The 57,671-nt window shown below is 52.7% G+C and carries 54 protein-coding genes (1 of these 54 running past the window's edge); 33 read left to right on the forward strand and 21 right to left on the reverse strand.

Translation table 11 applies throughout. From position 1 onward, the window contains the following. Positions 1 to 164 precede the first annotated feature (164 nt). Entirely contained in the window at positions 165 to 854 is a 690-nt protein-coding gene (locus SGBXF1_RS00005; RefSeq protein WP_037421292.1) for a FadR/GntR family transcriptional regulator, read from the forward strand. 67 nt (positions 855 to 921) lie between these two features. Continuing rightward, on the forward strand, positions 922 to 2,337 hold the full coding sequence (mdtD, locus tag SGBXF1_RS00010) for a multidrug transporter subunit MdtD (protein WP_037421289.1): 1,416 nt from the start codon (positions 922 to 924) through the stop codon (positions 2,335 to 2,337). Here the strand turns inward: mdtD and rbsR are convergent. The 7 genes from rbsR to kup all read right to left on the reverse strand — a co-directional run bounded on the left by rbsR (position 2,334) and on the right by kup (position 10,177). Next, positions 2,334 to 3,335: a ribose operon transcriptional repressor RbsR gene (gene rbsR, locus SGBXF1_RS00015; RefSeq protein WP_037421286.1), complete on the reverse strand. Its 1,002-nt coding sequence runs from the start codon at positions 3,333 to 3,335 to the stop codon at positions 2,334 to 2,336. The two genes, mdtD and rbsR, sit on opposite strands and share 4 nt — an antisense overlap. Positions 3,336 to 3,340: 5 nt before the next feature. Next, positions 3,341 to 4,267, reverse strand: coding sequence for a ribokinase (gene rbsK / locus SGBXF1_RS00020; RefSeq protein ID WP_061808251.1), 927 nt, complete (start codon positions 4,265 to 4,267; stop codon positions 3,341 to 3,343). 49 nt (positions 4,268 to 4,316) lie between these two features. Then, positions 4,317 to 5,204: a ribose ABC transporter substrate-binding protein RbsB gene (gene rbsB / locus SGBXF1_RS00025; protein ID WP_037421308.1), complete on the reverse strand. Its 888-nt coding sequence runs from the start codon at positions 5,202 to 5,204 to the stop codon at positions 4,317 to 4,319. A gap of 24 nt (positions 5,205 to 5,228) precedes the next feature. Continuing rightward, complete coding sequence (gene rbsC / locus SGBXF1_RS00030; protein WP_037421280.1) at positions 5,229 to 6,194, reverse strand: ribose ABC transporter permease; 966 nt, start codon at positions 6,192 to 6,194, stop codon at positions 5,229 to 5,231. Positions 6,195 to 6,200: 6 nt separating this feature from the next. Beyond that, positions 6,201 to 7,706 carry a ribose ABC transporter ATP-binding protein RbsA gene (gene rbsA / locus SGBXF1_RS00035; RefSeq protein ID WP_186427633.1) on the reverse strand — a complete coding sequence of 502 codons (1,506 nt, stop codon included), beginning with the start codon at positions 7,704 to 7,706 and terminating at the stop codon, positions 6,201 to 6,203. Between the two features lie 7 nt (positions 7,707 to 7,713). Then, complete coding sequence (gene rbsD / locus SGBXF1_RS00040; protein ID WP_186427634.1) at positions 7,714 to 8,133, reverse strand: D-ribose pyranase; 420 nt, start codon at positions 8,131 to 8,133, stop codon at positions 7,714 to 7,716. A gap of 175 nt (positions 8,134 to 8,308) precedes the next feature. Then, a complete protein-coding gene (gene kup, locus SGBXF1_RS00045) occupies positions 8,309 to 10,177 on the reverse strand; it encodes a low affinity potassium transporter Kup (protein ID WP_037421271.1) in 1,869 nt (622 codons plus the stop codon). A gap of 283 nt (positions 10,178 to 10,460) precedes the next feature. On the opposite strand from kup, the gene ravA reads away from it, so the two are divergent. Next, positions 10,461 to 11,969, forward strand: coding sequence for an ATPase RavA (ravA, locus tag SGBXF1_RS00050; RefSeq protein ID WP_130382858.1), 1,509 nt, complete (start codon positions 10,461 to 10,463; stop codon positions 11,967 to 11,969). A 2-nt stretch (positions 11,970 to 11,971) separates the two neighbouring features. Then, positions 11,972 to 13,435: an ATPase RavA stimulator ViaA gene (viaA, locus tag SGBXF1_RS00055; protein ID WP_037421264.1), complete on the forward strand. Its 1,464-nt coding sequence runs from the start codon at positions 11,972 to 11,974 to the stop codon at positions 13,433 to 13,435. Between the two features lie 3 nt (positions 13,436 to 13,438). Here the strand turns inward: viaA and asnA are convergent, their stop codons facing one another. Next, entirely contained in the window at positions 13,439 to 14,431 is a 993-nt protein-coding gene (asnA, locus tag SGBXF1_RS00060; RefSeq protein ID WP_130382856.1) for an aspartate--ammonia ligase, read from the reverse strand. 155 nt (positions 14,432 to 14,586) lie between these two features. Here asnA and asnC point away from each other — a divergent pair, with 155 nt between their 5' ends. The 23 genes from asnC to SGBXF1_RS00175 all read left to right on the forward strand — a co-directional run bounded on the left by asnC (position 14,587) and on the right by SGBXF1_RS00175 (position 37,393). Beyond that, entirely contained in the window at positions 14,587 to 15,048 is a 462-nt protein-coding gene (gene asnC, locus SGBXF1_RS00065) for a transcriptional regulator AsnC (protein ID WP_004950461.1), read from the forward strand. Positions 15,049 to 15,145: 97 nt separating this feature from the next. Continuing rightward, entirely contained in the window at positions 15,146 to 15,586 is a 441-nt protein-coding gene (mioC, locus tag SGBXF1_RS00070; RefSeq protein WP_012147574.1) for an FMN-binding protein MioC, read from the forward strand. A 381-nt stretch (positions 15,587 to 15,967) separates the two neighbouring features. Continuing rightward, positions 15,968 to 17,857, forward strand: a complete 1,890-nt coding sequence (gene mnmG, locus SGBXF1_RS00075) for a tRNA uridine-5-carboxymethylaminomethyl(34) synthesis enzyme MnmG (protein WP_186427635.1) — start codon at positions 15,968 to 15,970, stop codon at positions 17,855 to 17,857. Between the two features lie 136 nt (positions 17,858 to 17,993). Beyond that, entirely contained in the window at positions 17,994 to 18,614 is a 621-nt protein-coding gene (gene rsmG, locus SGBXF1_RS00080; protein ID WP_037421256.1) for a 16S rRNA (guanine(527)-N(7))-methyltransferase RsmG, read from the forward strand. A 640-nt stretch (positions 18,615 to 19,254) separates the two neighbouring features. Beyond that, positions 19,255 to 19,638, forward strand: coding sequence for a F0F1 ATP synthase subunit I (gene atpI, locus SGBXF1_RS00085; RefSeq protein WP_037421253.1), 384 nt, complete (start codon positions 19,255 to 19,257; stop codon positions 19,636 to 19,638). Between the two features lie 20 nt (positions 19,639 to 19,658). Beyond that, positions 19,659 to 20,480, forward strand: a complete 822-nt coding sequence (atpB, locus tag SGBXF1_RS00090) for a F0F1 ATP synthase subunit A (protein WP_037421251.1) — start codon at positions 19,659 to 19,661, stop codon at positions 20,478 to 20,480. 49 nt (positions 20,481 to 20,529) lie between these two features. Next, positions 20,530 to 20,769: a F0F1 ATP synthase subunit C gene (gene atpE / locus SGBXF1_RS00095; RefSeq protein WP_004093904.1), complete on the forward strand. Its 240-nt coding sequence runs from the start codon at positions 20,530 to 20,532 to the stop codon at positions 20,767 to 20,769. A gap of 57 nt (positions 20,770 to 20,826) precedes the next feature. Further along, the gene (atpF, locus tag SGBXF1_RS00100) at positions 20,827 to 21,297 is read left to right on the forward strand and encodes a F0F1 ATP synthase subunit B (RefSeq protein WP_004950476.1); all 471 of its coding nucleotides are present in this window, start codon (positions 20,827 to 20,829) and stop codon (positions 21,295 to 21,297) included. Positions 21,298 to 21,311: 14 nt separating this feature from the next. Then, positions 21,312 to 21,845, forward strand: coding sequence for a F0F1 ATP synthase subunit delta (gene atpH / locus SGBXF1_RS00105; protein WP_037421248.1), 534 nt, complete (start codon positions 21,312 to 21,314; stop codon positions 21,843 to 21,845). A gap of 12 nt (positions 21,846 to 21,857) precedes the next feature. Continuing rightward, positions 21,858 to 23,399, forward strand: a complete 1,542-nt coding sequence (atpA, locus tag SGBXF1_RS00110) for a F0F1 ATP synthase subunit alpha (protein ID WP_012004483.1) — start codon at positions 21,858 to 21,860, stop codon at positions 23,397 to 23,399. A 58-nt stretch (positions 23,400 to 23,457) separates the two neighbouring features. Then, positions 23,458 to 24,321 (forward strand): F0F1 ATP synthase subunit gamma, encoded by an 864-nt coding sequence (gene atpG / locus SGBXF1_RS00115; RefSeq protein ID WP_012004484.1) that lies wholly within the window; start codon positions 23,458 to 23,460, stop codon positions 24,319 to 24,321. Positions 24,322 to 24,353: 32 nt separating this feature from the next. Further along, complete coding sequence (gene atpD / locus SGBXF1_RS00120; RefSeq protein ID WP_012004485.1) at positions 24,354 to 25,736, forward strand: F0F1 ATP synthase subunit beta; 1,383 nt, start codon at positions 24,354 to 24,356, stop codon at positions 25,734 to 25,736. 20 nt (positions 25,737 to 25,756) lie between these two features. Beyond that, positions 25,757 to 26,176: a F0F1 ATP synthase subunit epsilon gene (locus SGBXF1_RS00125; protein WP_004950490.1), complete on the forward strand. Its 420-nt coding sequence runs from the start codon at positions 25,757 to 25,759 to the stop codon at positions 26,174 to 26,176. A 296-nt stretch (positions 26,177 to 26,472) separates the two neighbouring features. Further along, entirely contained in the window at positions 26,473 to 27,843 is a 1,371-nt protein-coding gene (gene glmU / locus SGBXF1_RS00130; RefSeq protein WP_186427636.1) for a bifunctional UDP-N-acetylglucosamine diphosphorylase/glucosamine-1-phosphate N-acetyltransferase GlmU, read from the forward strand. A gap of 290 nt (positions 27,844 to 28,133) precedes the next feature. Next, positions 28,134 to 29,963, forward strand: a complete 1,830-nt coding sequence (gene glmS, locus SGBXF1_RS00135; RefSeq protein WP_037421242.1) for a glutamine--fructose-6-phosphate transaminase (isomerizing) — start codon at positions 28,134 to 28,136, stop codon at positions 29,961 to 29,963. Positions 29,964 to 30,299: 336 nt separating this feature from the next. After that, on the forward strand, positions 30,300 to 31,340 hold the full coding sequence (gene pstS, locus SGBXF1_RS00140) for a phosphate ABC transporter substrate-binding protein PstS (protein WP_037421239.1): 1,041 nt from the start codon (positions 30,300 to 30,302) through the stop codon (positions 31,338 to 31,340). 91 nt (positions 31,341 to 31,431) lie between these two features. Then, positions 31,432 to 32,388 carry a phosphate ABC transporter permease PstC gene (pstC, locus tag SGBXF1_RS00145; protein ID WP_037421236.1) on the forward strand — a complete coding sequence of 319 codons (957 nt, stop codon included), beginning with the start codon at positions 31,432 to 31,434 and terminating at the stop codon, positions 32,386 to 32,388. 10 nt (positions 32,389 to 32,398) lie between these two features. Further along, positions 32,399 to 33,280, forward strand: a complete 882-nt coding sequence (gene pstA / locus SGBXF1_RS00150) for a phosphate ABC transporter permease PstA (RefSeq protein ID WP_370452820.1) — start codon at positions 32,399 to 32,401, stop codon at positions 33,278 to 33,280. Between the two features lie 54 nt (positions 33,281 to 33,334). Next, the gene (gene pstB / locus SGBXF1_RS00155) at positions 33,335 to 34,105 is read left to right on the forward strand and encodes a phosphate ABC transporter ATP-binding protein PstB (protein ID WP_369804765.1); all 771 of its coding nucleotides are present in this window, start codon (positions 33,335 to 33,337) and stop codon (positions 34,103 to 34,105) included. An 11-nt stretch (positions 34,106 to 34,116) separates the two neighbouring features. Further along, entirely contained in the window at positions 34,117 to 34,851 is a 735-nt protein-coding gene (phoU, locus tag SGBXF1_RS00160; RefSeq protein WP_037421229.1) for a phosphate signaling complex protein PhoU, read from the forward strand. Between the two features lie 168 nt (positions 34,852 to 35,019). Then, the gene (locus SGBXF1_RS00165) at positions 35,020 to 35,859 is read left to right on the forward strand and encodes an ABC transporter substrate-binding protein (RefSeq protein ID WP_061808245.1); all 840 of its coding nucleotides are present in this window, start codon (positions 35,020 to 35,022) and stop codon (positions 35,857 to 35,859) included. 78 nt (positions 35,860 to 35,937) lie between these two features. After that, positions 35,938 to 36,651, forward strand: coding sequence for an amino acid ABC transporter permease (locus SGBXF1_RS00170; RefSeq protein ID WP_037421224.1), 714 nt, complete (start codon positions 35,938 to 35,940; stop codon positions 36,649 to 36,651). Position 36,652: 1 nt separating this feature from the next. Then, positions 36,653 to 37,393: an amino acid ABC transporter permease gene (locus SGBXF1_RS00175; protein WP_037421221.1), complete on the forward strand. Its 741-nt coding sequence runs from the start codon at positions 36,653 to 36,655 to the stop codon at positions 37,391 to 37,393. Here SGBXF1_RS00175 and yieH read toward each other — a convergent pair. Further along, positions 37,390 to 38,058 carry a 6-phosphogluconate phosphatase gene (gene yieH, locus SGBXF1_RS00180; RefSeq protein WP_037421219.1) on the reverse strand — a complete coding sequence of 223 codons (669 nt, stop codon included), beginning with the start codon at positions 38,056 to 38,058 and terminating at the stop codon, positions 37,390 to 37,392. The genes SGBXF1_RS00175 and yieH overlap by 4 nt on opposite strands. A 224-nt stretch (positions 38,059 to 38,282) precedes the next feature. Here yieH and SGBXF1_RS00185 point away from each other — a divergent pair, with 224 nt between their 5' ends. Next, positions 38,283 to 39,620, forward strand: coding sequence for an NCS2 family permease (locus tag SGBXF1_RS00185; RefSeq protein WP_037421216.1), 1,338 nt, complete (start codon positions 38,283 to 38,285; stop codon positions 39,618 to 39,620). Between the two features lie 191 nt (positions 39,621 to 39,811). On the opposite strand, the gene SGBXF1_RS00190 is transcribed toward SGBXF1_RS00185, so the two are convergent. The 10 genes from SGBXF1_RS00190 to rpmH form a co-directional block, all read right to left on the reverse strand. Beyond that, positions 39,812 to 40,864 carry an alpha/beta hydrolase gene (locus SGBXF1_RS00190; protein ID WP_037421213.1) on the reverse strand — a complete coding sequence of 351 codons (1,053 nt, stop codon included), beginning with the start codon at positions 40,862 to 40,864 and terminating at the stop codon, positions 39,812 to 39,814. 93 nt (positions 40,865 to 40,957) lie between these two features. Next, entirely contained in the window at positions 40,958 to 41,524 is a 567-nt protein-coding gene (locus SGBXF1_RS00195; RefSeq protein ID WP_037421212.1) for an NADPH-dependent FMN reductase, read from the reverse strand. Between the two features lie 174 nt (positions 41,525 to 41,698). Further along, complete coding sequence (locus tag SGBXF1_RS00200; RefSeq protein ID WP_186427637.1) at positions 41,699 to 42,424, reverse strand: 4'-phosphopantetheinyl transferase family protein; 726 nt, start codon at positions 42,422 to 42,424, stop codon at positions 41,699 to 41,701. Positions 42,425 to 42,520: 96 nt separating this feature from the next. Next, positions 42,521 to 43,834: a lysine N(6)-hydroxylase/L-ornithine N(5)-oxygenase family protein gene (locus tag SGBXF1_RS00205; protein ID WP_186427638.1), complete on the reverse strand. Its 1,314-nt coding sequence runs from the start codon at positions 43,832 to 43,834 to the stop codon at positions 42,521 to 42,523. 121 nt (positions 43,835 to 43,955) lie between these two features. Next, a complete protein-coding gene (locus SGBXF1_RS00210) occupies positions 43,956 to 44,756 on the reverse strand; it encodes an MBL fold metallo-hydrolase (protein ID WP_037421204.1) in 801 nt (266 codons plus the stop codon). Positions 44,757 to 44,914: 158 nt separating this feature from the next. After that, positions 44,915 to 46,279 carry a tRNA uridine-5-carboxymethylaminomethyl(34) synthesis GTPase MnmE gene (mnmE, locus tag SGBXF1_RS00215; RefSeq protein WP_061808238.1) on the reverse strand — a complete coding sequence of 455 codons (1,365 nt, stop codon included), beginning with the start codon at positions 46,277 to 46,279 and terminating at the stop codon, positions 44,915 to 44,917. A gap of 101 nt (positions 46,280 to 46,380) precedes the next feature. After that, on the reverse strand, positions 46,381 to 48,018 hold the full coding sequence (yidC, locus tag SGBXF1_RS00220) for a membrane protein insertase YidC (protein WP_037421197.1): 1,638 nt from the start codon (positions 48,016 to 48,018) through the stop codon (positions 46,381 to 46,383). A 2-nt stretch (positions 48,019 to 48,020) separates the two neighbouring features. After that, a complete protein-coding gene (gene yidD / locus SGBXF1_RS00225) occupies positions 48,021 to 48,278 on the reverse strand; it encodes a membrane protein insertion efficiency factor YidD (protein WP_012004505.1) in 258 nt (85 codons plus the stop codon). Further along, positions 48,242 to 48,601, reverse strand: coding sequence for a ribonuclease P protein component (rnpA, locus tag SGBXF1_RS00230; protein ID WP_025123954.1), 360 nt, complete (start codon positions 48,599 to 48,601; stop codon positions 48,242 to 48,244). The genes yidD and rnpA overlap by 37 nt, the downstream gene beginning before the upstream one ends. An 18-nt stretch (positions 48,602 to 48,619) precedes the next feature. Then, complete coding sequence (rpmH, locus tag SGBXF1_RS00235; RefSeq protein WP_003849659.1) at positions 48,620 to 48,760, reverse strand: 50S ribosomal protein L34; 141 nt, start codon at positions 48,758 to 48,760, stop codon at positions 48,620 to 48,622. Between the two features lie 682 nt (positions 48,761 to 49,442). Here rpmH and dnaA point away from each other — a divergent pair. The 5 genes from dnaA to yidA all read left to right on the forward strand — a co-directional run bounded on the left by dnaA (position 49,443) and on the right by yidA (position 56,557). After that, on the forward strand, positions 49,443 to 50,834 hold the full coding sequence (gene dnaA, locus SGBXF1_RS00240; protein ID WP_037421193.1) for a chromosomal replication initiator protein DnaA: 1,392 nt from the start codon (positions 49,443 to 49,445) through the stop codon (positions 50,832 to 50,834). A 4-nt stretch (positions 50,835 to 50,838) separates the two neighbouring features. Further along, positions 50,839 to 51,939 (forward strand): DNA polymerase III subunit beta, encoded by a 1,101-nt coding sequence (gene dnaN / locus SGBXF1_RS00245; RefSeq protein ID WP_037421192.1) that lies wholly within the window; start codon positions 50,839 to 50,841, stop codon positions 51,937 to 51,939. Between the two features lie 161 nt (positions 51,940 to 52,100). Beyond that, complete coding sequence (recF, locus tag SGBXF1_RS00250; RefSeq protein WP_037421190.1) at positions 52,101 to 53,186, forward strand: DNA replication/repair protein RecF; 1,086 nt, start codon at positions 52,101 to 52,103, stop codon at positions 53,184 to 53,186. A gap of 18 nt (positions 53,187 to 53,204) precedes the next feature. Next, positions 53,205 to 55,619 carry a DNA topoisomerase (ATP-hydrolyzing) subunit B gene (gene gyrB, locus SGBXF1_RS00255; protein WP_037421188.1) on the forward strand — a complete coding sequence of 805 codons (2,415 nt, stop codon included), beginning with the start codon at positions 53,205 to 53,207 and terminating at the stop codon, positions 55,617 to 55,619. A gap of 122 nt (positions 55,620 to 55,741) precedes the next feature. Further along, positions 55,742 to 56,557, forward strand: a complete 816-nt coding sequence (yidA, locus tag SGBXF1_RS00260) for a sugar-phosphatase (RefSeq protein ID WP_186427639.1) — start codon at positions 55,742 to 55,744, stop codon at positions 56,555 to 56,557. Positions 56,558 to 56,602: 45 nt separating this feature from the next. On the opposite strand, the gene SGBXF1_RS00265 is transcribed toward yidA, so the two are convergent. Beyond that, positions 56,603 to 57,544: an ornithine cyclodeaminase family protein gene (locus SGBXF1_RS00265; protein ID WP_186427640.1), complete on the reverse strand. Its 942-nt coding sequence runs from the start codon at positions 57,542 to 57,544 to the stop codon at positions 56,603 to 56,605. Further along, positions 57,531 to 57,671, reverse strand: the 3' end of a protein-coding gene (locus tag SGBXF1_RS00270) for a threonine/serine dehydratase (RefSeq protein WP_186427641.1). 828 nt of this gene lie beyond the right edge of the window; the window shows 141 of its 969 coding nt (coding positions 829-969); the start codon falls outside the window, past its right edge; its stop codon occupies positions 57,531 to 57,533. Before SGBXF1_RS00270 ends, SGBXF1_RS00265 begins: the two co-directional genes overlap by 14 nt.

Here is a 57,671-nt window from a genome sequence, read left to right on the forward strand (position 1 = left end):
GGAAGGCCGCAACCCCTAAATGCAAAAAACTTTTCAAGCGCGTTTTTTTTCAACAAAACGCTGCACAAGCCAGCGTTTTCGTCATTTTTTACAGTAAACAGCCATAAAAGCTGGCGATCCGTAGAGTAAAATAAGAGTAACAATGTCAGTAAGGACTCGCAGCCATGCAATTTAATGCTCAACAACAGGCCGCCCAACGCAATCTTTCTTATCTACTTGCAGAAAAACTCGGCCAACAAATTCTGGCAGGCGATTATCAGGCCGGTAGTATCCTGCCCGGGGAGATGGAGCTGGGTGAACAATTCGGCGTTAGCCGCACAGCGGTACGCGAAGCAGTGAAGATGTTGGCAGCCAAAGGGATGCTATTACCTCGCCCACGCATCGGCACCCGTGTGATGCCACAAAGCCAATGGAACTTCCTCGATCAGGATTTACTGACCTGGTGGATGACCAAAGAGAACTTCGATCAGGTGATGCAGCACTTCCTTATCTTACGCACCTCTTTGGAACCTCAGGCCTGCTCACTGGCGGCGGCCTATGCCAGCACACAGCAAACCGCACGGCTGGCTGAACTGATGGCAGAGATGCGGGCACTGCATATCCAGTTCGATCGTGAACACTGGATTCAGGTTGATACTCAGTTCCACCAGCTTATCTATGAGGCCAGCGGCAATCCGTTCCTAACTTCATTCGCAAATCTGTTCAGTTCGGTGTATCAAAGTTACTTCCGTGCCATTACCGGTAACGAAGTGATTAAGCTTCAGCACCATCAGGCCATCGTCGATGCAATACTTGCCGGTGACAGCGCAGAGGCATTAGCCGCCTGCCAAATTTTGCTCAGAGAAAAAGACTAACTCACTCCCTACTTATATATAGAAGAAAGATGAAAGGGACGAATACGGCAGTTAACCAGGACTCATAATGACTAAATCCGCGCGCAGTATGGCAGGGCTACCTTGGATCGCCGCAATGGCGTTCTTTATGCAGGCGCTGGACGCCACCATCCTCAATACCGCGTTGCCGGCAATAGCTCAAAGTCTGGAGCGCTCTCCGTTGGCAATGCAGTCAGCCGTGATCAGCTATACCTTGACGGTCGCCATGCTGATCCCGGTCAGCGGCTGGCTGGCGGATCGCTTCGGCACCCGCCGAGTGTTTATCATCGCGGTTTCGCTGTTTACTCTCGGTTCTCTGCTGTGCGCTCTTTCCCCGACGCTAAGTGTTCTGGTGACGTCACGTGTCATTCAGGGTGTCGGCGGTGCAATGATGATGCCTGTGGCGCGCTTGGCACTGTTACGTGCCTATCCGCGAAGCGAACTGTTACCAGTGTTGAACTTCGTGACCATGCCAGGGTTGGTTGGGCCGATCATGGGCCCAATGCTAGGCGGTTGGCTGGTAACCTATGCCACCTGGCACTGGATTTTCCTTATCAATATCCCGATTGGCCTGCTCGGCATCTTCTATGCACGTAAATACATGCCGGATTTTACTACCCCAAAACGTCGCTTCGACTTCATTGGCTTTATGTTGTTTGGTTTGAGCTTGGTGCTGGTTTCCACCGGGCTTGAACTGTTTGGTGAACAGGTGCTGGCCAGCTATATCTCTCTGGGGATTCTGCTCAGCGGCGTGGTGATGCTGTTCGGTTATATCGCCCATGCTCGCAGACACCCCCAACCGCTCATTGGTCTGGATTTATTCCAGACCCGGACCTTTTCAGTAGGCATTGCCGGAAATGTTGCCTCACGCCTTGGAACCGGCTGCGTGCCGTTTCTGATGCCATTGATGCTGCAAGTCGGTTTCGGTTACTCAGCAATTATTGCTGGTTGCATGATGGCACCGACCGCCGTCGGATCGTTGATGGCGAAATCCACCGTCACTCAAGTGCTGCGCTGGTTTGGCTATCGCAAAACATTGGTTGGCATCACCATCATTATTGGCGTACTGATAGCTCAGTTCGCACTGCAAAGCCCAGGCATGCCACTGTGGTTGATGATCCTGCCGCTGTTTGTGCTGGGAATGGCAATGTCTACGCAATTCACCGCCATGAATACCATCAGCCTGGCTGATTTGAATGACAGCAATGCCAGCTCCGGCAACAGTGTGCTGGCCGTCACTCAACAGTTATCCATCAGCTTCGGCGTGGCGATCAGCGCGGCGGTGCTGCGTTTCTACCAGACGATGTCACTCGGCACTATGGTTGATCACTTCCACTACACCTTTATTACCATGGGTATTGTCACCGTAGCGTCGGCGTTTGTGTTTCTATTATTAAGAAGAAAGGACGGCCGTAATCTGATCAGTGGCCAAGACCCCAAAAAACCGGCAAAGGCCGCAGGTTAACGCCAACCCACCGAGGCGCGCTCCACCAGCTCTGGTGTCAATACCAGAACCTGAGCGTCACGTTCCGGGTTTTGCAGGCGGTTGATCAGGGCATCGATCGCCAGCTCCCCCAGCGAATCTTTCGGCTGGTGAATAGTACTTAGTGGCGGAGCCAGGTATTTGGCTAGTTCAATATCATCGTAACCCATCACTGCCATGTCCTGCGGTACCGATAACCCGGCCTGGTACAACGCCTGATAGGCACCCACCGCGACGGCATCATTACCGGCGAAAACCGCATGCGGGGGTTCAGCCAACGCCAGCAGTTGTTTCATGGCATCAACGCCGCCTTCAAATTCAAAATCACAGTGCACTTCATATCCCGGCAGGATAGCCAACCCGGCGCGCTGCATCGCCCGGCGATAGCCTTCTAACCGATGGCGTGCCGTGGTTTTATCCTGTGGCCCAGCGATACAGGCAATCTTGCGATACCCACGGGCGATCAGGTGATCGGTCGCCATCTCTCCGCCCAGCAGCGAGTTATCCTGGATGATATCGTTAGCCCCTTCGAACGGGGCCCAATCCATCATTACTATAGGGAGTGAGGGATAACGGCTCAGTGCATCTTGTGATGGACGGTGGTTCTCGGTGCACATTAATAGCAAACCATCGACGCGTTTTTGCAACAGAGTCTCCATGTTGCGATTCATACGTGCGGCATCTTCTTCGGTATTGCACAAGATCAAGCTATAACCGCGCTCATAGCAGCTACGCTCAACGCCGCGAACGACCTCTGCATAGAAGGGGTTATTACTGGAGGTGACCAACATGCCGATGGTGCGCGTCTGATTCAGTTTGAGACTACGCGCCAGTGCAGAAGGCGCATAGTTCAATTGTTCAACGGCCGCCATGACTTTAGCTCGCACGCTATCGCTGACAAAGCGATTGTTATTAATAACGTGCGAAACCGTCGAGGTTGAAACACCCGCCAGGCGGGCGACATCTTTCATGGTGGCCAAAGGGATTACTCCTGCTGCTGCAAAAAGGCATCAATCTCTTCACGCCAAGGGACGGAAGGCTGCGCACCCGGCCGGGTCACAGCAATAGCCGCCGCTGCATGAGCAAAGCGCACCGCATCAGCCATCATTTTTCCTTCCAATAACGCCGTAACCAATGCGCCATTGAACGTGTCACCGGCAGCGATGGTGTCTACCGCTTTCACCTTGAAACCGGGTACCAATTTGCCGCGGCCATTCTCACTCAGCCAGACACCACGGCTACCGAGGGTGATGATCACCGTGGCAATGCCTTTATCATGCAAAGCCTGAGCTGCTCGCGCAGCATCATCGTCGTTGTTGACCGCAATACCGGTCAGGCGGTGGGCTTCTGTTTCGTTTGGTGTAATCATATCGATCATTGCCAGCAGCTCGTCCGGCAATTCACGTGCGGGTGCAGGATTGAGGATCACTTGAGTTTGATGCTGTTTCGCCAGATGCGCGGCAGCGATGACCGTTTCTAACGGTGACTCCAGCTGCATCAGCAGCGCATCGGCGTCCACAACCTTTTGCTGATAGCGCGCCAGATAGTCTGGCGTCACTGCGGCATTAGCGCCAGCATCAATGCCGATCACGTTCTCGCCTTCGCCGTTGACGAAAATCAGCGCCACACCGGTGGTGCTGTCGGTGATAGCCTCAATCGGTTGGGTATCAATGCGATCGGTCGCCAGCTGTTTGCGGATGCGTTCGCCAATATCGTCAGCCCCCACACAAGCGATGAAGGCGATATCCGCCCCGCTGCGTCCGGCTGCCACCGCCTGGTTAGCGCCCTTGCCACCGAACGCCACCTTATACTGTTTCCCGATCACCGTTTCACCCGGCTGAGGGAAGTGCTCAATATTAAGGATATGATCGGCATTAATGCTGCCCAGAACCACCAGCTTACCTGTTTCCATCGCATTGATTCCTGAATTGCGCGCCATCATAAGATGGCGCGGGTGTGACTTATTTGGTGACCAGTTTCAAATCTACCGGGATGGTGGCCGGTACTTTCTCGCCCTTCAGCACTTTATCGGCAGTTTCCACACCGATCACACCGATCTGATCTGGGCGCTGCGCCACAGTTGCCGCCAGTTTGCCACCTTCAACCGCTTTTACGCCATCGGCAGTGCCGTCGAAGCCTACCACGACCACATCGGTTTTACCGGCGGTTTGCAACGCACGCAATGCACCCAGTGCCATTTCATCATTCTGTGCAAACACGGCCTGCACGTCTGGGTGAGCCGTCAGCAAGTTCTGCATCACGTTCAAACCTTTGGTACGGTCGAAATCTGCAGGCTGGCTAGCCAACAGTTTGAATTTGTTCTGATCCAGAGACTGTTTAAACCCTTCGCCGCGTTCACGAGCAGCGGAAGTACCGGCAATCCCTTCCAGTTGGATCACTTTAGCGTCTGCACCGACTTTTTTGGCAATAAAATCGCCGGCCATTTTACCGCCGACACGGTTATCAGACGCGATATGGCTGACAACATCACCCTTGCTCGCCACACGGTCCAGTGTGATGACCGGGATCTTGGCCTGGTTGGCCATCTTGATAGCATTACCAACGGCATCCGAATCCGTTGGGTTGATCAACAGCAACTTAGGTGCCTGCACCATCAGATCCTGCACGTTCGCCAGTTCTTTCGCCGGGTTGTTTTGCGAATCCAGCACCACCAGGTTGTAACCCAGCTTATTGGCTTCCTGTTGTGCGCCCTCTTTCATTGAGACAAAGAACGGGTTATTCAGGGTAGAAACCACCAGCGCGATGGTGTCTTTAGCCAATGCGTTAGCACTCAGGGTGGCGCTCAGCGCGAAGGCTGAAGCCAGAATTGCCAGTTTTTTCATTTTCATCATCGTGATTCCTGTAGGGGGAGGTTATTTGTTGCTTTTGTTCTCTACCAGAACCGCCAGCAGTATCACCACTGCCTTCACGATCATTTGGTAGTAGGAAGAAACACCCAATAAATTCAGACCATTATTCAGGAAGCCAAGGATCAGCGCCCCAATCAGCGTGCCGACAATACGACCTTTGCCACCTGCCAGGCTGGTACCACCCAGCACTACTGCTGCAATGGCGTCCAACTCATAGCCAGTACCGGCGGTTGGTTGTGCGGAAGACAAGCGCGCCACTTCGATCACGCCCGCCAGCGCTGCCAGCAAACCACAAAGCGAATAGACGATAATTTTGACTTTATCGACGCTGATACCCGACAGGCGGGTCGCCGCTTCGTTACCGCCCAGGGCATAAATATAGCGGCCCAAGCGGGTATGGTGCAGCATGTACCAAGCGGCGATAAACACGATCGCCATGATCCAGATCGGGGTTGGAACCCCCAATGGACGGCCGATGCCGAACCAGCCGAAAGTATCTGCTACGTCGGTAAAGCCGGTATTCACCGGACTGCCGTTGGTGTACACCATGGTGACCCCGCGCAACAGCAGCATCATTACCAGGGTAGCAATAAATGCCTGAACCTTGCCTTTGGCAACGATCACCCCGGTACAGGCGCCCACTGCCGCCCCCAATGCCAATGCCGCCGCTACGGCGACCACCGCGTTAATTTCAAAACCGACGATCGACGCCGCCACTGCACCAGTCAATGCCAGCAACGATCCCACTGACAAATCAATGCCGGAAGTGAGGATCACTAATGTCATCCCTACCGCCATAATGGCGTTAACCGACGTTTGCTGCAGAATATTGAACAGGTTGTTTACAGTGAAGAAATTCGGGCTCATTGAAGAAACCACGGCGATCAACACCAGCAGAGCAATCAGTGATTTTTGCTCTAACAGCCACTCTTTACTGAACCAGCGTTTTGCCACACTCTGGGAACTCATATCTGATTACTCCTGCTTTACGCCGTATTGCTTGCCAACAGCCGCAGCCATCAACGCTTCCTGGGTGGCCTGTTCAATCGGGAACTCGCCGCTGAGATGTCCTTCGTGCATCACCAGAATGCGGTCGCTCATGCCCAGCACCTCCGGCATTTCCGACGACACCAGAATGATGCTCAACCCTTCCTGCTTAAACTGGTTGATTAACTGATAGATTTCTTTTTTTGCGCCGACATCGACACCGCGCGTCGGCTCATCGAGGATCAGCACCTTTGGCCGCGTCATCAGGCCACGGGCGATCGCCACTTTCTGCTGATTGCCGCCGGAGAGCAGGCCAATAGGCTGCTCCATCGATGGCGTTTTGATATTGAACAAACGGATGAAGTCGCCCACTGCCAGTTGCTCTTCAGCCTGTTTCAGGCTACCGCCGACGCGGCTGAAATAACGCAGCGCCGTCAGCGACATGTTTTCCTTCACTGACATTCCCAACACCAGGCCATCGCGCTTGCGGTCTTCGGAGATATACACAATGCCGTTTGCCAAACCATCCTGCGGAGAATGGGTGACCACCTCATGCCCGTCGAGTCTGACGGTACCGGCTTTACGCGGCGCTGCACCGTAGAGAATTTTCATCAACTCAGTACGCCCGGCCCCCATCAACCCGGCAACACCGAGGATCTCACCGCGGTATAAGGTAAAGCTGACATCATGCACACCAGGGCCAGAAACCTGGCTGACTTCCAGCCGTTTTTCACCGCGCGGCTGATTCAGTCGTGGATACTGCTCTTCCAGCTTGCGGCCCACCATCATTTCTATCAGCGAATCTTCCTGCAACTCGCTGACCGGTCGTTCGGCGATGAACTGCCCGTCACGAAAGACGGTAACGTCATCGCAAATTTCAAAGATCTCTTTCAAGCGGTGTGAAATATAAACAATGCCGCGCCCTTCCGCTTTCAGCTCGTTGATCACCTTAAATAAAGAGGCGGTTTCCGTGTCAGTCAGTGCATCCGTAGGCTCATCCATAATGATGACTTTAGATTCGAAGCTCAGCACTTTGGCGATTTCCACCATCTGCTGATCACCGATCGACAGCTCGCCCACCAAGCGGTGGCTGCTGTAACTCAGGTTCAATCGCGCCAACAGTTTATCGGCTTCGGCATACATGCGTTTCCAGTCGATGCGGCCGATGCGGTTAACAAACTCACGCCCGAGGAAAATGTTCTCCGCAATCGTCAACTGCAGGATTAAGTTCAACTCCTGATGGATAATCCCTATGCCCGCTTCCTGCGAATCCTTTGGCCCGTTGAAGACCACCTCTTTACCGAGAAAATACTGACTGCCGGCGTCTTTGTTATAAATGCCGGTCAGCACTTTCATCATGGTAGATTTCCCCGCGCCGTTTTCACCCACCAGCGCCATCACCTTGCCGGGATAAACGCTGAGCGCAGCGCCGGAAAGCGCCTTCACGCCGGGAAAGGCTTTATCGATCCCTTTCAGTTGCAGTAAAGGTTGCATAGAAGCCTCAGAAAGTTACGCCGGCACAAAGGATCACATTCGCGTACGGCGAACATTCCCCACTGCGGATCACCGCCCGGCTATGTTCAGTTTGCGCTTTGAAGGCACTGTGACTGATATAGCTCACGCTGATGGTATTTCCCTGATGTTGGCCAAGTTCAGTCAGTTGAGCCAACAATGCGTGATGGAGCTGCGGGTTTTGCTTAATGATCTCTTCCGCCAGAATGGCGCTTTCTACCTGCATCTCCTGCGTCACTACCCCGACCACCTGCAAAAACGTCGGTACGCCCTGGGTCAATGCCAGATCGATACGTTGCGTTGCTGCCGGGATAGGCAACCCCGCATCACAGATAGCAATCTGATCGGTGTGGCCGAGACGGGAAACCACGGCAGAAATATCAGCATTAAGCAGCACGCCTTTTTTCATCTTTTTCTTCTCACTCCACCAGCGAAACGTTTCGCTTGTGTCTGGAGTTTAAAAAAACGTCAGTAGAAGGCAACCGGGATAATGCAGAAATGTGATCATCATCGAAACGTTTCGCTCGTGTTACCGAGAACATAAACAGAAAGGGCCCAGCAATAGCTGAGCCCTTGAGGAGGGATTAAATCTCGACCTGGGTTCCCAGTTCGATCACCCTATTGGGCGGGATCTCAAACTGGTCTGGCGCACGCAGCGCGTTGCGGCTCAGCGCGATAAACAGCTTGCCGCGCAGGAACAGGTACCACGGCCGCTTGGTCAGGATTAACGACTCATGCGACATAAAGAATGAGGTTTCCGTCATCCGGCATGGTAGCCCTTCCAGCCCACAACGATGGAATACTTCCTCAACATTTGGTGTCTCACGCCAGCCATAGCTGGCAACCACCCGCCAGAAGGTCGGTGACAGTTGTTCAATCGTCACCCGCCGCACATTGTGCACGTAAGGTGCATCCTCTGTACGTAGCGTCAACAGCACCACTCGCTCATGCAGTACCTTGTTGTGTTTCAAGTTATGCAGCAGAGCAAAAGGAATCACGTTGATGGCACGCGACATAAAGACCGCCGTCCCTGGAACACGCACCGGCGGTGATTTCTCCAATGAGGCGATCATCGCCTCGAGGGAATTACCGTGCTCATGCATGCGGCGCAGCAAGCGGAAGCGTTCGCTTTTCCAGGTCGTCATGATGATGAACATCACCAGCGCCAGCAACAGCGGCAGCCAACCGCCGGAGAACAGTTTCAAGGCGTTTGCAGAGAACATTGGCACATCAATAATCAGCAGGATGGCCAGAATGCCCACCGCGAAGAAGCGGTTCCAGTGCCAGTTTTTGATCGCCACGGAGGTCACCAGAATACTGGTCAGCACCATGGTCCCAGTCACGGCGATGCCGTATGCCGCGGCCAAATTGCTGGAATGTTCAAACCCGACAATCACCAGTACCACCGCGATATACAGCGTCCAGTTGATCACCGGAATGTAGATTTGGCCCGACTCCATTTCCGACGTATGAATGATACGCATCGGTGACAGATAACCCAGACGTACCGCCTGGCGTGTCAAAGAAAACACGCCGGAGATCACCGCCTGAGAGGCGATAACTGTGGCCAACGTTGCCAGGATTAATAACGGGATCAGCGCCCAGTCAGGAGCTAACAGGAAGAATGGATTCTTGATGGCCTCAGGATTTTTCAGCAGTAGCGCACCTTGGCCGAAATAGTTCAGCACCAGCGAAGGCAATACTACGGTGAACCAGGCCAGGCGAATTGGGAATTTACCAAAGTGCCCCATGTCGGCGTACAGCGCCTCGACGCCGGTGATCGACAGCACTACCGCACCCAGTGCAAAGAATGAAACCTTCTTATATTCAATAAAGAAGTTCAGCGCCCATTTCGGGTTTAGCGCCTGTAGCACTTCCGGGTTGGCCATGATGCTACGCGCACCCAACACAGCCAGCACGATAAACCACAGTAACATCACTGGAGCAAACAGCTTACCAACGCTACCTGTGCCATGTTTCTGGATGGCAAACAGTACCGTTAGCACCAGAATCGACAGCGGAACGATATAGGGATCAAGCGACGGGGCGGCTATTTCCAGCCCTTCTATCGCCGACATCACCGATATCGCTGGAGTGATTACCACCTCGCCATAGAAGAAGCTGCCACCAATCAGGCCCAAAATCACCAATATGGCAGTGGTACGCGCCGAAGTGTGACGCCCAGCCAATGACATCAACGTCAGAATACCGCCTTCACCAGCGTTATCCGCTCGCATGACGTAGGTAAGGTATTTCAGGGAAACAATGACGATCAACATCCAGAAAATCAGTGACAGGAAGCCGAAAACTACGTCTGGACGGACATCGAAGCCATAATGGCCGGAGAAACACTCTCTGAGAGTATAGAGAGGACTGGTGCCGATATCACCGTAAACGACCCCAATTGCCGCAAGGGTTACCGCCGATAAGGACTGTTTATGCTCTGTGCTCATAATTCGTTTCTTTATTAGAACATCCGTTAGCGATGCATCCGCATCAGCCAGAGATACGGGCTCTAAGATCCGTTACGCCCACTAAAAGGCGCACAGTATGCACGATTTATACTGCTTGCCTACTCTTATATCAGACCCTAAAAATAAACAAAATGTGAACCAGCCGCTCTTTTGATAATAGAAAGATTTTACTAATCAACAAGCTATACCATTAAAAATAATGGTGGTTTATCATCGGATTATCCACCAAGATTGGCTAACTCTCGGACAACACGGCAATAATATGGCGCCATCATCACTTCTGGCAGAACGGATATCCCGCCTCAGCAACGCGCTTGAGAGCGGCCTTTATGAACGACAGGAAGCAATTCGCCTGTGTTTGCTGGCAGCGCTTAGCGGTGAAAGCGTTTTTCTGCTTGGCCCACCAGGTATCGCCAAGAGCCTGATCGCACGCCGGTTAAAATTTGCCTTTCGCAACGCACGCTCATTTGAATATCTGATGACGCGTTTCTCAACGCCGGAAGAAGTGTTCGGTCCATTGTCTATTCAGGCATTAAAAGATGAAGGCCGCTATCAACGTCTGACAGCCGGCTATCTGCCCGAGGCGGAAATCGTGTTTCTGGATGAGATTTGGAAAGCGGGCCCGGCGATCCTCAATACTTTGCTAACGGCAATCAACGAACGTCGTTTCCGTAACGGCAACACGGAAGAGCCGATCCCATTGAGATTGCTGGTCACAGCCTCTAACGAACTGCCGGAAGCCGACAACAGCCTGGAAGCCCTGTACGACCGTATGCTGATACGTCTGTGGCTGGATAAAGTGCAGGACAAACAGAATTTCCGCTCACTGCTGGTCAGTCGTCAAAACGAGAATGAAAATCCGGTACCGGAAGCTCTGAGCATCAGTGACGAGGAGTATCATCAATGGCAACCGCAGATAGACAAAATCAAACTGCCAGAAACATGTTTTGAGTTGATATTCCAACTGCGCCAACGGCTGGATGCGTTAGATCATGCTCCTTATGTCTCCGATCGTCGTTGGAAAAAAGCACTGCGGCTGTTACAGGCCTGTGCTTTCTTCAGCGGCCGCGATGCCGTAGCCCCGCTAGATTTGATGCTATTGAAAGACTGCCTGTGGCATGACCTCACCTCATTGAAGCTGCTGCAACAGCAAATTGACCAGTTGCTGACTGAGTCTGCCTACCAACAGCAGACATTATTGATTCAACTACAGCAAATCCATACCCGCTGGTTGCAGCATCAGCAACAGCAGAGTGACAGTCAGGCGATCGCCTTAGTAAAAAAAGGCGGTATGTTCAGCAGGAAACCGCAGTATGCCCTGGCAGCACCACTTGGAACTGGCGCTCTGACCTTGTTACTGCAAAAACCACTACAACTGCATGATATTCAGGTTAACCATCTGAGTATTGAAAACAGCGTTCTGGAAAACTGGCTGCAAAAGGGCGGCGACGTGCGCGCTAAGCTGAATGGCATTGGCTTTGCACAACAGATTGATCTGGAAGTTGACGAACAACTGCATCTAACGGTGCTGGACGTTAGCCGTCAGCCATCACTGTTGGCCCTACCCGGCATACAAACCGGCGGAACACCCCAGGCGATGCTGGATGAAATGGACGCACTGGCACAACGCCTGACAGAACAACGTCGATTGTTCAGTCAACATCAGCCCTGCCTGTTTACCCCTGCCTCTGGGCTGGCAAAAATTGAAGCCAGCCTGTTGCAGGTGGCAGAACAAATAAAACAGCAGCACCAGCAGATGCGCGGCCAGTAAGCATGCTCAGTCTGGAAACACTCGATCTGCTGTTAGCGATCACCGAAGGTGAGCTGATCGAGGAGATGATCATTGGCATGCTGGCAGCACCGCAGTTGACGGTTTTCTTCAAGAAGTTTCCAGCGATACGTCGAGCATTGGATAACGACCTGCCGCGCTGGAAGCTGCAACTGAAAGAACGCCTACATGAGGCCATGGTACCGCCCGCGCTGGCGCAGGAATTTTATCGCTACCAACAGTGCCAATTAGAAAATAACACCCAGTTCTTCCATAACCTTAATGACACCCTGGACTTGCTACGCCAACTGGTTTCCCCTTTTTATGAGCAAGCCCGCACGCTGGTGGATGCAGCAGACCTGCCTAATCATCCGCTGGACGACAGCTTCCAAACCCTGTTTCTACAGCGCTGGCGTATCAGCCTGACGCTGCAGGCCACGATGATGCATCATCAGTTGCTGGAACAAGAACGTGAACAACTGATGGCCGAACTGCAGGAACGCTTGGCGCTGAGTGGTGCACTGGAGCCACTGCTGTCGGAAAACGACACCGCTGCCGGGCGACTGTGGGATATGAGTAAAGGCCATCTGCAGCGGGGTGACTATCAACGGCTGGTGGAATACGGCAATTTCTTGCAGCAGCAACCGGAACTGAAAAAACTGGCACAGCAGCTTGGGCGCAGCTATCAGGCCAAGGCGGTGCAACAGCAGGACGCGTTGCCGGAGCCGTTCCGTGTAATGGTGCAAGTACCCGCCACCCTGCCGGAAGAAGTCAGTGGCATTCACCAAAGCGACGACATTCTACGCCTGCTGCCGCCCGAGTTGGTTACGCTGGGCATTGAAGAGCTGGAGTTTGAATTTTACCGCCGCCTGCTGGAAAAACGACTATTGAGTTATCGCCTGCAGGGTGATGCCTGGCAGGAACAGATCCATATTCGTCAGGTCACTCACCAGCAGCAGGATCAACAACCTCGCGGGCCGTTTATTGTCTGCGTGGATACCTCAGGTTCGATGGGGGGGTTTAATGAACAGTGCGCTAAAGCCTTCTGTCTGGCGTTGCTACGCATTGCGTTAGCAGATAACCGCCGCTGCTATATCATGTTATTCGCCAATCAAATCGTACATTACGAACTCACGGCTGCCAGCGGGATTGAGCAGGCGGTGCGTTTTCTCGGTCAACACTTTCGCGGCGGCACCGATCTGGCAGCATGCCTGAATGCCACGGTGAGCAAAATGGCTGAAAGCGGTTGGTTTGACGCCGATGCGGTGATCATTTCAGATTTTATCGCCCAGCGGTTGCCGGAAGACGTAATAAAGAAGGTGAAACAGCAACAGCAGAGCCACCAACAGCGCTTTCACGCAGTGGCTATGTCCAGTTACGGCAAACCCGGCATCATGCGCATCTTCGATCACATCTGGCGCTTTGATACCGGGTTAAAAAGCCGTTTGATGCGCCGCTGGCGACGCTGAGAGTTACAACAGCCCGTCGACCGACTCACGTACTTGCGGTGACCACACACCACACTGCACCTGACCGATATGAGACAGTTGCAGCAGCAACATCACCAGACGCGACTGACCGATACCACCACCGATGGTTTGTGGCATATCGCCACGCAACAGTGATTGGTGCCATTCCAGTGCTAAGCGATCTTCATCACCGGTCTGCGCCAACTGACGTTTCAGTGCACTGGCATCAACACGAATCCCCATGGATGAAAGTTCAAAAGCGTCCTGCAGAACCGGGTTCCATACCAGAATATCACCGTTCAAACCGGCCAGGCCATCTGCCGCTGGAGTCGTCCAGTCATCATAATCCGGTGCTCGCACATCGTGTGATTTGCCGTGCGACAGTTGGCCCCCGATACCGATCAAGAATACAGCACCCAGCTCCTTGGCAATCGCTCGCTCACGGCCCTTGGCATCCAATTCGGGGTAACGCTGCAGCAGGGTTTCACTGTGCACAAAATGGATTTGCTCTGGCAGGAACGGCGTTAAGCCATATTCGCGGCTGACTTCATCTTCCGTCGCTTTAATTGCCGCATAAATGCTGCGCACGGTGCTTTCGAGGTAATCCTGGCTACGTTCGCCATCGCCCATCACCCGCTCCCAGTCCCATTGATCAACGTAGACTGAATGGATCGCACTCAGACGATCTTCATCTGGGCGCAGCGCTTTCATATGGGTATACAGGCCCTCACCGGCACCGAAGTCGTAGCTACCTAGCGTTTTACGCTTCCACTTGGCCAGTGAATGCACCACTTCAAAGGTCGCATCCGGCAATGTTTTTACCTTTACCTGCACGGCTTTCTCGCTGCCAGACAGGTTATCCTGAGTACCATCACCCAAGCGGCTGAGGATCGGTGCTTGCACTTCGATCAAACCCAGCTGCTGTTCTAATTGGCGAGAGAAGAAGGATTTAACCAGGCTGATTTGTTGTTGTTTTTGGATAAACTGTTTTTTCATTGCCGCATCTCTTATAAATCTGTCTCTGTTGCCACTGATTAAGCAACAGAACAGCACGACAATTCAATATCCGCTAATCAATATTGCCTTTTCACTTTTAATCATTCATTTTGATACGGTAATAATTCAATAATCAGCAATTAGTGGGGGAATAAATGGCTGAAAATTATCAGATCGATAATCTCGATCGCGGCATCCTTAATGCCTTGATGGAGAACGCACGCACGCCCTATGCCGAACTGGCGAAGAATTTTGCCGTCAGCCCAGGCACTATTCATGTGCGGGTAGAAAAAATGAAACAAGCCGGCATCATCACCGGTGCACGGGTAGACGTAAATCCCAAACGATTGGGTTACGACGTCTGTTGTTTCATCGGCATTATATTAAAGAGTGCTAAAGACTATCCTTCCGCGCTGAAAAAACTCGAAAGCCTGGAGGAAGTGGTAGAGGCTTACTACACCACCGGCCATTACAGCGTGTTCATAAAGGTAATGTGCCGCTCGATAGATGCGTTGCAACAAGTACTTATCAACAAGATTCAGACGATTGATGAGATCCAGTCTACTGAAACCCTGATCTCGCTGCAGAACCCCATTATGCGTACCATCACTCCTTAGCCAATTATTTACTATACCCATATTATCCACAGGTAGATCCCAGCCGATTCACAGCGTACAATGCTGCCACTTTGAGAAGGTTGGGATCATTCATTTCATGGCAGACATTACTCTGATCAGTGGCAGTACCCTTGGTAGTGCTGAATACGTAGCCGAGCACCTGGCTGAAAAGCTGGAAGCGGCGGGTTTTACGACTGAGACTCTGCATGGCCCTGAATTAGATGAACTGACCCTGTCCGGGCGTTGGCTGGTGGTGTCTTCTACCCACGGCGCTGGTGATTTACCGGATAACCTGCAACCGCTGCTGGAACAAATAGAAGAACAGCTTCCTGACTTATCCCAGGTGCAGTTCGGTGCGGTCGGTTTGGGTAGCTCTGAATACGATACTTTCTGTGGTGCGATCCAACGGATCGACGATCTTCTGATCGCTCGTGGCGCGAAAAGGATCGGTGATCGGCTTGAGATCGACGTGACTGAACACGAAATTCCTGAGGATCCAGCAGAGGAATGGGTGAAAAATTGGATTAATTTACTCTAATTTGTTCAAAGATCACCCGAACGATTGTGGATAACTAAGCTTAAAAGCAGGGTAAAACCAGTAGTTATCCCAATAACAACCGTAGGTCGCTTTTTGTCCTGTGTATAACATGCCATTTAGATCCCAGCTTATAAGCAATAGGATCACCGATCATTCACAGCTAACGATCCTCCTTAATTCGCTGATCTCAATCACGAATAACCACTTATCCACAGAAGATCGCGATCCTAATAAGAGATCTAATAAAGAGATCTTTAAATAAAAAGATCTTCTTTTAATTACTCAAGGATCCTGACCACTTGGTCGATCGACTAAACTTGAGTAGAATCCTCCACCCCAGGGCAAACAACGATCGTTCGCAATACGACGAGGTGCAGTTCCATGTTTTATCCAGAGCAATTTGACGTCATCATCATCGGTGGTGGCCATGCCGGTACCGAAGCCGCTATGGCTGCGGCACGTATGGGACGTCAGACTTTATTACTGACTCACAATATCGATACGCTGGGGCAAATGTCTTGCAACCCGGCGATTGGCGGTATTGGTAAGGGGCATCTGGTTAAGGAAATTGATGCACTTGGCGGCCTAATGGCAACTGCGATCGATCATGCAGGTATCCAGTTTAGGATACTAAACGCCAGCAAAGGCCCTGCGGTACGAGCTACTCGTGCTCAGGCAGACCGTGTGCTCTATCGCCAAGCGGTACGCACTGCCCTGGAAAACCAACCAAACCTGATGATCTTCCAGCAGCCCGTTGAAGATCTGATTGTGGAGAACGATCGCGTTGTCGGTGCTGTAACCCAAATGGGGCTGAAATTCCGCGCCAAAGCGGTGGTACTGACCGTAGGGACCTTCCTGGACGGCAAGATCCACATTGGCCTGGAAAACTACAGCGGTGGTCGGGCCGGCGATCCTCCGTCGATCTCATTGTCACAACGTCTGCGCGAATTACCTTTGCGTGTTAATCGTCTAAAAACCGGCACACCTCCACGTATCGATGCCCGGACTATCGATTTCAGCGTATTGGCATCGCAACACGGTGACACCCCAATCCCCGTATTCTCGTTTATGGGCAATGCTGAACAGCACCCAGAACAAATGGCGTGCTACATCACCTATACCAACGAAAAAACGCATGATGTGATCCGCAATAACCTCGATCGCAGCCCGATGTATGCCGGGATCATCGAAGGGATCGGTCCACGTTACTGCCCGTCGATCGAAGACAAAGTGATGCGTTTTGCCGATCGTAACGCACACCAGATCTTCCTCGAACCGGAAGGCCTGACCAGCAATGAGATTTATCCAAACGGCATTTCCACCAGTTTGCCGTTTGACGTACAGATGCAGATCGTCCGCTCGATGGAAGGGATGCAAAATGCCCGAATCATTCGACCAGGCTATGCCATCGAGTATGATTTCTTCGATCCACGCGATCTGAAACCTACGCTGGAAAGCAAATTTATCCAGGGTCTGTTCTTCGCTGGCCAGATTAACGGTACCACCGGGTATGAAGAGGCTGCTGCACAAGGCTTGTTGGCAGGTCTGAATGCTGGTCGTTATGCCAACGAAGATGAAGGTTGGTCACCACGCCGCGATCAAGCTTACCTTGGCGTTTTGGTGGACGATCTCAGCACGCTGGGTACCAAAGAGCCGTACCGCATGTTCACTTCACGTGCCGAATATCGCCTGATGTTACGTGAAGACAATGCTGATCTTCGTCTGACCGAAAAAGGCCGCGAGCTGGGCTTGGTTGACGATACCCGTTGGGCACGCTTTAGCGAAAAACTCGAGCGTATCGAACAAGAACGGCAACGCCTGCGCGATATTTGGATGCATCCGCATGCTGAGAACGTCGATCAGGTCAACGCACTGCTAAAGGCACCGTTATCACGTGAAGCCAATGGTGAAGAGCTGCTACGTCGTCCAGAAATGGATTACACACAACTGACCTCTGTCGCGGCATTCGCACCACCGCTGGCTGATGTCCAAGCGGCTGAGCAAGTTGAGATCCAGGTAAAATACGAAGGTTACATTGCTCGTCAGCAGGAAGAGATCGAAAAACAACAGCGCAATGAAAACACGGTGCTGCCGTTGGATCTCGATTATCAGCAAGTTTCCGGTCTGTCGAATGAAGTGATTGCCAAACTGAATGACCATAAGCCGAACTCGATCGGCCAGGCTTCACGTATCTCTGGCATTACCCCTGCGGCGATCTCAATTCTACTGATTTGGCTGAAAAAGCAGGGACTGCTGCGCCGCAGCGCATAAATCCTGCTTTTAGGCGCTCGTTTGTTTACTTGATAAACAAACGAGCGCTGACATCATCCCAACCCTGAATTATCATAGTCGCCTTCTTGGCCAGCCCTAATCGGCTTGCCGTTCCGCGTCTGTCAGAGGACACGTTGTGCAGAAAAAATTAGACTCGCTGCTGTCAGCAGCAGGCATTGCGCTTCCCGATCAGCAAAAACAGCAGTTGCTGGGTTATGTTGGTATGTTGGACAAGTGGAACAAAGCTTACAACCTCACTTCAGTACGCGATCCGCAGCAAATGCTGGTACGTCATATTCTCGACAGCATTGTGGTAAATCCACATCTCCAAGGTTCTCGTTTCATCGACGTTGGCACCGGACCTGGCTTACCAGGCATTCCGCTGGCGATCGTTCGTCCTGATGCTCACTTCACCTTACTCGATAGTTTGGGCAAGCGCGTGCGCTTCTTGCGTCAGGTGCAACATGAGCTTGGCCTGACCAATATTGAGCCGGTGCAAAGTCGTGTCGAAGACTTCCCCGCTGAGCCGCCGTTTGACGGTGTTATCAGCCGTGCCTTTGCTTCTCTGCAAGATATGCTGTCCTGGTGTCACCATCTGCCGGCAAAAGGGCAGGGGCGTTTCTATGCGCTGAAAGGGGTGCGTCCGGACGAAGAACTGGCACAGTTGCCAGAAGGCATTCAACTGGAATCAGTGGTGCGTCTGCAGGTACCGGAACTTGAAGGTGAACGCCATTTGGTCATCCTTAAGGCAAACTGAGTTTGTTTTTGATCAAATAAGCGTGAATTAAAAGATAGTGGCAATAGGTAAGATAAGCAGGCTAATTAAATGGTGGTTTTTTTAGTTAATTTACTTTTTATTAACACAAAAATAGCTGGCAATTAGCGACAATGAGGTAATTGCAGATCGTAATAGTTACGTTAGCAACGATAAGTGAAGGATCCTGCTTTGCTGCTAATGTTAATTGTCTGTTGTAATATTATCCCCGAAGCTGTCAATAAAAGGTTTTTATCAGGTATACGGGTTGTTTTTGAACAGTTAACTTGTAATATTTTGATTTATAATATCTTTTTGATCGCCCAATTTGCTAAAGACGCTTTTACTTTTGATGGGATATAAATCAGAAATAGGTATTATTGTGAGCAGTACCACGTTTCTTACTGTAACACTGGAATAATCAGACAATTAAATGAGCCCTATTATTCCGACTGTTTTCTTGTGAAAATAGCCTCAAATGGGGAAATTTAAATAATTGTTCACCTTTTCGCTACTTATCGATTGAATTCGTTGGTATGCCCCGTATAATTTGCTCGTTTTTTGCAGCTTGACTCAGAGCAGCAAAGACAGTTTTATACGTCACTCAGCATACCCACTCTGGGGTACGGAGAGAACAAACGTCATGTCTGTGTCCCTTTACAGCGGAAAAGTTGCTCGCAAATTGCTGTTTCTGCAGTTAATGACTTTTGTTCTGATCAGCGCTGCTTTCGGCCTAAAAAGCCTGGAATGGAGCGGTTCGGCACTGGCAGGCGGTCTCGCTGCCTGGTTGCCGAGTACCATGTTTATGCTGTTTGCCTTGCGCCATCAGGCGCAGACGCCGGCACCCGGTCGGGTTGCCTGGTCGTTCGCCATCGGCGAGGGATTGAAGGTCTTGATCACCATAGTTTTGTTGATCGTGGCGCTTGGGGTGTTTAAAGCGGCGTTTATACCGCTTGGCCTGACCTATTTAGCGGTGTTAGTGGTGCAGATAGTGGCACCGGCCGTGATTAACAGTTACCGAACTTAACTAAAAGGGTAAGAGGCATCATGTCTGCATCTGGAGAAAATGGGACTGCAAAGGACTATATCAGCCACCATCTGAATAACCTTCAGTTGGATCTGCGTACTTTTCAGTTAGTTGAACCACACTCTGGTAACCCGACATTCTGGACGTTGAACATTGACTCATTGTTCTTCTCTGTGGTGTTGGGCGCGCTGTTCTTGTTTATCTTCAAGAAAGTAGCAAATACAGCCACCAGCGGTGTACCGGGGAAACTTCAAACTGCCGTCGAACTCATCATGGGCTTCGTCGACAGTAGCGTTCGTGATATGTATCACGGCAAGAGCAAGGTTATTGCTCCGCTGGCGCTGACCGTGTTTGTCTGGGTATTCCTGATGAACATGATGGATCTGCTGCCAATCGATCTGCTGCCGTTTATTGGCGAACATGTGTTTGGTTTGCCGGCATTGCGTGTTGTTCCTACCGCAGACGTAAGTATTACGCTGTCGATGGCGTTGGGCGTATTTATCCTGATTCTGTTCTATAGCATCAAAATGAAAGGCATTGGTGGGTTCGTTAAAGAGTTAACCATGCAGCCGTTCAACCATCCGTTATTCATTCCAATCAACCTGATTCTTGAAGGTGTCAGCCTGCTGTCCAAGCCTGTTTCACTGGGCCTGCGACTGTTCGGCAACATGTATGCGGGTGAGTTGATCTTCATCCTGATTGCCGGTTTGTTGCCGTGGTGGTCACAGTGGCTACTGAATGTGCCTTGGGCCATTTTCCACATACTGATCATTACGCTTCAAGCCTTTATTTTCATGGTTCTGACGATTGTCTATCTTTCGATGGCATCTGAAGAGCACTGATTTTCTTAAAACACTTGCACTTTTAAACTGAAACAAACTGGAGACTGTCATGGAAAACCTGAGTATGGATCTGCTGTACATGGCTGCCGCTGTGATGATGGGTTTAGCGGCAATCGGTGCTGCGATCGGTATCGGCATCCTGGGTGGTAAATTCTTGGAAGGCGCTGCACGTCAGCCTGACCTGATTCCTCTGCTGCGTACACAGTTCTTTATCGTTATGGGTCTGGTTGACGCCATCCCGATGATCGCTGTTGGTCTGGGTCTGTACGTGATGTTTGCTGTCGCGTAAGTAGAGAATTTCTCTACACTGAAACCACACTATTAACTTTTAAAGAGGCATTGTGCTGTGAATCTTAACGCAACAATCCTCGGCCAGGCCATCGCGTTCGTTCTGTTTGTCTGGTTCTGTATGAAGTACGTATGGCCGCCGATTATGGCAGCCATCGAGAAGCGTCAGGGAGAAATTGCTGACGGTCTCGCTTCTGCAGAACGTGCCAAAAAAGATTTGGACTTAGCGCAAGCCAATGCGACCGACCAGCTGAAAACTGCTAAAGCAGAAGCTCAGGTGATCATCGAGCAAGCAAACAAACGCAAAGCTCAGATCATGGATGAAGCGAAAGCCGAAGCCGAGCAGGAACGTAACAAAATCGTGGCGCAGGCTCAGGCTGAGATCGAAGCCGAACGTAAGCGCGCTCGTGAAGAGTTGCGTAAGCAAGTCGCGATGCTGGCAATTGCCGGCGCCGAGAAGATCATCGAACGTTCCGTGGATGAAGCTGCTAACAGCGACATCGTTGATAAACTGGTCGCTGAACTGTAAGGAGGGAGGGGCTGATGTCTGAATTTGTAACTGTAGCTCGCCCCTACGCCAAAGCAGCTTTTGACTTTGCCGTTGAGCATCAAAGCGTAGAGCGCTGGCAGGATATGCTGGCGTTTGCTGCTGATGTCACTCGCAATGAACAGATTTCTGAACTGCTGTCTGGCGCTATCGCGCCAGAGACGCTGTCCAAGACGTTCATCGCGGTTTGTGGCGATCAACTCGACGAACATGGCCAGAACTTTATCCGTGTAATGGCCGAAAATGGACGTTTACTGGTTCTTCCTGCCGTGCTGCAGCAGTTCACCGAACTGCGCGCCTTGCTGGAATCCACCGTCGAAGTCGACGTGCTCTCTGCGAGCGCACTGAGCGACAAACAGCAGGCAAATATTGCCGCTGCGATGGAAAAACGTCTGTCACGCAAAGTTAAGCTGAATTGCAAAATTGACAAGTCTGTACTGGCCGGCGTAATTATCCGTGCTGGCGATATGGTGATTGATGGCAGCGTTCGCGGTCGTCTTGAACGCCTGACAGACGTCTTGCAGTCTTAAGGGGACTGGAGCATGCAACTGAATTCCACCGAAATCAGCGAACTGATCAAGCAGCGCATTGCTCAGTTCAATGTGGTGAGCGAAGCTCACAATGAAGGTACTATTGTTTCCGTCAGTGACGGGATCATCCGCGTACACGGTCTGGCCGAAGTTATGCAGGGCGAAATGATCGCACTGCCAGGCAACCGTTACGCAATCGCATTGAACCTGGAGCGCGACTCCGTAGGTGCCGTGGTTATGGGTCCGTACGCGGATCTGGCCGAAGGCATGAAGGTAAAATGTACTGGCCGTATTCTGGAAGTTCCGGTTGGCCGTGGCCTGCTGGGCCGTGTAGTTAACACCCTGGGTGCACCTATCGATGGTAAAGGCCCGGTTGATAACGACGGTTTCTCCCCGGTTGAAGCTATTGCCCCTGGTGTTATCGAGCGTCAGTCTGTAGATCAGCCGGTTCAAACTGGCTACAAATCTGTTGACGCCATGATCCCAATCGGCCGTGGCCAGCGTGAGCTGGTGATCGGTGACCGTCAGACAGGTAAAACTGCGCTGGCGATCGATGCGATCATCAACCAACGCGATTCAGGCATCAAATGTGTTTACGTGGCTATCGGCCAGAAAGCGTCCACCATCGCTAACGTGGTGCGCAAGCTGGAAGAACACGGTGCACTGGCAAACACCATCGTTGTGGTTGCAACCGCGTCTGAATCCGCTGCATTGCAATACCTGGCTCCGTATGCTGGTTGTGCGATGGGTGAATACTTCCGTGACCGCGGTGAAGATGCGCTGATTGTTTATGATGACCTGTCCAAACAGGCCGTTGCTTACCGTCAGATCTCCCTGCTGCTTCGTCGTCCACCAGGTCGTGAAGCTTACCCAGGCGACGTATTCTATCTCCACTCCCGTTTGCTGGAGCGTGCTGCGCGTGTTAACGCCGAATACGTTGAAGCCTTCACCAAAGGTGAAGTCAAAGGCCAAACCGGTTCACTGACTGCTCTGCCAATCATTGAAACCCAGGCGGGTGACGTTTCCGCGTTCGTTCCGACCAACGTAATCTCGATTACCGATGGTCAGATCTTCCTGGAATCCAACCTGTTTAACTCTGGTATTCGTCCGGCAGTTAACCCGGGTATCTCCGTATCCCGTGTGGGCGGTGCAGCGCAAACCAAGATCATGAAAAAACTGTCCGGTGGTATTCGTACCGCGCTGGCACAGTATCGTGAACTGGCTGCGTTCTCTCAGTTCGCTTCCGATCTGGATGATGCGACCCGCAAACAGCTGAGCCACGGTCAGAAAGTGACCGAGCTGCTGAAACAGAAACAGTATGCGCCGATGTCCGTCGCACAACAGTCTCTGGTGCTGTTTGCCGCAGAACGTGGCTTCCTGAACGACGTTGAAGTCGCGAAAGTCGTGAGCTTCGAAGCCGCGCTGGTTGCTTACGCAGATCGCGAGCATGCCGAGTTGCTGAACCACATCAACCAAACTGGCAATTTCAACGATGAGATCGAGGGCAAGCTGAAAGGCATCCTCGAGACCTTCAAGAAAACCCAGTCCTGGTAACGCTCAGCGGCCTGCAGTTGAAAGACAGCAGGCCGTCTGGCAATGAGGAGAAGCAGACATGGCCGGCGCAAAAGAGATACGTAGTAAGATCGCGAGCGTGCAAAACACGCAAAAGATCACTAAAGCGATGGAAATGGTCGCCGCCTCCAAAATGCGTAAATCGCAGGAACGCATGGCGGCCAGCCGTCCTTATGCAGAGACCATGCGCAAAGTGATTGGTCACCTTGCGTTGGGTAATCTGGAATATAAGCACCCGTACCTGGATGAGCGTGATGTTAAGCGCGTCGGGTATCTGGTGGTGTCTACTGACCGTGGTCTCTGTGGTGGCTTGAACATTAACCTGTTCAAGCGGCTGCTGGCAGAGATGAAAGGCTGGTCCGAAAAAGGTGTCGAAACAGATTTGGCACTGATTGGCTCTAAAGCCGCTTCTTTCTTTGGTTCCGTGGGTGGCAACGTGGTTGCCCAGGTCACCGGCATGGGGGATAACCCTTCCCTGTCGGAGCTGATCGGACCGGTGAAAGTGATGCTGCAAGCCTACGACGAAGGTCGTTTGGACAAGCTGTACATTGTCAGTAACAAATTTATCAATACGATGTCCCAAGAACCACAGATCGTTCAGCTGCTGCCGTTGCCGCCTGCCGAAGACGGTGAGCTGAAGAAAAAATCTTGGGATTACCTGTATGAACCCGATCCAAAAGTGCTGCTTGATACCTTGCTGCGTCGCTATGTGGAATCTCAGGTTTATCAGGGCGTCGTGGAAAACCTGGCCAGCGAGCAGGCCGCACGAATGGTAGCGATGAAAGCCGCAACCGATAACGGCGGTAGCCTGATCAAAGAGCTGCAGTTGGTATACAACAAGGCTCGTCAGGCCAGCATCACTCAGGAACTCACCGAGATCGTTTCGGGAGCCTCCGCGGTTTAAGCTAGGTTTACGAATTACGTAGAGGATTCAAGATGGCTACTGGAAAGATTATCCAGGTAATCGGCGCCGTAGTGGACGTCGAGTTCCCTCAGGATGCCGTACCAAAAGTGTACAACGCTCTTGAGGTAGAAAACGGTGCCAATAAGCTGGTGCTGGAAGTTCAGCAACAGTTGGGCGGTGGCGTGGTTCGCTGTATCGCAATGGGGACCTCTGATGGTCTGCGTCGCGGTCTGAAAGTCACAGACCTGGACCACCCAATTGAAGTACCGGTAGGTAAAGCTACTCTGGGCCGTATCATGAACGTATTGGGTGAACCAATCGACATGAAGGGCGATATCGGCGAAGAAGAACGTTGGGCGATTCACCGTCCGGCGCCAAGCTACGAAGATTTGGCCAACTCCCAGGATCTGCTGGAAACCGGTATCAAGGTAATGGACCTGATCTGCCCGTTCGCCAAGGGTGGTAAAGTCGGTCTGTTCGGTGGTGCGGGTGTTGGTAAAACCGTAAACATGATGGAGCTGATCCGTAACATCGCGATCGAGCACTCCGGTTATTCTGTGTTTGCGGGCGTGGGTGAGCGTACTCGTGAGGGTAACGACTTCTACCACGAAATGAATGACTCCAACGTACTGGACAAAGTATCCCTGGTTTACGGCCAGATGAACGAGCCACCGGGTAACCGTCTGCGCGTTGCTCTGACCGGTCTGACCATGGCTGAGAAATTCCGTGACGAAGGCCGTGACGTTCTGCTGTTCGTTGATAACATCTACCGTTATACCCTGGCCGGTACCGAAGTGTCCGCACTTCTGGGCCGTATGCCATCGGCGGTAGGTTATCAGCCAACGCTGGCGGAAGAGATGGGTGTTCTGCAAGAACGTATCACCTCTACCAAGACTGGTTCTATCACCTCCGTACAGGCCGTTTACGTCCCTGCGGATGACTTGACTGACCCGTCACCAGCCACCACCTTTGCTCACTTGGATGCAACTGTGGTACTGAGCCGTAATATCGCTTCTCTGGGTATCTACCCGGCCGTTGACCCGCTGGATTCCACCAGCCGTCAGTTGGATCCGCTGGTAGTTGGCCAGGAGCACTACGATGTAGCGCGTGGCGTGCAGTCTATTCTGCAACGCTATCAGGAACTGAAAGATATTATCGCAATCCTGGGTATGGACGAGCTGTCTGAAGAAGACAAACTGGTCGTATCCCGTGCGCGTAAAATCCAACGCTTCCTGTCTCAGCCGTTCTTCGTGGCAGAAGTCTTCACCGGTTCTCCGGGCAAGTTCGTATCGCTGAAAGACACCATCCGTGGTTTCAAAGGCATTATGGACGGCGACTATGACCACCTGCCTGAACAAGCGTTCTACATGGTTGGCACCATTGAAGAAGCAGTGGAAAAAGCCAAGAAACTGTAACGTCTTGAGAGGAGGGTGATATGGCTATGACTTACCATCTGGATGTAGTCAGCGCGGAAAAACATATGTTTTCCGGCCTGGTGCAAAAGATCCAGGTGACAGGTAGCGAAGGCGAACTGGGGATTTTCCCTGGTCATGCGCCGCTGCTGACTGCCATCAAGCCTGGCATGGTGCGTATTGTTAAACAACACGGTGAAGAAGAGTTCATCTACCTGTCCGGCGGTATCCTTGAGGTACAACCGAGCGTGGTCACCGTGCTGGCTGACACTGCTATCCGTGGAACGGACCTCGACGAAGCGAGAGCGCTGGAAGCTAAGCGTAAAGCTGAAGAACATATCAGTAGCTCTCATGGCGATGTCGACTATGCTCAGGCATCTGCAGAACTGGCGAAAGCGATCGCAAAACTGCGCGTTATCGAGCTCACCAGAAGATCGATGTAATATTTTGGCGCGTGCATAACGCAGCCAAAATTAAGAAAGCGGCCTATTGGGTCGCTTTTTTTTTGTTTTAAAATAAGCGTATCAGCCTGGCAGGCATTGTGAGGTATAACCTTTAATAGTGGCTGGAAATGTCGCCGATCGCCGACAGTTATCCCCACAGTCGGGTTACTGAGGCGTTAACTTCGGCGCGCTTAGTGCCCCAAGGCCTGAGCTGGGTTCGTGCAGAGAAATATGTAGTAATATCGTCACTAAAGGGTTCTACTTTCGTCTATTAAAATGGAGTTATCAGGTTGCTTATGTCGAACAGCGCAATGAGTGTGGTGATCCTCGCCGCGGGCAAGGGAACACGCATGTATTCCGATCTTCCCAAGGTGTTACATCCGTTGGCCGGCAAGCCGATGGTGCAGCACGTCATTGATGCCGCGATGAAACTGGGCGCGAAAAACGTCCATCTGGTGTACGGCCATGGCGGCGACTTGCTGAAAAACACCCTGACCGACGGTGCACTTAACTGGGTGCTGCAGGCCGAGCAATTGGGTACCGGCCATGCCATGCAGCAAGCAGCCCCGCATTTTGCCGATGATGAAGACGTGCTGATGCTGTACGGCGACGTCCCGCTGATTTCTGTCGATACTTTGCAGCGTCTGATGGCCGCGAAGCCACAGGGCGGCATTGGCCTGCTGACAGTGAAGCTGGCTGATCCAAGCGGTTACGGTCGTATCGTGCGTGAGAATGACCAGGTGGTGGGGATTGTTGAGCATAAAGATGCCAACGAAGCCCAGCGACAAATCAATGAAATCAACACCGGTATCCTGGTGGCCAACGGCCGCGATCTCAAGCGTTGGCTGGGGATGCTGAATAACGACAACGCACAGGGTGAATTCTACATCACCGATATCATTGCGCTGGCCCATGCCGACGGCAAGAAAATTGAAGCCGTGCATCCGTCACGTCTGAGTGAAGTGGAAGGCGTGAATAACCGTCTGCAACTGTCTCGGCTTGAGCGCATCTATCAGGCAGAACAGTCTGAAAAATTGCTGTTGGCCGGCGTAATGCTGCTGGATCCGGCGCGTTTTGACCTGCGCGGGGAACTTGTGCACGGTCGCGACATCTCTATTGATGCCAACGTCATTATTGAAGGCACGGTCAAGCTCGGGGATCGGGTGAAAATCGGTGCCGGCTGCGTGTTGAAAAACTGCGTGATCGGCGATGACTGCGAAATCAGCCCGTATAGCGTGTTGGAAGATGCCGTGCTGGCAGCGCAATGCACCGTGGGTCCTTTTGCTCGTTTGCGTCCTGGGGCTGAGCTGGCGGTGGGTGCCCATGTTGGCAACTTCGTCGAAATGAAAAAGGCGCGTTTGGGCAAAGGTTCGAAAGCGGGCCATCTCAGTTATCTGGGCGATGCCGAGATTGGCGATGATGTGAATATTGGTGCTGGTACCATCACCTGTAACTATGATGGCGCCAATAAGCATAAAACCATTATCGGCGACGGCGTGTTTGTCGGTTCCGACACTCAACTGGTGGCGCCAGTGTCTGTTGGCAAAGGTTCCACCATCGCCGCAGGCACTACGGTGACACGTGATATCGGCGAGGACGAACTGGTACTGAGCCGCGTCAAACAGGTACATATCCAGGGCTGGCAACGTCCGGTGAAAAAGATATAGCCCTTCGTCTTTCGAGCTGCAGCGTTGTTGGCTTCACGACAGAACCCCAGTCACTTACTTGAGTAAGCTCCTGGGGATTCTGACATTTACCGCCTAGCTGCAACCCGAAATCTATTGGGCGGAAGCAGGCAGTAAAAGAATATGTTTTGTATTGCGCTCCAATGTAGAGCCCAATACAAAACATAATAATCCCCATTCTCTACAGGCTCGGGGACGCACGGTAAAAACCGGCAAAATCAGGTCAAGACATCGAAAGCGCCCAGAAAGGCGTTTAATTAGGAATACAACTGATGTGTGGAATTGTAGGCGCAGTAGCGCAACGTGATATTGCAGAGATTCTGTTGGAAGGGTTACGCCGCCTTGAATACCGTGGCTACGACTCAGCCGGTTTGGCGGTGGTGGATGCGGAAGGCAACGTCAACCGTTTACGCCGCGTAGGCAAAGTGAATAAACTGGCCGAAGCCGCGGAACAACATGAATTGCATGGGGGCACCGGTATTGCTCACACCCGCTGGGCAACGCACGGTGAACCTACCGAAGCTAACGCGCACCCGCATGTTTCTGATTACATTACGGTGGTGCATAACGGCATCATCGAAAACCACGAACCGCTGCGTGAACTGCTGATTGAACGTGGTTATCACTTCAGTTCTGAAACTGACACCGAGGTGATTGCTCACCTGGTGCATTGGGAGCAGCGTCAGGGTGGCACTTTGCTGGAAGTGGTTCAGCGAGTGATCCCTCAGCTGCGTGGCGCATACGGCACCGTGGTGATGGACAGCCGTGATCCCAGCGTGCTGGTGGCAGCGCGCTCCGGCAGCCCGTTGGTTATCGGCCGTGGCGTGGGTGAGAACTTCCTGGCTTCCGATCAACTGGCACTGTTGCCGGTAACCCGTCGCTTTATCTTCCTGGAAGAAGGTGATGTGGTGGAAATGACCCGTCGCACCGTGAGCATTTTCGATAAGCAGGGTAACGCCGTTGAGCGTCCTGAGATCGAATCCCAGGTGCAGTACGATGCTGGTGATAAAGGCGCTTACCGTCACTACATGCAAAAAGAGATCTACGAACAGCCACTGGCGCTGAAGAACACCCTTGAAGGGCGTTTCAGCCATGGCCAAATCAACCTAAGCGAGCTGGGCCCGCGTGCCGACGAACTGCTAGCGAAGGTTCAGCACGTGCAAATTATCGCCTGTGGTACGTCTTACCATTCCGGCATGGTTGCACGTTATTGGTTCGAATCCCTGGCCGGCGTCCCTTGCGATGTCGAAATTGCATCCGAATTCCGTTACCGCAAGTCTGCCGTACGTCCAGGCAGCCTGATCATCACGCTATCGCAGTCCGGTGAAACCGCAGATACACTGGCGGCACTGCGCTTGTCGAAGGAGCTGGGTTACCTCGGGTCGTTGGCAGTGTGTAACGTGGCCGGTTCTTCACTGGTGCGTGAGTCCGATCTGGCACTGATGACCAAAGCCGGTACTGAAATCGGTGTTGCCTCTACCAAAGCCTTCACCACCCAGCTTGCGGTGTTGTTGATGCTGGTGGCACGTTTGGGCCGTCTGAAAGGCATGGCAGAAAGCGTTGAGCATGACATCGTACATGGCTTGCAGGCGTTGCCGGCACGTATCGAACAGATGCTGTCGATGGATAAGAACATTGAAGCGTTGGCGGAAGGTTTCTCCGACAAGCATCATGCCCTGTTCCTTGGCCGTGGCGATCAGTACCCGATCGCGATGGAAGGCGCACTGAAGCTGAAAGAAATCTCCTATATACACGCAGAGGCCTATGCCGCCGGTGAGCTGAAACACGGGCCGCTGGCATTGATCGACGCTGATATGCCAGTGATCGTGGTCGCGCCAAATAACGAACTGCTGGAAAAGCTGAAGTCCAACATTGAGGAAGTGCGCGCACGCGGCGGCCAGCTGTACGTGTTCGCCGATCAGGATGCCGGTTTCGTCAGTAGCGAAGGCATGACCATCATCCCGTTGCCGCACGTCGAAGAAATCGTGGCACCGATCTTCTACACCGTGCCGTTGCAGCTGCTGTCTTACCACGTGGCGCTGATCAAAGGCACCGACGTTGACCAGCCGCGTAACCTGGCAAAGTCTGTCACAGTAGAGTAACTCGCTGCTGTTAACCTCTAAAAGCCGGTCACTGCGCCGGCTTTTTTCATGGTTGGATAAAATATGACAATGGTGCGACAGCAGGGATAAAAGTTGTCATATTCAAGCGGATAGATGAGATAGGACGTGTTTTTTTATTGATTAATTATTGTGTGTTTTTGTCTTTAACTGACTGATTTATATTTAATTACCGTGTTGTCTCTTGTGTTGTAATATAACTGTCATATTTCGTACATTTTACTGTCACCAAACTGTCCTATTTTCCCTCCTGCAGCAATACTTACTCTGATGAAAACGATTTGAAGTCGATTTTTGAATATCCCATTAGGAGGGATTATGAAACTGATGCGTACCACCGTCGCCAGTATTGTGGCAGCGACTTTCTCCCTGACCGCCGTGTCCGCGTTCGCTGCTGCTAGCCTGACCGGTGCAGGTGCGACATTCCCCGCTCCGGTTTATGCCAAGTGGGCAGATTCTTATCAGAAAGAAACTGGCAACAAAGTTAACTATCAAGGCATCGGCTCTTCTGGCGGCGTGAAGCAAATCGTTGCCAACACCGTTGACTTTGGTGCTTCTGATGCGCCGTTGACTGACGAAAAACTGGCTGCTGATGGTCTGTTCCAGTTCCCTACCGTGATCGGTGGCGTTGTACTGGCGGTTAACATCCCGGGTATCAAATCCGGTGAACTGACCCTGGACGGCAAAACCCTGGGTGATATCTACCTGGGTAACGTGAAGAAATGGAACGACCCGGCGATCACCAAACTGAACCCAGGCGTTAAGCTGCCGGATCAGAACATTGCCGTTGTCCGTCGTGCTGACGGTTCAGGCACCTCGTTCGTGTTCACCAGCTACCTGTCTAAAGCGAATGCACAGTGGAAAGAGAAAATCGGCGCAGGCTCTACCGTTAACTGGCCAACGGGTCTGGGCGGCAAGGGTAACGACGGCATCGCAGCCTTCGTACAACGTCTGCCAGGCTCTATCGGCTACGTAGAATACGCTTACGCTAAGCAGAACAACCTGGCTTACACCAAGCTGATTTCTGCTGATGGCAAAGCCGTTAGCCCGACAGAAGAGAGCTTCAGTGCTGCCGCTAAAGGTGTGGATTGGAGCAAAACCTTCGCTCAGGATCTGACTAACCAGAAAGGCGATAACGCTTGGCCAATCACCTCCACCACCTTCATCCTGGTGCACAAAGAGCAGAAAAACCCGGCTCAGGGCACTGAAGTCCTGAAGTTCTTTGACTGGGCGTACAAAACTGGTGCCAAGCAGGCTAATGACCTGGATTACGCCACTCTGCCGAAAGAAGTTATCGAGCAGGTGCGTGCAGCATGGAAAACCAACGTAAAAGACAGTTCAGGTAAAGCGCTGTACTAACAACGCAGGGGCGCGTGTTTAAGCGCGCCCCACTCAGTTTTCAGGGTCTAACCCATGTTGGGCCTGCCAGGGTTAAAACAGAGAGTGATCTATGGCTGAGTACAAGCCGACCATTAAAGCACCGAGTAAAAATGGTGACGTTATCTTCAGCGCGCTGGTAAAACTGGCAGCGCTGATTACCCTATTGTTGCTGGGCGGCATTATTGTTTCACTGATCTTTGCCTCCTGGCCGAGCATGCAGAAATTCGGCTTCTCCTTCCTGTGGACCAAAGAGTGGGATGCACCTGCTGAGCAATTCGGTGCACTGGTGCCCATCTACGGTACTGTCGTCACCTCGCTGATTGCTCTGATTATCGCCGTGCCTGTCAGCTTTGGTATTGCGTTGTTCCTGACCGAGCTGGCACCTAACTGGTTGAGACGCCCGCTGGGTATCGCCATTGAATTGCTGGCGGCAATCCCGAGTATTGTGTACGGCATGTGGGGCCTGTTTGTGTTTGCCCCGCTGTTTGCCAAATATTTCCAGACCCCGGTCGGCGACGTGCTGTCGGGTATTCCTATTGTCGGTGAGCTGTTCTCTGGCCCGGCATTTGGTATCGGTATTCTGGCTGCTGGGGTGATCCTGGCGATTATGATTATTCCTTACATCGCCGCGGTTATGCGCGACGTGTTCGAACAAACCCCAGTGATGATGAAAGAATCGGCCTACGGCATCGGCTGCACAACCTGGGAAGTGATCTGGCGTATCGTGCTGCCATTTACCAAGAATGGTGTGATTGGTGGCGTGATGCTCGGGTTGGGCCGTGCGCTGGGTGAAACCATGGCGGTGACCTTTATCATCGGTAATACCTACCAGCTCGACAGTGCTTCACTGTATATGCCGGGTAACAGTATCACCTCGGCACTGGCCAACGAATTCGCTGAAGCAGAATCAGGGGTGCACACCGCAGCGCTGATGGAGCTGGGGCTGATCCTGTTTGTTATCACCTTTATCGTCCTGGCGCTGTCGAAGTTGATGGTGATGCGTCTGGCCAAGAATGAGGGACGCTAACGTGGCGACTATGGAAATGCAAAACGACCAGGCGCTGTTAGAAAGCCGCCGCAAAATGCAGGCATGGCGCCGTCAGAAGAACCGGCTGGCGCTGTTCATGTCGATGGCGACCATGGTCTTTGGCCTGTTCTGGCTGGTGTGGATCCTGTTCTCTACCGTCACCAAAGGCATTGATGGCATGTCGCTGGCGTTGTTCACCGAAATGACGCCGCCACCGAACACTGCGGGCGGTGGTCTGGCTAACGCCATCGCCGGTAGCGGTCTGCTGATCCTGTGGGCTACCGTGTTTGGTACGCCGTTGGGCATTATGGCTGGCATTTACCTGGCGGAATACGGCCGTAAATCCTGGCTGGCAGAAGTTATCCGGTTTATTAACGACATTCTGTTATCAGCACCGTCGATCGTTGTGGGCCTGTTCGTGTACACCATCGTGGTGGCGAAGATGCAGCACTTCTCCGGCTGGGCTGGGATTATCGCGCTGGCGTTGTTGCAGGTGCCGATCGTGATTCGAACCACCGAGAATATGCTGAAGTTGGTACCGGATACGCTGCGTGAGGCCGCTTACGCGCTGGGTACACCGAAATGGCGCATGATTTCTGCCATCACGTTGAAAGCGTCGGTATCTGGCATCATCACCGGCGTGTTGCTGGCGATAGCGCGTATTGCCGGGGAAACAGCACCATTGCTGTTTACCTCGCTGTCGAATCAGTTCTGGAGCACAGACCTGATGCAGCCGATCGCCAACTTACCGGTGACTATTTTCAAATTCGCCATGAGCCCGTTTGCCGAATGGCAAGAACTGGCCTGGGCAGGGGTACTGTTGATTACCCTGTGTGTACTGCTACTGAATATCTTGGCCCGTGTGGTTTTCGCCAAGCAAAAGCATTCATAAAATTTTGAGCGCTGCCATGGCGGCGCTGATGAAAAGAGAGAAGTCTTGATGAGTATGGTTACTGACGCTTCCAGCAGCAAAATTCAGGTACGCGATCTGAACTTCTACTATGGCAAATTCCATGCGCTGAAAAACATCACGCTGGATATCGCCAAGAACAAGGTCACCGCGTTTATCGGTCCGTCCGGCTGCGGCAAATCTACCCTGCTGCGCACCTTCAACAAGATGTATCAGTTGTACCCCGAGCAGCGTGCTGAAGGCGGCATTCTGCTGGATGGGCAAAATATTCTGACGGATAACTCGGATATCGCCTTGCTGCGTGCCAAGGTTGGCATGGTGTTCCAGAAACCGACGCCGTTCCCGATGTCGATTTACGACAATATCGCCTTTGGTGTGCGTCTGTTTGAAAAACTGTCTCGCGCCGATATGGATGAGCGTGTGCAGTGGGCCTTGACCAAGGCAGCGTTATGGAACGAGACCAAGGACAAACTGCACCAGAGCGGTTATAGCCTGTCAGGCGGCCAACAACAGCGCCTGTGTATCGCCCGCGGCATCGCTATTCGTCCGGACGTTTTATTGCTGGATGAGCCCTGCTCGGCACTGGATCCGATTTCCACCGGTAAAATCGAAGAGCTGATCAGCGAACTGAAGTCTGACTACACCGTGGTGATCGTAACCCACAATATGCAGCAGGCCGCGCGTTGTTCTGACTCCACGGCATTTATGTATCTGGGCGAACTGATCGAGTTCAGTGATACTGACACCCTGTTCACCGCGCCACAGAAAAAACAGACCGAAGACTACATCACTGGCCGTTATGGTTGATAGGATGCATCATGGATAACCTGAATTTAAATAAACATATTTCCGGCCAGTTTAACGCAGAACTTGAGCACATCCGCACCCAGGTATTGACCATGGGTGGGCTGGTGGAACAACAACTGACCGATGCCATTACCGCGATGCACAATCAGGACGGTGAGCTGGCCAAACGCGTGATCGAAGGTGATGCCAAGGTCAATATGATGGAAGTGGCGATCGACGAAGCCTGCGTAAGGATTATTGCCAAACGCCAGCCGACCGCCAGCGACCTGCGTTTGGTAATGGCGATCATCAAAACCATTTCTGAACTGGAGCGTATCGGTGATGTGGCAGACAAAATCTGCCGCACAGCACTGGAGAAATTCTCGCACCAGCACCAGCCGCTGTTGGTCAGCCTGGAGTCGCTGGGCCGCCACACCGTGCAGATGTTGCATGATGTGCTGGATGCCTTTGCTCGTATGGATCTGGATGAAGCGATCCGAATTTACCGCGAAGACAGAAAAGTCGATCAGGAATACGAAGGCATTGTGCGTCAGTTAATGACCTACATGATGGAAGACACACGCACTATTCCAAGCGTGTTGACTGCCTTGTTCTGCGCACGTTCTATCGAGCGTATCGGTGATCGTTGCCAGAATATTTGCGAATTCATCTTCTACTTCGTGAAAGGTCAGGACTTCCGCCATATTGGTGGTGATGCTCTGGAAAAACTGTTGTCCTCCGACGGTAAAGAAGAGAAAAAAGAGTAATTCTTCCCACGAGTTACCCCTTAAAGGCGCAGGAAACTGCGCCTTTATGCTGTTTAAAGCCCTTAAATACAAAATGGTTATAAATATAGCTTTTTATATTATTTCCTGACCTAAGTGGGTCTTGCTAGCTTAGCAACCAGCAGGACATCAACCCCTTAGGAGCTTCCCATGAAACATCGCGTTTTGGCCTTAACTTTGTTAGCCAGCCTGACTAGCCTCGCTACCGGTGCCGCACATGCGGACAAACTCGACGACATCAAGAAAGCCGGTGTAGTGCGTATCGCGGTGTTCGACAGTAATCCACCATTCGGTTATATCGATCCGCAAACTAAAAAGCTGGTGGGTTATGACGTTGATGTGGCTGATGCGATCGGTAAAGCGCTGGGTGTAAAGGTGGAACTGCGAGCAACCAATCCAGCTAACCGCATTCCTTTATTGGTCTCGAAAAAAGTCGATTTGATTGCTGCCAACTTTACCATTACTGATGAGCGTGCGAAGGAAGTGAACTTCAGCGTGCCCTATTTCGCGACAGGCCAAAAATTTATTGCCCATAAAGGCGTGTTGAAAACCCCGGAAGATATCAAAAAACTGCGCATCGGCGCAGACAAGGGGACAGTGCAGGAAATCACTCTGCGTGAGCATTATCCGACGGCCAAAGTGATCTCTTACGATGACACTCCGCTGGCGTTCGTAGCACTGCGTAACGGCAACGTGCAGGCGATCACCCAAGATGACGCCAAGCTGGTCGGCTTGCTCGGTAACCTGCCGGCAGCGCAGAAAGCGGACTTCGAAATCTCGCCGTTCAGCATCACCAAAGAATATCAAGGGGTGGGGATCCCTAAAGGTGAAGATCGCCTGACTGCCACTGTCAACGACACGCTGATCGCGCTGGAAAAAGACGGTGAGGCGGTGAAGATTTACGATCGCTGGTTCGGCCCGGAAACCAAATCGGCCCAGCCGCGCGGTGATTTTAAAATCGCGCCTTTGGATCAACAGCCAAAGGCCTGATTCTGGCGAGGCTGAGATCTGTTTGTAGGGGCGCAGCGTGCTGCGCCCCTGACGCATTTTGTAAGACAAGGATTGACCATGAATCTGGACTGGCTGCTGGCGCCGCAATACCTAAGCTGGCTGTGGCAGGGGTTTCTGTTGACGCTATGGCTTTCCGCCTGTGCGAGCCTGGCCGCCACGTTGTTGGGCTTTTTACTGACTACGATGCGTGACAGCCACCTACGTCCGTTGCGATGGCTGGCGATGGGCTACAGTTCGTTATTTCGCAATACACCGCTGCTGGTACAGCTCTTTTTCTGGTATTTCGCCGCCGGGCAGATCCTGCCTTCAGCCACCATGCAATGGCTTAACACTTCACATCAAATTGGTCCGCTTGAGTGGCCGTCGTTTGAGTTTCTTGCCGGTTTCTTTGGCCTGACATTGTATTCCAGCGCCTTCATAGCCGAAGAGATCCGCTCCGGTATTCGTGGTGTTGCCAGTGGGCAAAAATATGCGGCCAATGCGCTGGGATTAACTGGCTGGCAGGCCATGCGCCATGTGGTGCTGCCGCAGGCACTGAAAATCGCCATGCCTCCGCTGCTGGGCCAGTATATGAACGTGATAAAGAACTCCTCATTGACGATGGCGATCGGCGTGGCTGAACTGTCTTATGCTTCGCGCCAGGTGGAAACCGAGACACTGCGTACCTTCCAGGCATTTGGTGTGGCAACGGTGCTGTATATCGCCATCATTGCGTTGCTGGAAGGCTGGGGAATGTGGCGACAGCAACGCAAGCCGCTGAGGGGGCATTAAAATGGATTTCAGCATTATTCATGACAACCTGAGCTATTTGCTGTGGGGAACCTGGCCTGACGGGCCGTTGGGTGGTGCGGCGCTGACGCTGGCGATCAGCCTGATGGCTGGTGTGGCCTCGGCCATTCTCGGTACGTTGCTGGGCGTGGCACTGGCAATGTCGCGCGGTGTGGCGGCTGGCTTGCTGGCGGCGGTGTTGGGTTTCTTTCGCGCCATTCCTGTGATCATGCTGATTTTCTGGACCTATTTTTTATTGCCGATGGTGTTTGGCGTCGATATCCCGGAAATCACCACCGTGGTATGCGCACTTGCGTTGATCGCCTCCGCGTATTTGGCCCATGCGGTGAAGGCCGGCATCGTCGCTATCGGTGCAGGGCAGTGGCAAGCCGGTTTGTCGTTAGGGCTGACCCGTTGGCAAACGCTGCGTATGATCGTACTCCCGCAGGCACTGCGCATGATGGTGCCGTCGTTTATCAACCAATGGATTTCGTTGATCAAAGACACCTCCCTGGCTTATATCGTCGGTGTCGGCGAACTGACTTTCCTGGCGACCCAGGTTAATAACCGCAGTATGGTGTACCCGATGGAGGTGTTCTTGTTTGTCGCATTGGTGTACTTCGTGTTTTGTCTGGCGTTGGATCTGCTGGCCAATGCGGTCAACCGCCGCTTGAGCCCGCAGACCCGAGCGCTGAAACGCTCATGGCGCTGGTGGCGTAATAAACCGCCGCTACCGGCCAGTTAATCAGCAGTTAGCTGCCAACCTCGTTCACGCCACAGCGCGGGCAGCTGCGTCAGATCGTCGAATGCGGTAACCAATGGGTGATTGATCGGCTTATTGTGCGGATCGGCGCAGAAGTAAAATACCGGGATCCCGGCGGCGATCCCGGCCTGGGCGCCAGCGGCGGAGTCGTCCACCAGGATGCAACGTTCTACGGGCACCTGCATTTTTTCTGCCGCGTGGAATACGATTGCCGGGTCTGGTTTCCAGCGCTGGATGTCATAGCCACTGAACAACCGGTCATCAAAATAGTGCAGCATGTCGGTCAGACCGAGCGAGTGCTGCATTTTGCTGACCGGGCCGTTAGACACGGTACATATTGGTACTGTCACCTGTGCCAGTAGCTCGCGCGCACCGGCAATCTGTTGCAGTTCGCTGTCAAACAGACGGGCGACTTCCTGGCGGTATAAAGGCTCTAGTTCTTCCTTCGCCAAGGCGACACCGTGCTCCGCATTAACCTGTTCGATGATTTCGTACAGTTTCACCCCTTTGTATTTTTTGAACACTTCATCCAGTGAAAGATGAATGCCGTAGTGAGCAAACATGTGCACATAGGCTTTGCTGCACAGCACTTCGCTATCCACCAGCGTGCCGTCACAATCAAACAAAATACAGTCAACCTGGTTCATCAGCGTCAGTGTCCTTCAGTTAAGCGGCGATACTGCCACTTTAACCGCATCGGCCAAGATTGCGATCTCTGAATCTCGATTTGCCTATCAATTTCAGTAAATACAATCTGTTGAGGCATATAGCCGTAAAGACGGCGAAAAAAACCTGTGAGCGGCGTCAAAACCCCTACATTTTGTTATAGGATAGCCGGCGACTGTCCATTCCCTTCTTCGGAATTCTGATAATGAGCAAACCAGTATCTGGCCTTGACGTTGAGCAAGGCTTGCTTGGGCGTGTGTTTAAACTCAAGCAACATGGAACCACGGCGCGTACGGAAACGATTGCCGGTATTACTACCTTTTTGACCATGGTGTATATCGTGTTCGTTAACCCCCAAATTCTGGGCGCGGCGGGCATGGATACGCAGGCAGTGTTTGTAACGACCTGCCTGATTGCCGCTTTCGGCAGTATTTTGATGGGCTTGTTAGCAAACCTGCCGGTTGCGCTGGCACCAGCGATGGGCCTCAATGCGTTCTTCGCCTTTGTGGTTGTGGGCGCAATGGGCATTTCATGGCAGGTTGGCATGGGCGCCATTTTCTGGGGCGCGGTCGGTTTATTGTTGCTGACCATTTTCCGTATCCGCTATTGGATGATTGCCAACATTCCCATGAGCCTGCGGGTGGGGATTACCAGTGGTATCGGTCTGTTTATCGGCATGATGGGGCTAAAAAATGCCGGTATCGTGGTGGCTAACCCGGACACGTTAGTGACCATCGGCAGTCTGACCTCGCATAACGTACTGCTGGGTGCGCTGGGTTTCTTTATCATCGCTGTGCTGTCCTCGCGTAACTTCCACGCGGCGGTATTGGTTTCTATCGTGGTGACTACCCTGATCGGTTGGGCATTGGGCGACGTGAAATACGGCGGCCTGTTCTCTATGCCACCGAACATTACTTCTGTCGTGGGTCAGGTTGACCTGGCGGGCGCGCTGAACATTGGTCTGGCTGGGGTGATTTTCTCCTTCATGCTGGTGAACCTGTTCGACTCCTCCGGTACGTTGATCGGTGTGACTGATAAGGCCGGGCTGACTGATGACAAAGGCAAGTTCCCGCGGATGAAGCAGGCTCTGTATGTCGACAGTATCAGCTCGGTAGCCGGCTCGTTTGTCGGCACGTCTTCCGTTACTGCCTACATTGAGAGTTCTGCCGGGGTTTCTGTCGGTGGCCGTACCGGCCTGACTGCCGTGGTTACTGGCATTCTGTTCCTGTTGGTGATTTTCCTGTCGCCGTTGGCGGGTATGGTACCGGCTTATGCTGCCGCTGGTGCGTTGATTTACGTTGGCGTGTTGATGACATCCAGCCTGGCACGAGTGAAGTGGGATGACCTGACCGAAGCCGTACCGGCGTTTGTGACGGCGGTGATGATGCCGTTCAGTTTTTCTATCACCGAAGGTATCGCGCTCGGCTTTATTTCGTACTGTGTGATGAAGTTGGGTACCGGTCGCTGGCGTGAAATCAGCCCATGCGTGGTGGTTGTCGCGCTGCTGTTTGTGCTGAAGATTGTCTTTGTCGACGGTCACTGATACGCAAGAAAGGGGCCGACAAATGTCGGCCCTCAGACTACTGATAAAGCCCGTTATTAGGGAGAGCGTGCCGAAGGGGTCGTAGCGGCTTGCCCGCCGGAGTGCCCCTCGGTGCGCTAGGCCCGGGTATCTCGGATTCAAAGACAACTTTGTCATCAAACTCAGGGCCGACATTTGTCGGCCCTGTAATCTTAGGCTCCCGGCGTTGCGTCGGGTGCCTGATGCAACATCCACTGTAACGGCCGTTTGAAACGCGCCTGCCAGCCTGCATCTGGGTTCTCTCCCTGCGCAAAATGCAGTGCCTCAACCTGATTATCCTCGCTGAACAGATTGGCAAAGTGCATTGCCAGCGCTTGATCGCTAAATTTTTGCCGATCGTAATACGCCACAACCATCCGCTTATTTTTTGCCAGAGATTGCTGTGCCTGTTTAATCCCGCCGTGAGGAGCGATTAACAACGCGCCAGCATATAGCTGCGGATACTTGGCCAACAGATTGGCGGCATGCAGCGCTCCCTGACCACGAGCGGTCAGGTAGACCTGCTGAGGGTTGAGTTTTAATTCTGCTATTAGCGGTTGCAGAGCTTGTTGAATGGCGCTCTGGGTGCTCTCGTCACTGTAATTTGACCAGCGGAAACTGTTTTCCGACAGCATCTGAGTGCCATTCACTTCTATATAGGCGACGCCCATTTCACTAAATAACACGCGCTCTTCGGGGGAGATACCGGCACTCTTACCATAGGCGTGCAGGTATACCACCGTTGGCCAGCCTCCGGGTGGCGGCTCGCCGTCCGGGATAGCGTAGCTGGCTTTGCCCTCGAACCAATGAGCATGCTGTATATAACGGGCTTTGGTAACGGCCAAGATTGACTGATAGGTGCTGCCGTGCTGAATGCTATTGAAGGCGTCATCCTCCAGCAGGTTGTAGTAATACCATAACCCGCGATCGGCGCTCAGTTGCAGATAACGTTCCGCCAGTTCGGTTTGGCCTTTTTCCGCTGAGGAAGCCGCCAACTGGTAGGGGGCCCAGATGTTGCGCCCGTCTTCTCGCATAAGCGTCAGATATAACGACATGGCCGCAATTTTTTTATCTTCCTGGCTTTGAGTTGTACGCGGCAGTTGAGCATTCAGTGGGCTATGTACCGGTAGCTCGATGGGCTCTTCTCCGGCGGGGTAACGCATTTCTGTGGCTAATAGTGGTCTGGTGATGAAAGCCAGTATTATGGCTAAAATGAAAAAATACATAATGTTATGACTTTATTTTTAATGGGTTGGCAATGGTTCTCTCATTAGAGTGACGCCCTCGTTCGCTTTTCTGTTGAAGGCGTCAAAAAGCAGTTACTTCACGCGGCGGATATAATCGCTGAACGCGGACAGTTGGCCGGTCAGGAAATCCAGCGTGCCTTGATCGATCAATTCACCCGTCTGCGCATCCACTTTATTTTGGATCACGCCACCCATAAATTCCGGCTTATTCATCACCATAGCATCGAGGAACACCAGAATTTGGCGCAGGTGATACTGGCAGCGTGCTCCGCCAATCGGTCCCATGGAACTGGTCTGAATGGCCACTGGTTTACCGGCTAATGGTTGATTTGGCAGGCGAGAAAGCCAGTCGATAGCGTTTTTTAATCCGCCCGGTACCGAATAGTTATATTCCGGGGTTACGATGATCACACCGTCAGCTTGGCGAATTTGCTCGGCAATGGCTTCCACCGTAGCAGGGAAACCCTCTTCCTGTTGCATATCGGCATCGTATAACGGGATATCACGGATTGAAGGCAGCGCTTCGATGGTGACGCCTTGCGGCGCAAGGCCTGGCAGGGCATGCGCAACCATGGCGTTGTATGAGCCTTTGCGCAGGCTACCGAGCAGAGTGACGATTTTTAATGCTTGGTCTGACATGGTGATTCTCCCTTTCGAATGAACAGATTCAGCTTAGAACACCTGAAGATAGTAGGGCAAAGCGTGCGGAGAGAATAGACGATTGCTGAATATTTAGCTGACTTTACATTTTTATGCAGAAATTTATGCGTTAAAGAAAGTTTTATCTTAGTTTTTGCGCCAGAGCCGCCGTTTTTAACCAGGCGTTGCCAGGCTGGTCAGCTTGACGAAGCGAGTTGAAGTGGCTGGGGTGCGCGGTGATATCTCGCCGTCTTTTTGTAGGCCTTGCTGTTCTGTATATTGCCAGCACATCAAACGTTCCAGGCCGGGAGTGCGGGCACAGGCCCAGCTCAGGTACTCATCGGCATCGCTCATCACATGGACGTCAGGTGTGGTGCTGGAACGCAGGTGGCCGGAAAACGGATGCAGACGTAGAGTTGATTGCCCGCTGTTGCCCTGACCGGAAAGCTTCAACACACTCTGGCGGATGCTCCACAGTTGGGTTTCCGCCTCCAGTCGATCGTATTGCGCGCTTATCCAGGCGCTTTCAGCCGGCGTAAGGTATTGGTACTGAAGTTCTTTATGTTGTCCGCCACGTGCACGCATCACTTCAATATCCAGGCCAACCTTGCCTTCTTCGCTGAGTAAGACACCCACCGTATTACTGGCATAGGCCAGACTGAAGTCGGGCAGATGATTGTCGACAAAACAAGGACGTCCGGTAGGGGTTGTGGCAATAGTGGGGAGTGTTGGTAGCCCGTAAAGATAAAACATCATTTCTGCGAGCAGGATACGCCCTTGCAGGAATCGCTGACGGCGTTTAACGGAAAAAGCAGTGGTTGCAGCAATCACGTCGGTGGAGAGGCGACGGGTATCCAATACGGTGGATGTGGGGATCCATCGGGCAAAATGACACGCCATTATTCACTCCATGACAGAGGGGTCGCTGAAAACGCAGGAGGATTAGATTAAGCATAAGTCTAGGATTTATCATTAAAAAACAGTATGCGTTTTATCCTATTTGTTGGACTTTGTAATATCGTTGTCTGGAGGGGCGTCGCTCCACCATTGGATCATCGATGCGTTCGGCGTCAAATCAAAATGGGGTTTGCCGAGTAGATGATTGAGAATGCGGGCAGAGCGCCAAGCCATCAGGCTAAGGCCCCCTTCGGCACTGCCGTGACTATGTATACCGGCATTCACCGCATAAATGCGATTCTGTTCAGGTCCTTGCCACTCAAGGTTAAAATCCGGTAGCAGTGGCAAGTGTTGCTGGTCGTCGAAAGGTATGCGCGGTAACAGTGGCTTTAGGTAGGATGGGAGTAAAGGGCGGTAACCTGTCGCTAAAATGACGACGTCGGCGTGAAATCCTTCCTGGCGATTTTCCAAACCGTGGCGAGTTCGTAATTGATAGCCTCTGTCCGTTGGTTCGATTGCCAGCAGCGTACGGTGCGGTAAAAGACGTACATTACGCGGCTGATGCATGACGTCGAAACGCATGTACAACTCACGGTACAGCGTACGCAGCGTATGATTACTGATACCGTCCGCAGGTAACTTCTGAGCCTTTATTTCACGTTCACGAATATCCTGCGGCAGAGTATAAAAATAATCGACGTATTCCGGGGTGAAATATTCATTGGTAAAGGCGGACTCGTCCAGCGGTTGGAAGTTAGGGCGACGGGAAATCCAGTCTAGCTGTGCTGTTTCTCCCCAATGGCCGCGTAGCGCGTTCAGGAAAATATCTGCACCACTTTGGCCTCCTCCGACAATGGTTACGCGTTTACCCCTAAGGTCCGGATTACGAATGGCGATTTCGGCAGCATGCAGGCAGTTTTCTCCCAGCATCGGATAAAACTCCGCCGGTAACCAAGGAGCGTGACCGGTACCCAGGCAAATATTCTTCGCCCACAAAGTCTGGTTGATAGTGCGCACCTCGAACAGCTGCTTGTCATCGTCAAAATCAATACTTTCAACCGACTGTGAAAACTGTAGTCCATCTAATCTATCGCAGGCCCAACTCAGGTAGTCGGAGAACTCTTCACGGCTGATAATTTGCTGTTCGGTGATCAAAAATCGATAAATTTTTTTCTGCTCGACCAGATAGTTGATAAAGGAGAATTGGCTACGGGGTGTTACCGCCGTAACCAGGTCCTGCAGTACATAGGTCTGCATATAGGCGGAAGGCAGTAGCATACCGGGATGCCAGCGGAAGCTGGCGTTTCGATCGAGAAAAGTGTAATTGATGGCACCACTTTCATAGGCCAGCGCGGCCAGGCTGAGATTGAAAGGGCCAAGACCGACGCCCAGTAAATCCAGTGGTTCATTCATTTTTTCTTATCTCTCCTGACAAAAATGGCTGAGATAAGCTTAGGTGAATTTTGGCAAGGTGGGGGGGAGCTGGACCTTGTTCAATCGTTCGGCGGGGAAAACTAATGTACTTGTTGGCATATTATTCCAGAACGAAAGTGTCTCCCGTTGCCGGTGATATCATCTCCGGTAGCCACAGCCGCCCCCAGGTACCGGTACAATGGCAGCCCATGAGTTTTTCTGGCTTTTGCTGATTCAGAAACTGTCGAGCCTGCCATATCCGGCGCGGCGATGCACAGCGCAGATGGAATCCGCCGATCAACGCATGGATCTTACTGACCCCGGTGATCTTTTGGCAGTGACGCACGATGTTAATGATCCCGCGATGCCCACAGCCGGTAATAATCACTAGCCCGCGTTCGGACTTATAAATCAGCACGCCTTCGTCGATAACATAATCCACCGCCTCAGTTTTGCCACCGATCACGCCATAGGCCTTCGGTTTGGCAACCGTGATCTCTCCTGACCACATAAAGCGTTCGCTGATCTGCAGTGGCTGACGGCTGTACTCCATGCGATGGCGCGAGTAATCAATATCCAGCGACAGTTTTTTTATTTTTTGGGTGCGGCCAAGTAGCTTCATGGCTGCGTAGCGCTCGTCGGCGATTTGCGGATGGCAGATGATACGGCTGTTATCGGGTAACCAGGGGACGCCACCGCAGTGGTCATAATGGCCATGTGACAGCACGGTCGCGGTTATTCGGGACAGGTCGATGCCCATCAGCGTCGCGTTATGCAGAAAACTGCCGTCAGGGCCGGTATCGAATAAAACCAAGTCGGTTTCATCCTGAATCAACAGGCTTAACCCGGCTTTAGCCTGCAATGATTTGTCCACGCTGGCGGCGCGTCGGTTTTCCAGCAACACTCTGAGGGTTAATGCCATGCCTGCTCTTTCCTGAGAGGGGATCCTTTGCTGCTCAGTATATCGCGTTGGCTCTGAAGGGTGCTGTGACCGGCCGCTCAGGCATCAATCACCGAGAGCAAGTAAAATAATTTACCCGCTCTGGTGGTGAAAAATCAGCCCTGGGCCGTATTTTTGGCTTACTTACCGATACAGAAGCTGGAGAAAATACGTCCCAGCAGATCATCGGAGGTAAACTCACCGGTGATTTCACTCAGCGCTTGCTGTGCCAGACGCAATTCTTCGGCCAGCAGCTCCCCCGCGTAAGCGCTCACTAACTGTTCTTTGCCCTCAACCAGATGCTGGGCTGCTTGCTCAAGCGCCTGTAGGTGACGACGGCGGGCCAGGAAGCCGCCTTCCATATTGCTGGTGAAGCCCATGCTCTGCTTCAGGTGGTCACGCAGCAGATCGATACCTTCGCCGGTACGCGCCGACAGGCGAATAAGTGAGTGGCCATTTACTTCGGTCATACCCAGCGTCTCACCGGTGATATCGGCTTTATTACGTACTACGGTGATGGGCAGGCTGTGTGGCAGACGCGCCATAAATTCTGGCCAAATCTCTGTCGGTTCGGTAGCCGCGGTGGTGGTACCGTCGACCATAAACAGTACACGGTCCGCCTGTTCGATCTCGTTCCATGCACGTTCGATACCGATACGTTCAACTTCGTCACTGGCTTCACGCAGGCCTGCGGTGTCTATGATATGCAGTGGCATACCGTCGATGTGAATATGTTCACGCAATACATCGCGAGTGGTGCCAGCGATATCGGTGACGATCGCGGCTTCACGGCCGGCTAATGCGTTCAGCAGGCTGGATTTTCCGGCGTTTGGTCGCCCAGCGATGACCACTTTCATCCCTTCACGCAGAAGGCTACCTTGACGCGCCTCGGCACGCACGCTGTCCAGATCGGCCATGACACCGTTGAGTTGCGCTTCGATTTTACCGTCAGACAAGAAGTCGATTTCTTCATCAGGGAAGTCGATCGCTGCTTCCACATAGATTCGCAAGTGAGTGAGTGCTTCCACAAGCTGGTGGATACGGGTAGAGAATGCCCCTTGCAACGAGTTCATTGCGGAACGTGCCGCTTGCTCTGAACTGGCGTCGATCAAGTCGGCAATCGCCTCCGCTTGCGCCAGATCGAGCTTGTCGTTGAGGAATGCGCGCTCGGAGAACTCACCGGGCCGTGCGATGCGCACATCGGGCAACGCCAGCACACGTTTGAGTAGCAGATCGAGGATAACCGGCCCACCGTGGCCTTGCAGTTCCAGCACGTCTTCACCGGTAAACGAATTGGGGCCTGGGAACCACAACGCAATACCCTGATCCAAAGTAGCACCATCGGCATCACGGAATGGCAGGTAATCGGCGTAACGCGGCTTGGGCAGTTTGCCGAGCAGCGCTTGGGCGACGTCTTTGGCGCCACGGCCGGAAATGCGCAAAATGCCGACGCCGCCGCGTCCCGGCGGGGTGGCTTGGGCTACGATGGTATCGGTAGTGCTCATAATGATTCTCTCTGACAATTCAATATGCAAAAAGGCGGTCTTAATGACCGCCTCTTCTCTATCGCAGCAAGGGTTCAGCGTGCCGAACCCTTACACTACGCTTAGGTCTTTTTCTTGTCGCGGCTGTGTAAGCCACGTTTTTCCAGGCCGCGGTAAATCAACTGCTGCTGGAGGATGGTCACCAGGTTACTGACGATGTAGTACAGCACAAGACCAGACGGGAACCACAGGAAGAACACTGTGAAGATCACCGGCATAAAGGTCATGATTTTTTGCTGCATCGGGTCAGTCACGGTGGTCGGCGACATCTTCTGGATGAAGAACATCGTCACGCCCATCAGGATTGGCAAGATGTAGTACGGGTCTTGCGCTGACAGGTCATGGATCCACAGGGCGAACGGCGCATGGCGCAGCTCAACGGAACCCATCAACATGTAGTACAGCGCCAGGAAGATTGGCATCTGGATAACCAGCGGCAGACAACCTCCCAACGGGTTCACTTTCTCAGACTTGTACAGCGCCATCATTTCTTGGCTCATGCGCTGTTTGTCATCACCAATACGCTCACGCATCGCCTGCAGTTTTGGTTGCAGCATGCGCATTTTCGCCATCGAGGTGTACTGCGCTTTGGTCAGCGGGTACATGATGCCACGCACGATGAAGGTGATGATGATAATTGAGAAGCCCCAGTTACCGATAAAGCCGTGGATGAACTTCAGCAGTTTGAACAGCGGCTGGGAGATGAACCACAACCAACCGTAATCCACGGTCAGATCCAGATGCGGTGCCAGTTGGGCCATCTGATCTTGCAGTTCTGGGCCAACCCACAGGGTCGCATTCAGCTGTTGTTGCGCACCAGGCTGTACTACTACCGGCGTAGATTTGAAGCCGATGGTAGACAGGTTATCGCCAGGCTTGGCGGTATAGAAGGTGTTGCTACCCTGCGTTGCCGGTACCCAGGCAGTGGCGAAGTACTGTTGCAGCATCGCAACCCAACCGCCTTGCGTGGTGACACTCAGGTTCTCGTCCTTATCGAACGCATACTTCTGATATTTGTCATCGCTGGATGAATACGCCGCACCACGGAAGGTGTGCAGAGCGAAGTTGTTGCTGCCGGTGTCACGGTGCTTAGGCAGCTCAGTCGTCTGCTTCAGTTGGCCGAACAGGGTCAGTTCCAGCGGAGTTGTGCCTTTGTTGTCAACGTTGTAGTCAACGCCAACTGCGTAATGGTTACGCTTGAGCACGAAAGTCTTGGTGTAGATTGCACCGTCTTTACCGGTAAAGGTCAGCGGAATGCGCAACTCATCCTGGCCTTCTGGCAGGGTATAGCTGTCCTGCGCCGCCTGGAACAGAGGACGTTCGCCGTTTGCCGGGTTATCCGGACCGTTTCTGCCGGTCAGGCCACTTTGCGCCTGATAAACAAATGACGGTGTTGTTTCCAGCAACTGGAATGGCGTCGATGAACCCAGAGTGTCCGGGTAGGCCAACAGTTTAGCCTGCTCGATATCACCACCACGGGTGTTGATGGTCAGCGACAGCACGTCAGTGTTAACGGTAATCAGTTTACCCTGGCCACTGGCTGGAACTGCTGAGCTTGCGGCATCACCGGTAGCAGTGTTCGAAGTCTGTTGCGTGGTCTGAGCGACTGGTTGCGGAGCATTGTCCGTTTGCCAGGCTTGCCAGATCATGAAAGACACGAACAGCAGAGCGATGAGGAGAAGATTGCGTTGCGAATCCATCGTTAGTGTTCTCTGTTATCGTCGGGTTTCGGCGGCACGGGATCATCGCCACCTGGGTTCAAAGGGTGGCATTTTAATACGCGTTTCAATGCTAACCAACTGCCTTTTATCATGCCAAACCTGCTTAATGCCTCAATTGCGTAATGAGAGCATGTCGGCTGGAAGCGACAACGAGGCCCAAGCAGCGGACTGATGACGAGCTGGTAAGCTCGCACCAGCCCGATCAGGATGCGGGAGCCTGGCGACAGTGGCGACGCCATAATTTTTCCAAAGCTTCCGTCAGCGCGCGGTTATCCAAATCCGCTATCCCTTTTTTGGCCACTACGACAAAATCCATCGCCGGTAACTCGTGCTGAAGTAAACGGAAGCTTTCGCGGGTTAGGCGTTTTATCCGATTGCGTTCATGCGCGCGTTTGACGTGTTTTTTGGCGACAGTAAGACCGATGCGGGGATGCCCCAGCTGGTTCAGGCGGCCGAGGATGGTGATTTGCGGCGTGCCAGCCCGTTGTGGCTGCTGGAAGACGAAAGTGAAGTGAGTGGGAGTTAACAAACGTAACTCCCTGGGAAAAGCGAGCTTAACCACTCAGCGGGTTAGCTTTTATTACTTAGAAACAGTCAGACGAGAACGGCCTTTCGCACGACGGCGGGCCAGAACTTGACGACCATTTTTGGTGGCCATACGAGCACGGAAACCGTGGCTACGGTTACGCTTCAATACGGACGGTTGGAAAGTGCGTTTCATGGCGATTTCTACCTAAACTTAAAATAATTACTGATCAGTAAACGCGTTTGGCTACTCGGCGTGAAGACGACCGACGCCTCAATCGCAATATATAAAGAGGCGGGATTGTAATAATTGTACAGTCCTGAGTCAATTCACATTGCGCTAGCCTACCTGGTTGTCTGCCAATACGGAGTAAAATCCGGTCTTGGCCCGTGGTCACCGCAGAATCCTGTCCGGTTAATGACTCACCATTAAGGAACCAGGTACACACGTAGGGCGAAGATTATACGGACTCAGGGGTAAATCGCAAGGATCCCGATGCGATCCTTATAGCGAAAACCCAGGATCCGGCGTGGATAACAGGGTATAACCGGTTGACAATGTAAAAAATACCGTTACTCACACGGGATTTTGCCTGCAATTTAGCGTGACTGGTGAAAAGATCGCCGCAGGCCGGGGCCTGTGGATAAAATGGATCTAATCTGTGATGAAGGGGAGGATCTCTTGCGCGGATTGCGCTATGATCCGTCATTCCGATCGCGATCTCTCAAGCGGGGATCGTGAGGGACATAAACCGTGAAAGGCGGTTCGCATCCCCCACAGGCAAACTGCCGATGCCGGGTATGTGTCAAAAATCATGAGTTATAAAAAAGTAGCCTGATTCTTTTCTTTTATTGATCTTGTTCGAGTGGAGTCCGCCGTGTCACTTTCGCTTTGGCAGCAGTGTCTTGCCCGATTGCAGGATGAGTTACCTGCCACAGAATTTAGTATGTGGATACGCCCATTGCAGGCGGAACTGAGTGACAACACCCTGGCGCTTTATGCGCCCAATCGTTTTGTGCTGGATTGGGTTCGCGATAAGTACTTAAACAATATCAATGGCCTGTTGAATGATTTCTGCGGTACGGATGCCCCATTGTTGCGTTTTGAAGTGGGCAGCAAACCGCTTTCCCAAATCATCAGCCAAACTGTCACCGCCAGTGTTAGCGCCCCGAGTGCACCCGTGGTACGCGTTGCTGCGCCTACCCGGCCAAGCTGGGACAACGCGGCGCCGCAGCCAGAGCTTTCTTACCGTTCCAACGTTAACCCAAAGCATACCTTTGATAACTTTGTTGAAGGTAAATCCAACCAGTTGGCGCGGGCGGCGGCTCGCCAGGTAGCGGATAACCCAGGTGGTGCTTATAACCCGTTGTTCCTTTATGGTGGCACCGGCCTGGGTAAAACTCACCTGTTGCACGCGGTTGGCAACGGCATCATGGCGCGCAAAGCTAACGCCAAAGTGGTCTACATGCACTCTGAACGCTTTGTACAAGACATGGTCAAAGCGTTGCAGAACAATGCCATTGAAGAATTTAAGCGCTATTACCGTTCGGTCGATGCACTGCTGATCGATGACATCCAATTTTTTGCCAACAAAGAGCGTTCGCAGGAAGAGTTCTTCCATACCTTTAACGCCCTGTTAGAAGGCAATCAGCAGATTATCCTGACTTCGGACCGTTATCCTAAAGAGATTAACGGGGTGGAAGATCGCCTGAAATCCCGCTTCGGTTGGGGATTAACGGTTGCCATCGAACCGCCGGAGCTGGAAACCCGCGTAGCGATCCTGATGAAAAAGGCTGACGAGAACAATATCCGTCTGCCAGGCGAAGTGGCGTTCTTTATCGCCAAGCGTCTGCGTTCCAACGTGCGTGAGCTCGAAGGGGCGTTAAACCGCGTGATCGCCAACGCAAACTTTACCGGACGTGCCATTACCATTGATTTCGTGCGTGAAGCGCTGCGCGATCTGCTGGCACTGCAAGAAAAGTTGGTCACCATCGATAATATTCAAAAGACGGTGGCGGAATACTATAAAATTAAAATCGCAGATTTGTTGTCCAAGCGGCGCTCGCGTTCCGTTGCTCGTCCACGCCAAATGGCGATGGCCTTAGCGAAAGAACTCACCAACCACAGCCTGCCAGAAATCGGCGATGCGTTTGGTGGCCGCGACCATACCACGGTGTTGCACGCCTGCCGGAAGATCGAGCAGTTGCGTGAGGAAAGTCACGACATCAAAGAAGATTTCTCCAATTTAATCAGAACATTATCTTCCTAGCGCTATGAAATTTATCGTTGAACGTGAGCATCTGCTAAAACCGCTGCAACAGGTGAGCAGCCCGCTGGGCGGCCGCCCAACGCTGCCAATTCTGGGTAACCTGCTGTTGCAGGTGACGGAAGGCTGCCTGCTGTTGACCGGCACCGATCTGGAGATGGAGATGGTGGCGCGCGTTGCCCTGTCCCAACCTCATGAGGCGGGCGCGACTACCGTCCCCGCGCGTAAATTATTTGATATCTGCCGTGGTTTGCCTGAAGGGGCCGAGATCACTGTGACGTTGGAAGGCGAGCGTATGCTGGTGCGTTCTGGTCGCAGTCGTTTTTCTCTTTCTACGTTGCCGGCGGCAGATTTCCCGAACCTGGACGACTGGCAGAGCGAAGTTGAATTTTCTCTGCCGCAGGCGACCCTTAAGCGCCTGATCGAAGCCACGCAGTTCTCGATGGCTCATCAGGACGTGCGCTACTACTTAAACGGCATGCTGTTCGAAACCGAAGGTGAAGAATTGCGTACCGTGGCGACCGATGGACACCGTCTGGCGGTGTGTTCGATGCCTATCGGCCAGCAATTACCGTCGCATTCGGTGATCGTGCCGCGTAAAGGGGTAATGGAACTGGTGCGTCTGCTGGACGGTGGCGATACGCTACTGCAATTGCAGATCGGCAGTAACAACATCCGTGCGCACGTGGGTGATTTTATCTTCACCTCCAAGTTGGTTGACGGTCGTTTCCCGGATTATCGTCGCGTATTGCCGAAGAACCCGGACAAAACGCTGGAAGCCGGTTGTGACTTGCTTAAGCAGGCCTTTGCCCGTGCGGCCATTTTGTCGAACGAAAAGTTCCGCGGTGTGCGCCTGTATGTCAGCCAAAACCAACTCAAGATCACCGCCAACAACCCTGAACAGGAAGAAGCGGAAGAGATCCTCGACGTCAGCTACGACGGCACTGAGATGGAAATTGGGTTCAACGTCAGCTATGTGCTGGATGTATTGAATGCACTCAAGTGTGAAGATGTGCGCTTGTTGTTGACTGATTCGGTCTCCAGCGTGCAGATCGAAGACGGTGCCAGTAAGTCTGCCGCCTATGTCGTCATGCCAATGCGTTTGTGATCGATATCCGGGCTATCTTGCTTGCCATTTTACGCTTGGGCAGTGCTCGCAATCCTCACGTACTCTGTGTACGCTCCGGTTGCTGTGCGCTGTCCGTACGTAAACTGCCGGCGCTGATAACGCCCTCGCATTGAGCGTAATTTCCCGGTGATGGATTTGGCATGGCATTAACGCGTTTACTGATTAAAGATTTCCGCAATATTGAATCGGCGGATTTGGCACTGGCGCCGGGGTTCAATTTCCTGGTGGGTGCCAATGGCAGCGGAAAGACCAGCGTGCTTGAGGCGGTGTATACCCTCGGTCACGGGCGGGCATTTCGTAGCCTGCAGGCGGGGCGCGTGATTCGTCACGACCAGCCGGAATTCATTTTGCACGGCCGCATTGACGGTACAGAGCGTGAAATATCCGTAGGATTAAGCAAGAGCCGTCAGGGGGACAGCAAGGTACGTATCGATGGCAGTGACGGTCACAAAGTGGCTGAACTGGCGCAGTTATTGCCGATGCAACTGATTACCCCCGAAGGTTTTACCCTGCTAAACGGCGGGCCGAAATTCCGGCGCGCCTTCCTGGACTGGGGTTGTTTTCATAACGAACCCGGTTTTTTCACCGCCTGGAGCAACCTGAAACGGTTACTGAAGCAGCGCAATGCCGCGCTGCGCCAGGTCAGTCGCTATGCGCAGATCCGTGCCTGGGATCAGGAACTGATCCCCTTGGCCGAGCGTATCAGCGAGTGGCGGGCAGCTTACAGCGACGCGATTGCCGCGGATATTACCGCGACATGCGCGCAGTTTTTGCCCGAATTTGCCCTGAGTTTCTCTTTCCAGCGTGGCTGGGACAAAGAGAGTGACTACGGAGAGCTACTGGAGCGCCAGTTTGAGCGCGACAGGGCGTTAACCTATACCGCGGTGGGGCCGCATAAAGCGGACTTTCGCATACGTGCCGACGGCACGCCGGTAGAGGATTTGTTATCGCGCGGTCAGCTTAAGTTGCTGATGTGCGCGTTGCGCTTAGCGCAGGGTGAGTTTCTCACCCGGCAGAGCGGGCGGCGTTGCCTGTATCTGATTGATGATTTTGCCTCCGAGCTGGACACCGGCCGTCGCCGGTTGCTGGCCGATCGCCTGAAAGCCACCCAGGCCCAGGTCTTTGTCAGTGCTGTTAGCGCTGAACAAGTGACCGACATGGCCGGTGAAAAGGGCAAGATGTTCCGCGTGGAACAAGGTAAAATAGAGGTTCAACCACAGGACTAAAATGAGCGAGAAACGTTGATGTCGAATTCTTATGACTCCTCAAGTATCAAGGTATTAAAAGGGCTGGACGCGGTGCGTAAGCGCCCGGGCATGTATATCGGCGACACCGATGATGGCACCGGTCTGCACCACATGGTATTCGAGGTTGTGGACAACGCTATCGACGAAGCACTCGCTGGCCACTGTAGTGACATTCAGGTGACTATCCATGCCGACAACTCTGTTTCGGTACAGGATGACGGCCGTGGTATCCCGACCGGTATTCACGAAGAGGAAGGGGTTTCTGCGGCACAGGTGATCATGACTGTGCTGCATGCCGGCGGCAAATTTGATGACAACTCCTACAAGGTTTCCGGCGGTCTGCACGGTGTAGGCGTATCGGTTGTTAACGCCTTGTCCGAGAAGCTGGAACTGGTTATCCGTCGTGAAGGCAAGGTACACGAGCAAACCTATGCGATGGGCGAGCCACTGGCACCGCTGAAAGTGGTCGGTGAAACCGATCTGACCGGTACCACAGTGCGTTTCTGGCCGAGCTACGAAACCTTCACCAATAATACTGAATTTGAGTACGACATTCTGGCCAAGCGCCTGCGCGAACTCTCATTCCTGAACTCTGGCGTGTCTATCCGCCTGAAAGACAAGCGCACCGACAAAGAAGACCACTTCCACTATGAAGGCGGTATCAAGGCGTTTGTTGAGTACCTGAACAAAAACAAAACCCCGATCCACCCGAACGTATTCTATTTCTCTACCGTGAAAGACGACATCGGTGTGGAAGTGGCGTTGCAGTGGAACGACGGTTTCCAGGAAAACATTTACTGCTTTACCAACAACATTCCACAGCGTGATGGTGGTACCCATCTGGTCGGTTTCCGTACCGCGATGACCCGTACCCTGAACAGCTACATGGATAAAGAAGGTTACAGCAAAAAGGCCAAGATCAGCGCTACCGGTGACGATGCGCGTGAAGGTCTGATTGCCGTTGTGTCAGTAAAAGTGCCGGATCCGAAGTTCTCTTCTCAGACCAAAGACAAGCTGGTTTCTTCCGAGGTGAAAACCGCGGTTGAAACGCTGATGAACGAGAAGCTGGTCGATTATCTGATGGAAAATCCGGGCGATGCGAAAATTGTCGTCGGTAAAATCATCGATGCGGCACGTGCCCGTGAAGCAGCGCGTAAAGCGCGTGAAATGACTCGCCGTAAAGGCGCATTGGATCTGGCCGGCTTGCCGGGCAAACTGGCGGACTGCCAGGAACGCGACCCGGCGCTGTCCGAACTGTACCTGGTGGAAGGGGACTCAGCGGGCGGCTCTGCCAAGCAGGGGCGTAACCGTAAGAACCAGGCGATTTTGCCGTTGAAAGGTAAAATCCTCAACGTTGAGAAAGCCCGCTTCGACAAGATGCTGTCTTCACAAGAAGTTGCCACGCTGATCACTGCGCTGGGCTGCGGCATTGGCCGTGATGAGTACAACCCAGACAAGCTGCGTTACCACAGCATCATCATCATGACCGATGCCGACGTCGATGGCTCGCACATCCGTACGCTGCTGTTGACCTTCTTCTACCGTCAGATGCCGGAAATCATTGAGCGCGGCCACGTGTTCATTGCCCAGCCGCCGCTGTACAAGGTGAAAAAAGGCAAGCAGGAACAGTACATCAAAGATGACGAAGCGATGGATCAGTACCAAATCGCCATCGCGATGGACGGCGCAACCCTGCACACCAACGCCAGCGCCCCAGCGCTTGCCGGTGAGCCATTGGAAAAACTGGTTGCCGAGCACTACAGCGTGCAGAAGTTGATAGGTCGTATGGAGCGCCGCTACCCGCGTGCACTGCTGAACAACCTGATCTACCAGCCAACTTTGTTGGAAGACGATCTGAGCGATCAGGCCAAGGTTAAAACCTGGATTGATTCGCTGGTGAAATTGCTGAACGACAAAGAACAGCACGGCAGCAGCTATGATTCGGTGATCTTTGAGAACCGTGAGCGCCAGATGTTTGAGCCGGTACTGCGCATCCGTACCCACGGTGTGGATACCGATTACGCGCTGGACTTCGACTTCATCCACGGTGGTGAATACCGCAAAATCTGCGTGCTGGGTGAGAAACTGCGTGGCCTGATCGAAGAAGATGCCTTCATTGAACGTGGTGAGCGTCGTCAACCTGTTGAAAGCTTCGAACAGGCATTGGAGTGGCTGGTGAAAGAGTCACGCCGTGGGCTGGCAGTACAGCGTTATAAAGGTCTGGGTGAAATGAACCCAGAGCAGCTGTGGGAAACCACGATGGATCCGGAAAGTCGCCGCATGCTGCGCGTGACCGTGAAAGACGCCATTGCCGCTGACCAATTGTTCACCACCCTGATGGGTGATGCGGTTGAACCTCGTCGTGCCTTTATCGAAGAAAATGCCCTGAAAGCGGCAAATATCGATATCTAACGCATTGATGGCTGTGAAAATCCGTGCCGGGCAACCCGCACGGATTTTTTTACGCTTTTTTGGCGCTGACATTGCACGCTGAAACGCGTTAGCATGGGAAAAAACCACTGGGAGAAGATCGAATGGCTATTGAACTGATTGCGATTGATATGGACGGCACGCTGCTCAACCCGCAGCACCAGATTACGCCCGCGGTAAAGCAGGCGATCACCGAGGCACGCCGCAAAGGGGTGCATGTGGTGCTGGCCACCGGGCGACCTTACGTCGGCGTGCAGGATTATCTGCGTCAGTTGGACATTCAGGGCCCCGGTGATTTTTGTATTACCTATAATGGCGCGTTGGTTTTGAAGGCGGTAGACGGCACCTGCATCCTGCAAGAAACGTTGGGCTTTGAGGATTATCTCTACTTCGAGCAGATGGCGCGCGAGTTTGGTGTCCATTACCAGGCGTTTGATTTCGATACCCTGTATACCCCAAACAAAGATATCGGCAAATACACCGTGCACGAGTCGGAGATGACCGGTATTCCGCTGAAGTACCGCAGCGTGGAAGAGATGGACCCTTCGATTATTTTCCCGAAATTGATGATGGTTGACGAGCCAGAGCTGTTGGACCGCGCCATCGCACGCATTCCGGCAGAAACGCTGGAGCGATACACCATCCTGAAGAGCGCGCCGTATTTCCTGGAGATCCTGCATAAAAATGTAGATAAAGGAACCGGCGTGAAAATGCTGGCCGATCATCTCGGTATTGCACGTGAAAACGTGATGACGTTGGGTGACCAGGCTAACGATACCGCGATGATCGAATATGCGGGCGTTGGCGTTGCAATGGGTAACGCTATCCCGGAACTGAAAGCGGTGGCGCAATTTGTGACCACCACCAACACTGAAGACGGCGTGGCACATGCTATCGAGAAGTTTGTGTTGAATGCCTGATAGTGCGATGAATTAAAGGGGCGCAGCCGCGCCCCTAAAAACATCCTATACCCGTTCCAAAATACCTTTCACAATTTGCACATCTTGAATCGCCAGCCCGGTCAGATCAGCGAGGGTGATTTGCTGGTCATCATTACGCACTTTTATCCCCTGAGCCAATGCCGAACCCAATTCGACGATCGGCGTCGATTTAAGTAAACCCTGCCGATAAGCGGTGGCGATCTCACCATAATCTGCACATTGCGCTAAAGCATCCACTAACAGCACATCCGCCCTGGCTACCAGATCGGCTGCCAACTCCTGCTTGCCGTGGGCGTCTGCACCGACGGCGGTGATGTGGGTGCCGGGTTGAATATCTGCTGCCCGCAGAATGGGTTCACGACTGGGGGTCGTGGTGACAATCAACCGGCAGTGTCTCGCCAGTTCCGCTGCATCTTGCGTGGTCTGCACCCGAAATCCCTCCGCCTCAGCTTGGCGACGGAAAGTGTCTAATGCCAGCTCGTTGCGACCCCATACCCAAACCTCACGGCAGGAAATTTGGTTTTTCAGCTGTTGTAACTGTAGTTGGGCCTGCATGCCGCAGCCGACGATGCCAATCGCTGGGATATCTGCTGGTGCGCACAGTTCGGCGGCAATACGCCCGGCTAGCGCGGTACGTAATGCAGTTAACCAACCCTCGTCCAGTAACAATGCCTGTGGTTCACCGGTTTGCGCCGAGAAGGCCATCATCAGCCCTTGGTTACTGGCCAGCCCCTGCGTCGGATTACGGTAAAAGCCAGAGGAAACCTTGACGACAAATTGTTCATCCCCCTCCAGCCAGGCCGATTTAATACAACAGTCACCTGCCGCTTGCTCAAACAGGAAATGCTGCACCGGCGGTTGTTGCACCTGCTGTTGGGAATAGGCAATAAATCCCTGTTTGAGCAATAATGTGACAGCATCTGCATCGAACGCGTCAAGGATCTGCCGTTTATTAAGGATTTTCATCGGAGATAGCCTTGAGGTATTTTTCCAGTACGATGTTTTTCCCACACAGCACGACTGCCACTTTTTTCCCCTGGAATTCGGGCGCGAGTTTGATAGCGGCGGCTAAGGCGACCCCGGCGGCACCTTC

The organism is Serratia grimesii, from assembly GCF_900186025.1.
GTDB classification, from domain to species: Bacteria; Pseudomonadota; Gammaproteobacteria; order Enterobacterales; family Enterobacteriaceae; genus Serratia; species Serratia grimesii.

What these genes read in the sequence shown, in the direction of transcription:
- SGBXF1_RS00170 (WP_037421224.1), top strand. Translation starts at nt 35,938, where the DNA reads ATGAATCTGGACTGGCTGCTGGCGCCGCAATACCTAAGCTGGCTGTGG.
- SGBXF1_RS00005 (WP_037421292.1), top strand. Translation starts at nt 165, where the DNA reads ATGCAATTTAATGCTCAACAACAGGCCGCCCAACGCAATCTTTCTTAT.
- SGBXF1_RS00125 (WP_004950490.1), top strand. Translation starts at nt 25,757, where the DNA reads ATGGCTATGACTTACCATCTGGATGTAGTCAGCGCGGAAAAACATATG.
- atpH (WP_037421248.1), top strand. Translation starts at nt 21,312, where the DNA reads ATGTCTGAATTTGTAACTGTAGCTCGCCCCTACGCCAAAGCAGCTTTT.
- ravA (WP_130382858.1), top strand. Translation starts at nt 10,461, where the DNA reads ATGGCGCCATCATCACTTCTGGCAGAACGGATATCCCGCCTCAGCAAC.
- pstB (WP_369804765.1), top strand. Translation starts at nt 33,335, where the DNA reads ATGGTTACTGACGCTTCCAGCAGCAAAATTCAGGTACGCGATCTGAAC.
- kup (WP_037421271.1), bottom strand. Translation starts at nt 10,177, where the DNA reads ATGAGCACAGAGCATAAACAGTCCTTATCGGCGGTAACCCTTGCGGCA.
- rbsB (WP_037421308.1), bottom strand. Translation starts at nt 5,204, where the DNA reads ATGAAAATGAAAAAACTGGCAATTCTGGCTTCAGCCTTCGCGCTGAGC.
- pstA (WP_370452820.1), top strand. Translation starts at nt 32,399, where the DNA reads ATGGAAATGCAAAACGACCAGGCGCTGTTAGAAAGCCGCCGCAAAATG.
- phoU (WP_037421229.1), top strand. Translation starts at nt 34,117, where the DNA reads ATGGATAACCTGAATTTAAATAAACATATTTCCGGCCAGTTTAACGCA.
- gyrB (WP_037421188.1), top strand. Translation starts at nt 53,205, where the DNA reads ATGTCGAATTCTTATGACTCCTCAAGTATCAAGGTATTAAAAGGGCTG.
- asnA (WP_130382856.1), bottom strand. Translation starts at nt 14,431, where the DNA reads ATGAAAAAACAGTTTATCCAAAAACAACAACAAATCAGCCTGGTTAAA.
- rbsA (WP_186427633.1), bottom strand. Translation starts at nt 7,706, where the DNA reads ATGCAACCTTTACTGCAACTGAAAGGGATCGATAAAGCCTTTCCCGGC.
- glmS (WP_037421242.1), top strand. Translation starts at nt 28,134, where the DNA reads ATGTGTGGAATTGTAGGCGCAGTAGCGCAACGTGATATTGCAGAGATT.
- pstC (WP_037421236.1), top strand. Translation starts at nt 31,432, where the DNA reads ATGGCTGAGTACAAGCCGACCATTAAAGCACCGAGTAAAAATGGTGAC.
- mioC (WP_012147574.1), top strand. Translation starts at nt 15,146, where the DNA reads ATGGCAGACATTACTCTGATCAGTGGCAGTACCCTTGGTAGTGCTGAA.
- mnmE (WP_061808238.1), bottom strand. Translation starts at nt 46,279, where the DNA reads ATGAGCACTACCGATACCATCGTAGCCCAAGCCACCCCGCCGGGACGC.
- atpI (WP_037421253.1), top strand. Translation starts at nt 19,255, where the DNA reads ATGTCTGTGTCCCTTTACAGCGGAAAAGTTGCTCGCAAATTGCTGTTT.
- rbsD (WP_186427634.1), bottom strand. Translation starts at nt 8,133, where the DNA reads ATGAAAAAAGGCGTGCTGCTTAATGCTGATATTTCTGCCGTGGTTTCC.
- SGBXF1_RS00265 (WP_186427640.1), bottom strand. Translation starts at nt 57,544, where the DNA reads ATGAAAATCCTTAATAAACGGCAGATCCTTGACGCGTTCGATGCAGAT.
- SGBXF1_RS00175 (WP_037421221.1), top strand. Translation starts at nt 36,653, where the DNA reads ATGGATTTCAGCATTATTCATGACAACCTGAGCTATTTGCTGTGGGGA.
- SGBXF1_RS00195 (WP_037421212.1), bottom strand. Translation starts at nt 41,524, where the DNA reads ATGTCAGACCAAGCATTAAAAATCGTCACTCTGCTCGGTAGCCTGCGC.
- yieH (WP_037421219.1), bottom strand. Translation starts at nt 38,058, where the DNA reads ATGAACCAGGTTGACTGTATTTTGTTTGATTGTGACGGCACGCTGGTG.
- atpB (WP_037421251.1), top strand. Translation starts at nt 19,659, where the DNA reads ATGTCTGCATCTGGAGAAAATGGGACTGCAAAGGACTATATCAGCCAC.
- rpmH (WP_003849659.1), bottom strand. Translation starts at nt 48,760, where the DNA reads ATGAAACGCACTTTCCAACCGTCCGTATTGAAGCGTAACCGTAGCCAC.
- yidD (WP_012004505.1), bottom strand. Translation starts at nt 48,278, where the DNA reads ATGGCGTCGCCACTGTCGCCAGGCTCCCGCATCCTGATCGGGCTGGTG.
- pstS (WP_037421239.1), top strand. Translation starts at nt 30,300, where the DNA reads ATGAAACTGATGCGTACCACCGTCGCCAGTATTGTGGCAGCGACTTTC.
- atpA (WP_012004483.1), top strand. Translation starts at nt 21,858, where the DNA reads ATGCAACTGAATTCCACCGAAATCAGCGAACTGATCAAGCAGCGCATT.
- yidA (WP_186427639.1), top strand. Translation starts at nt 55,742, where the DNA reads ATGGCTATTGAACTGATTGCGATTGATATGGACGGCACGCTGCTCAAC.
- SGBXF1_RS00200 (WP_186427637.1), bottom strand. Translation starts at nt 42,424, where the DNA reads ATGGCGTGTCATTTTGCCCGATGGATCCCCACATCCACCGTATTGGAT.
- atpE (WP_004093904.1), top strand. Translation starts at nt 20,530, where the DNA reads ATGGAAAACCTGAGTATGGATCTGCTGTACATGGCTGCCGCTGTGATG.
- viaA (WP_037421264.1), top strand. Translation starts at nt 11,972, where the DNA reads ATGCTCAGTCTGGAAACACTCGATCTGCTGTTAGCGATCACCGAAGGT.
- SGBXF1_RS00165 (WP_061808245.1), top strand. Translation starts at nt 35,020, where the DNA reads ATGAAACATCGCGTTTTGGCCTTAACTTTGTTAGCCAGCCTGACTAGC.
- atpG (WP_012004484.1), top strand. Translation starts at nt 23,458, where the DNA reads ATGGCCGGCGCAAAAGAGATACGTAGTAAGATCGCGAGCGTGCAAAAC.
- recF (WP_037421190.1), top strand. Translation starts at nt 52,101, where the DNA reads ATGGCATTAACGCGTTTACTGATTAAAGATTTCCGCAATATTGAATCG.
- mnmG (WP_186427635.1), top strand. Translation starts at nt 15,968, where the DNA reads ATGTTTTATCCAGAGCAATTTGACGTCATCATCATCGGTGGTGGCCAT.
- asnC (WP_004950461.1), top strand. Translation starts at nt 14,587, where the DNA reads ATGGCTGAAAATTATCAGATCGATAATCTCGATCGCGGCATCCTTAAT.
- SGBXF1_RS00210 (WP_037421204.1), bottom strand. Translation starts at nt 44,756, where the DNA reads ATGGCATTAACCCTCAGAGTGTTGCTGGAAAACCGACGCGCCGCCAGC.
- rbsK (WP_061808251.1), bottom strand. Translation starts at nt 4,267, where the DNA reads ATGGAAACAGGTAAGCTGGTGGTTCTGGGCAGCATTAATGCCGATCAT.
- SGBXF1_RS00205 (WP_186427638.1), bottom strand. Translation starts at nt 43,834, where the DNA reads ATGAATGAACCACTGGATTTACTGGGCGTCGGTCTTGGCCCTTTCAAT.
- rbsC (WP_037421280.1), bottom strand. Translation starts at nt 6,194, where the DNA reads ATGAGTTCCCAGAGTGTGGCAAAACGCTGGTTCAGTAAAGAGTGGCTG.
- dnaN (WP_037421192.1), top strand. Translation starts at nt 50,839, where the DNA reads ATGAAATTTATCGTTGAACGTGAGCATCTGCTAAAACCGCTGCAACAG.
- SGBXF1_RS00185 (WP_037421216.1), top strand. Translation starts at nt 38,283, where the DNA reads ATGAGCAAACCAGTATCTGGCCTTGACGTTGAGCAAGGCTTGCTTGGG.
- glmU (WP_186427636.1), top strand. Translation starts at nt 26,473, where the DNA reads ATGTCGAACAGCGCAATGAGTGTGGTGATCCTCGCCGCGGGCAAGGGA.
- mdtD (WP_037421289.1), top strand. Translation starts at nt 922, where the DNA reads ATGACTAAATCCGCGCGCAGTATGGCAGGGCTACCTTGGATCGCCGCA.
- SGBXF1_RS00190 (WP_037421213.1), bottom strand. Translation starts at nt 40,864, where the DNA reads ATGTATTTTTTCATTTTAGCCATAATACTGGCTTTCATCACCAGACCA.
- yidC (WP_037421197.1), bottom strand. Translation starts at nt 48,018, where the DNA reads ATGGATTCGCAACGCAATCTTCTCCTCATCGCTCTGCTGTTCGTGTCT.
- atpD (WP_012004485.1), top strand. Translation starts at nt 24,354, where the DNA reads ATGGCTACTGGAAAGATTATCCAGGTAATCGGCGCCGTAGTGGACGTC.